This window comes from Thioalkalivibrio sp. (assembly GCF_041690275.1).
Lineage (GTDB): Bacteria > Pseudomonadota > Gammaproteobacteria > Ectothiorhodospirales > Ectothiorhodospiraceae > Thioalkalivibrio.
The window spans coordinates 1-52,608 of sequence record NZ_JAWLHP010000015.1 but is presented as its reverse complement, the minus strand read 5'-3'; the positions used below and the strand labels follow the sequence as shown (position 1 = coordinate 52,608).

Here is a 52,608-nt window from a genome sequence, read left to right as displayed (position 1 = left end):
CTAGTGGGCCATGCGGAAAGTTCGGTGACTATGGAGCACAGCCAGAAGGGCCGGAGCAAGGCGGGCAAGTGCAGGAATAGTGGGCCCATTTTCAAACTTGCCCAACGCAGCGCCGGCGCTTCTGGCGAAGCGATCTGGTACCGAACTTTCCGCATGGCCCACTAGCCAGCACCCCCCCAGGGCAGCATCGCGCGCGCGGCCCCGTGCAGTGTCGGGTTGGCGGCCGCCAGCACGTCCCGGGTGTCGAGTCCCGGTTCGCCGCCGGCCAGATCGGTGAAGACGCCGCCGGCCTCCCTCACGATGACCGCCAGCGCAGCGATGTCCAGGATGTTCACGTCCGACTCCACGACCAGGTCAATGCATCCGCTGGCCAGCAGGTGGTAGTGGTAGAAGTCCCCGTAGCCGCGCACGCGGTTCACGCGCGCGACCAGTGCGCCGAGGTCCGGCCATCGCGTGCTCTCCGCGATCGACTTCAGATTGCCGGTGGACAGCGTGGCCTCCTGCAGGTCCAGGGTCGGCGCCACGGCGATCCGCTGGTCGTTCATGAAGGCCCCCTGCCCGGCTTCGGCCCAGGCGCGCTCGCCGAACAGCGGCGCGTTTGACAGCCCGAGCACCAGTTCTCCCCGGTGCATCAGCGCGATCTGGGTGGAAAAGAAGGGGTAGCGGCGCACGAAGCTCTTGGTCCCGTCGATCGGGTCGATCAGCCAGACATATTCGGCATCGATGTCCTGCCTCCCGGTCTCCTCGCCGAAGAACCCGTGGTCCGGAAAGCGTTCGCGGATGATGCCCCGGATGGCCTGCTCGCTCTCCACGTCGGCACGGGTCACCGGGGTCGCGTCCGCCTTGAGCTCGATGTCCACGCCGGCCTCGTAGTAATGGAGGATCACCGCCTCCGCAGCATCGGCGGCGGCGTGGGCGGCAGCCAGGAAGGGGCTTTGGGTCATCTGTGCGGCTCCATTCGCGAAAGCCGCGAGTGTACTGCCTCGCCGTCCAACCCGCATCCGGCGCAGGGCCCGCCCGGAGGCGCGAGGTCAATCCCGGCGATTGGTGAATCCGACCCGCCAGCCCCGCTCCGGGTCGTGACGGATCTGGCTCACGCTCGCGTACTCGCAGTCCAGTCCGAAGAGGCGCTGATCCGGGACGCCCATCACCCAGCCCACCAGCGAGCGGATCACGCCGCCGTGGGTGACTACCAGAAACCGTCCGTTCGCGACCGTCTCGAGTTCGGCAAGCAGTGCCCGTTCCACCCGTCGGCGAAAATCCGCAAGAGGCTCCGCGTCGCGTGGACGGTTGGCCACCGGATCGGCATAGAAGGCCCGGTACTCCTCCGCCCGGCCGACACGGACCGCGTCGAGGGTCAGCCCCTCCCAGCCACCGAAACCCACCTCGCGCAGGTCGTCGATCACGCGCAGCGGCGTCGGTTTGCGCGAGCACAGGGCCTCGGCGAAATCCCGGCAGCGGACCAGTGGCGAGGTCAGGACCGCATCCCACGGCCAGTGCACGGACTCCCCGACCGCCTGCCACATCTGCCGCCAGCCCTGCTCGCTGAGCGGATCGTCGCAGCCGTTGCCCCGGAAGCGCACACCGCCCCGGGGCTCGCCGTGGCGAAGAAGGTCGATGGTGATCACGGCTGGTATTCCTCCGCCAGGCACGCCTGCAGGCGATGCCAGTCGAAATGGGGACCCGGATCGGTCTTGCGACCGGGCGCGATATCCGAGTGGCCGGCAATGGCCCCCGCGCGGCCGAGCGCGGGGTACCGTGCTGCCAGCCAGCGGATCAGCCGCGCCAGCGTCGCGTACTGCACCGCCGCGAACGGGCGGCTGTCGCAGCCCTCGAGTTCAACCCCGATGGAGAAGTCGTTGCAGCGCGCGCGCCCCTGCCAGCTGGAGACCCCGGCGTGCCACGCGCGCTCCTCGAAGGGCACGAACTGGATGGCGCGACCGTTGCGGTCGATCAGCGCGTGCGCCGAGACCCTGAGCTGCGCGATTTGCGCGAAATACGGGTGCGCCGCAGTATCGAGCGTGTTGCGGAAGAACTGCTCGATGAACGGCCCGCCGAACTCCCCCGGCGGCAGGCTGATGGCATGGATGACGAGCAGTTCCGGCTCGAGGCCGGGCGGCCTCGCATCCCGGTTGGGACTTGGGCAGACATTGGCGTCGGGCCACCAAAGTCCGCCGGTTGCGCCAGCATCACCCACGGATTCGCGACCCCGCGCATGCGGGCGTCCACTCCAGGAGTCGATGCATCGCTGCCGCGACGTCCGGTCAGTTGCCGTCGTTGCGATCTGCCGCTTCCTCGACGGCCTCGCCCCCTTTCTGCACGTCCCTGCCGAAGCCTTCAATGGTGCCGCAGCCACTCAGTCCGCTGATGGTCAGGGCAAGCAGCCCCAGCACGAGGACTCCGAAAAGCCTGATTCGCTGCATGTTCCTCTCCTCCAGTTACTGGATCGATACCCAACCGACCACCTGGCGGGACAGGAGTGCCCCAACCCGGGACCTGTCCCAGGCATCACCACGACTGACCCCGGGTCATCCACTCTTTCCCTTATCATAGTAGATTCTGCCACGACCCTGATGGGGGCGCGCGCCGTCCTCCCCGAACCGGTACTTCCACTTGCCTCAGCTGAACCCCCAGCAACGCGCCGCGGTCACCACCACCGACCGCCCCCTGCTCGTACTCGCCGGCGCCGGCTCCGGCAAGACCCGGGTGATCACGGAAAAGATCGCCCACCTGATCGAGGTGCGCCACATCCCGCCGCGATCGATCGTGGCCATCACCTTCACCAACAAGGCAGCGCGGGAGATGCGCGAGCGCATCCGCGAACGCCTGGACCGGGAGCGCGCACGCGGCCTGAGGGTATCCACCTTTCACACCCTCGGACTGGACTTCCTGCGTCGCGAACCGCAGGTCTCGGGGCTGCGCAGCGGCTTTTCCCTGCTCGACCCGTCCGACTGCCGCCAGCTGCTGCGCGAGATCACCCATCGCGATGAGGATCCGGCCGAGACGGAAACGCTGCTGGCACGGATCAGCCGGTGGAAGAACGAGCTGCTGGCCCCGGAACAGGCGCTGGCGCAGTCCGGCGAGCCGGCCGAACACCACGCGGCACGGGTCTACCAGCGCTACGAGCAGGCGCTCAGCGCCTACAACGCGGTGGACTTCGACGACCTGATCAAGCGGCCGGTGGACATCCTGTCCCGGGAACCGGAGCTGCGCGCGCGCTGGCAGAACCGGATCCGTCACCTGCTCGTGGACGAGTATCAGGACACCAACGGCGCGCAGTACCGCCTCGTGCAGCTGCTGGTCGGCCTGAATCCCGGCCTGACCGTGGTCGGAGACGATGACCAGTCGATCTACGCCTGGCGCGGCGCCCGGCCGGAAAACCTCGCGCGGCTCCGGGAGGACATCCCCCGCCTCGAGATCATCAAGCTGGAGCAGAACTACCGCTCCACCAACCGGATCCTCACGGTGGCCAACCGGCTGATCGCGAACAACCCGCACCTGTTCGAGAAGCGGCTCTGGAGCGCGCTCGGCGAGGGCGAACCCATCCGCGTGATCCGCTGCGCCGACGCCGAGGCCGAGACCGCGCGCCTGGTCTCCGAGCTGATGCGCATGCGCTTTCGGCTGCGGGCGGCGTGGTCGGATTTCGCGGTCCTGTACCGCAGCAACCACCAGTCCCGGCTGTTCGAGAAGCTCCTGCGCGAGCAGGGCATTCCCTATCGCATCAGTGGCGGCCAGTCCTTCTTCGAGCGGCCGGAAATCCGCGACCTCGCGGCCTACCTGCGGCTGCTGGTCAATCCCGACGACAATCCCGCCTTCCTGCGCGTGATCAATGTCCCCCGCCGCGAGATCGGGCCCGCCACGCTGGAGAAGCTCGGACGCCACGCCCATGCCCGCGGCTGCTCCCTGCTGCGCGCGGCCTCCGGTATCGGTCTCGCGGGAACCGTCGGCGCGCGCGGTCAGGCGCGGCTCTCGCGCTTCGCCGACTGGGCCGAAGAAATGCGGCGGCAGGCGGCGGATGAAGCGCCGGAGCGCGTGCTGGCCAGACTGGTCGAGGACATCGACTACGAATCCTGGCTGCTCGACAACAGCCCCAGTCCCCGGGCCGCCGGGCGGCGCATGGACGCGGTGCGCGAGTTCATCGACTGGATCGGACGCATCTCCCGGACCACGACCGGTGAGGAACAGGCATTGACGCTGGAGGAGGTCGTCAGCCGCATCAGCCTGATGGACGTGCTCGACCGCCAGCGCGCCAACAGCGAGGAAGACGCGGTCCAGCTGCTGACCCTTCACACCGCCAAGGGGCTGGAGTTTCCTCACGTCTTCCTCGTCGGCTTCGAGGAAGACCTGCTGCCGCACCGGGTCAGCCTGGAGGAGGAGAACGTCGAGGAAGAACGCCGGCTGGCCTACGTGGGCCTCACGCGCGCCCAGCTGACCCTGACCATCACCTACGCCGCGCAGCGCACCCGCTACGGCGAGACCGCCGAATGCCTGCCCTCCCGCTTCCTCGACGAGCTGCCGCCCGAGCACATCGAGTGGCCCGACGCGAAGCCGCCGGACCCCGAGACCCAGCAGCTCACCGCCCGCGCCCACCTCGCCGGCCTCAAGGCGATGCTCAAGAGCGGCACCTGACCAAGCCTCGCCTCCCGCAAAAGCCGGAGAAGCACCCGGGGAGGCCAGCCTCCTGCGCGACCCTCCCCGACGCCGAATCGCCGGGCGAACCTACAGCGATTCATTGCCGCCGCCCCGAAGACGGTTGAAGCCAGAGGGCCGTATGCCCGCCCGCGCGGTGTCGGCAGCAGGGATGCTGGCGTCAAAGCCTACAGGGAAGCATTCACGGCGTCCCGCGGGCGGGTATACGGCCCTCTGCCATGCCGCCCGGCCATTCCCCCCTGCCGGCCCCCCGGCTCAGAGCAGCTTCAAACCGACCCGCGTGATGCGGGCGCCCTCCATCTCCCGGACCACCAGCCGCACCCGGTCGAGATCCACCGCGTCGCCGACCACCGGCTCGACCGGCAGTTGTGCACGCAGGAACTCCTCCAGCGTCAGCCCCTGGTCCTCCGGCGGCACGGTGGCGCCGTAGGCCATCGCGACCGCACCCAGCTGCGCGGTGCCGTTCAGCGCGAACTCGCCGAAGACGCTGCGCTCGCTGAGCCGTTCCGGGACCTCGGCGGCAACGAACAGCCGGTCCAGGTCCGGCAGGTCCGCGGGCGAGACCATGATGTACAGGTGATCCCCGGAGCGCAGGTCGAGGATCTCCAGCGTCTCCAGCAGTCGTCCGCCGCGCAGGTGAGCCACCAGCCGCGCGGTCGCCGGCAGTCGGAAACTCGACCAGGCCTCGCGCACCACCGGCGTGTTCTCCGCCAGCCGATAGCCCACCAGCTCCATTTCCTGCTGTCCGGGAATGTCGAGCTCGGTTCGCTGTACCCGGGCCGTGGCCGGGGGCAGTTCCAGCTGCAGCCAGCGCGCGACCGGGGCCACCGTCCAGCCCTGCACCAGCAGCGAGATCAGCACCACGAAGAAGACCACGTGGAAGAAGTACCCGGCCAGCTCGAGCCCCGCAAGCAGCGGAAACAGCGCAAGGATGATCGGCACCGCGCCGCGCAGGCCGACCCACGCAATGAACAGCTGCTCGCGCCAGGGAAAGCGAAACGGGAGGAGGCAGACTCCCACCGCCAGCGGCCGTGCCACCAGGATCAGCACCGCCGCGAGCAGGCCGGCGTCCAGCGCCACCGGCGGCAGCTCGGACGGGGTAACGATCACGCCAAGCATCAGGAACATCCCGATCTGCGCCAGCGAGGCCACGCCATCGTGAAAGCGCTTGATGTTCTGCCCGGCCTCCAGCGGCCGGTTGCCCACCACCAGGCCGGCAAGGTAGACCGCGAGGAAGCCGCTGCCGCCGAGCAGCCCGGTGAGCCCGAAGACGCACAGGGCTCCGGCCAGCGCTGCCAGCGGATAGAAGCCGGCAGCCATCGGCAGGCGATTGATCAGCCACAGCAGCCCCAGCCCGCCAAGCACACCGAGCAACGCTCCGAGGCCCATCTGCTGCACGAACTGGCCCAGCACCATCAGACCGAGGGAACGGTCCGGAAGCAGCAGGAGCTCGATCAGTACGATGGTGAGGAAGATCGCCATCGGGTCGTTGCTGCCCGACTCGATCTCCAGGGTTGCGCCCACGCGGCTCTTCAGCTCGAGTCCCCGCGAGTGCAGCAGCGAAAAGACCGCCGCGGCGTCGGTGGAGCCGACGATCGCGCCAAGGAGCAGGGCCTCGAGCCAGGACAGGCCCAGCCACCACCAGGCGAAGAGCCCGGTGAGCCCGGAGGTCAGCATCACGCCGATGGTCGCCAGCCCCAGCGCGGGCCTCAGGCCAATCCGGAAGTTGCGCACCGGGGTGCGCAGCCCGCCGTCGAACAGGATCACTGCCAGCGCCGCGGACCCGATCAGGTGCGCGAGCGGGATGTTCTCGAAGACCAGCCCGCCCGGGCCCTCCGGACCCAGGAGCATCCCGATGCCGAGAAAGACCAGCAGCAGCGGCACGCCCAGGCGCGAGGTGACCACGCTGGCCAGGATGCTGGCCAGGATCACCAGTGCGCCGAAGAAGATGACCTGATGTGCCCAGTCCATGCCCGGCATGGTAGCCGAAGCCGACATCCCGGCAGCCGGGCGGTCACGTTTTTTCGCCGGCAGATGTCAATCCGTTAAAGTGTGCCGGCACACACCAACCCCGGCGGAGCGCAGACCGGACCAAGGAGCCACCCGTGAAGGGACTGACCCGCACCTTTCTGACCGGCCTCGCGGCCATCCTCCCGATCGTGATCACGCTCGCGCTGCTGTGGTGGCTGGGCACCACCGCCGAGGAGCTGCTCGGTGCACTGCTGCAGGCCGTCCTTCCCGAAATGCTCTACTTTCCCGGACTCGGCCTGATCGTGACCCTGGCGGTGATCTTCGGGATCGGGGTGCTGCTTCGCGCCTATGTGGTGCAGTGGCTGTTTGCCTGGGTGGAGGGGCTGATGGAGCGGATACCCGTCGTGAAGACCATTCATGGGACCGTTCGGGACATGATGAACCTGGTTTCCGGCGACCTCGAGAACAAGTTCGGGGACGCGGTGCTGGTGACGCTGCCGGGAACGGACTACCGCCTGGTCGGCTTCATCACCCGGCAGGACTTCGCCGGACTTCCCGACGAACTCGGCACCGAGAAGACCATTGCCGTCTACCTCCCCATGAGCTACCAGATCGGAGGCTACACGCTGATGCTGCCGCGCGAGCAGTTGCAACCGCTGCACATGTCGCTGGAGGACGCGATGCGGTACACGCTGACCGCAGGCGTGTCCGCGCGCAAGGAGAAGTGACGACCCCGCCTGCCGGCACCAGGGTTTCTTTTCGGCCCGGAATCGGGGTGCGAGAATCGGGAGCCATGGCATCGAAATCGGTCCCGGAGGCCCGCGAAACATGTTGCGTTATCCACTTCTACTGCTGCTGAGCCTGTTTATGAGTGCTGCCAACGCCGAGGAACTTCAGATCAACGTGCTGCAACCGGGCGAGGGACCGGAGGCGGTCTCCGGATCGGAGGTGACCGTGCACTACACGGGGTGGTTGATGGACGGCACCAAATTCGACTCCAGTCGTGACCGTGGCGAGCCGTTCAGTCTGACCCTCGGTGAAGGCCGGGTGATTCCCGGCTGGGAGCAGGGACTGGAAGGGATGCGCACCGGCGAGGTACGGGAGCTGATCATCCCCCCAGGCCTTGCCTACGGGGCCCGCGGCGCCGGGGGCGTGATCCCGCCCGACGCGACACTGCGCTTCGAGGTGGAGCTGCTCGACGTGAAGACGCCGCCGTTTTCCGAGCTGGACAACCGCGGGCTGGCCGAGATGATGGAGAAGGGCGTGAAGGTGGTCGACATCCGGCGCCCGGAGGAGTGGCACCAGACCGGCGTGGTCGCGGGCAGCCACCTGCTCACCGCCTTTGACCGCCATGGACGCATCGAGCCCGACTTCGTGGGCGAGTTCCAGGAGCTGGTAGCCCGGGACGAACCCGTGGTGCTCATCTGCCGCACCGGATCACGGACCGCGGCGCTCGCCCGGGCACTTGCCGAACAGCTCGAGTACCAGCAGGTCTACAACGTGACCGATGGCATCACCCGCTGGATCGCTGAAGGGCAGGTGGTGCAGACCGACATCCCGGTCGGATCGGGCGGACGCGGCTGATCCTCGGGCGTATCGGGACGGCGGCGGACGGAGGCGGGCACGCCGCGTAGCGGGTGTCGGCAGCAGGGATGCTGCCGTCAAGCCTACAGGGATGTATCCACGGCGTCCCGCTACGCGGCGCGCCCGCCTCCGTCCGCTTCTACATCGTGCCAGCTGCCGGATCGGCGAGAGGACTCGCCTCCCGCGGATTATCCCTTCCGCAACTGCGAGATGTCCCGCACCGCGCCGCGGGCGGCGGAGGTGGTCAGCAGCGCGTAGGCCTGCAGGGCCTGGCTGACCACCCGGTCGCGGTCTACCGGCTGCCAGGCCCGCTCGCCCCTCGATTCCATCCGCCGGCGACGCTCGGCGAGCTCCTCGTCGCCGACCTTAACCTCGATGCGGCGGTTCGGGATGTCGATCTCGATGGTGTCGCCCTCTTCCACCAGGCCGATCGCACCGCCCTCCGCGGCCTCCGGGGAGATGTGGCCGATGGACAGACCCGAGGTGCCGCCCGAGAAGCGCCCGTCGGTGATCAGTGCGCAGTCCTTGCCCAGCCCCTTGGACTTCAGGTAGCTGGTGGGATAGAGCATCTCCTGCATGCCCGGCCCGCCCTTCGGGCCCTCGTAGCGGATCAGCACCACGTCGCCGGCCTGGATCCGGTCGGCCAGGATCGCCTCGACCGCCGCGTCCTGGCTCTCGAAGATCCGGGCGGGGCCGGAGAACACGCGGATCGTGGAGGTGGGCACGCTGGTGGTGTAGCGCAGCTGCTCGGTGTCGAACATGCTCTCGTCGATGCCCGCGGTCTTCACGATGCAGCCCTCGGGCGCGATGTTGCCGTAGAGCACCGCCAGACCGCCGTCGCGCGAATAGGCGTGGTCGACATCCCGAATGCAGCCGTTCGCGCGATCGAGGTCGAGATCGTCCCACATCGCGTGCTGCGAGAAGGCCACCTGGGTCGGGATGCCGCCCGGGGCGGCGAGGTAGCGTGCGCGCGCCTCCGTGACCTCGGCCCGCGCCACGTCCCAGCGGTCGAGTGCCGCGGCCAGGGAGGGGCTGTGCACGGTGGCCGCGTCGCGGTGGATCAGCCCGGCGCGGTCCAGCTCGCCGAGGATGCCGATCACGCCGCCGGCGCGGTGCACGTCCTCCATGTGGTACTTCTGCGTCGCGGGTGCGACCTTGCAGATGTTCGGCACGCTGCGCGAAAGACGGTCGATGTCGGCCATCGTGAAGTTCACCCCGCCCTCCTGGGCCGCGGCAAGCAGGTGCAGCACGGTGTTGGTCGATCCGCCCATCGCGATGTCGAGGCTCATTGCGTTCTCGAAGGCATCGAGGCTCGCGATCGCGCGTGGCAGCACCGAGGGATCGTCCCTTTCATAATGACGGCGGGCCAGCTCGACGATCAGCCGACCGGCCTCCAGGAAGAGCTCCCGGCGGCCCGCGTGGGTCGCGAGCAGCGAGCCGTTGCCCGGCAGCGACAGGCCCAGCGCCTCGGTGAGGCAGTTCATCGAGTTCGCGGTGAACATGCCGGAGCAGGACCCGCAGGTCGGGCAGGCCGAGCGCTCGTACTCCCGCACCGCCTCGTCGCTCTCGTTCGGGTTGGCCGCGACCACCATTGCGTCCACCAGGTCGAGGTGGACCACGGTATCGTCGCGCTGGACCTTTCCGGCCTCCATCGGGCCACCCGACACGAATACCGCCGGGATATTCAGGCGCATCGCGGCCATCAGCATGCCGGGCGTGATCTTGTCGCAGTTCGATATGCAGACCAGCGCATCGGCGCAATGGGCATTGACCATGTACTCCACACTGTCGGCGATGATCTCCCGCGAAGGCAGCGAGTAGAGCATGCCGCCATGGCCCATCGCGATACCGTCATCCACCGCGATGGTATTGAACTCCTTGGCGACCCCGCCGGCCTTCTCGATCTCGCGCGCGACCAGTTGCCCGAGGTCCTTCAGGTGCACGTGACCCGGAACGAACTGCGTAAAGGAGTTGGCGACCGCGATGATCGGCTTGCCGAAGTCGCCGTCCTTCATCCCGGTTGCGCGCCAGAGCGCGCGGGCGCCGGCCATGTTGCGGCCATGGGTCGTGGTGCGTGAGCGATACTGGGGCATGCGGTGATCCCTTGAACATTCCGGGCAAAATGGAATCATACCTGCAGTCTCTGCATCGTGGAGAAACTCCTGGAGGATTCAATGCGCATCGAAGTGGAAAACATCAAGTGCGGCGGCTGTGCCGGCAGCATTCGCAAGGGTCTGGCGGCACTGGAGGGTGTCGACGCGGTGGAGGTGGACATCGAAGGCGGTGTGGTTGAGGTCGAGGCTGCTGACGAACGGCGCGACGAGATCATGCGCAAGCTCGCGTCGATGGGCTACCCGGCGACGGGCTCGGTGCAGGGCCTGAAATCCGCGGGCGCCAAGGCGCGTTCCTATGTCAGCTGCGCCGTCGGCCGCATGGACAAGGACTGATGCCGCGATCGCTGGCGGGTATACCGCGGTGCCGGCCGCGGCGTCGCGGCGGCCCCGGCACGGGCCTTACCCCTGCTCCGGCGCTCGCGCTGGCCGTGCTGCTCTGGCTGCTGGCCGCTGTCGCGGCCGCGGAGGGCCTGCCGGTCCGGGAACTGGCGATCGCCGACCGCATTCTGACGGTAGAGATTGCCGCGACCCCCGAGGCAATGTCGCGCGGCCTGATGTTCCGCGAGCACCTGCCCGACGGACACGGCATGCTCTTTGTCTGGCCGGGTGACCAGGTCGTCGGCATGTGGATGCAGAACACCCTGATTCCCCTGTCGGTGGCCTTCATCGACAGCGATTACCGGATCCGGAACATTGCCCACATGGAGCCTCACTCCCGCGATGTACATGCCTCCGATGGTCCGGTGCGCTATGCGCTGGAGGTGAACCGCGGCTGGTTTCAGCGTCACGGGGTCGCGCCCGGCATGCGCATCGCCGGCCTGGGGACGCTGCTGGATCAGCCGGACGCGCGCATCGACTGAATAGCCAACGCACGGCGAGAGCCCCGCCGTGATCCTGTCATAATGGGACATCGTCGGTCTCCCTTTGCCCCTGCGCATGCGTCCATCCCCGATCATCCTGACCCCGGTGCTGCTGGTCCTTTTGCTGACCTGGAGCGCACTGCTGCCCGCGCAGGAGCGCGCGGCCCCCGGCGCGAGGGCACCCGAACTCACCACACAGCACCTGCTTGAGCTCCGTGCCGCGCTGCGCGAGGGACGTCAGCGGCTGGTGCCCATGGCCGAGGCGATCGATACCGGGCCCGCCGAGGCCTGGCTGGAGGCGAGCCCCGCCGACCGTCTTGCCGAACGGGCAGCGGCCACGACGGAGAATGCGGCGGAGAACGGGCTGTGGCGCTCGGCGCTGGAACACGAGGAGGCCGGCGCCGAACGGCTGCGCGGCGCCCTGGACCGAGCACAGCTGGCGCTGGCCGCACAACGACGGCTGAGCGAGGCCGAGCGGCGCCTGGGCAGGATCCTGGACACGGCACCTCCCGCGGCGGGCGCGGGGGATCGGCCCCCTGACCGGATCGAGGAGGACATCGCGGCACTGGAGCGGCGGCGCACCCAGCTCGCGCTGGAACGGGAACAGAAACAGCAGCTGCTCGAACGTCTGGAGGCCCAGGCGCGCACCCAGCCCGAGACACTCGAAGGATTGCGCCGGCAGCGGGTGGAAGAGGCTGCCGCGGAGACCTGGGGTCCGCTGCAGGACCCGACGCTTGGCGATGCCCTTGCCGCCTGGGAACTCGCCCGGGACCGCCGCGCGGAGGCGCGCATCATCGCGGCTCAGCTCGACGCGGAGGTGCTGACCCCGCGGGTCGGGCTGCTCGACCTGGAACTCCGTGTCCTGGATGCCGAACAGCGCTGGATCGACCAGCGCATGCGGCAGCTTGCCGAGGAGCTGGCTGAGCGGGCCGGCGAGGAGCTGCGCGCACTGCGCGATGACGTACGCCATCTGACCGAGCGCCAGCCCGAGGCCGCAGTGCGCTTCGCACCCGAGATCCAGTCCCTCCTGCACCGCATCGACCGGGTTGTCGCGACGCAGGCGCGGATCCGCGAACTGCAGGCCGAGCGCGAACGCTATACCCGGATCGAGACCGACCTGAGCCAGACCCTGGCCAGCGTGCGCGAGCGCCTCGAGATCGGGGGCCTGACCGATGTCCTCGGAGGGCTGCTGATCGAGGAGGAGCGGCGTCTGCGTGGTCTGCTGGATCTGCGCTACGCACTGCGCGACCTCGAGCGGGAACTGGCGCAGTCCCGCCTGCGGGACATCACCCTTCGGGACGAGCTGCGTACCCTGCCTCCGGCGCCCGCGGGTCTGGCCGAGGACCGTGCGGCCGCGGAACTCCGGCGCCTTCAGGACACCGTGATCGGGATGCAGCTCCAGGCCGACGAGATGCTGACGGAACAGCTGCAGTTGACCGAGGCCCGGCTGCGCGCCGCCGTGCTGCAGATCGAGGAACTGTCGCAGCTGCTGCGCGAAGCCCTGCTCTGGTGGCCCAGTCATTCGTCGGTCGGGGTGGAGTGGTCCATGCGCCTCCCCGCTGCGCTGATCGCCCTGCTGGATCCTGCATCGTGGAGGGAGATCCGGGGTGCGCTGGTCCAGGTGACCCTCGGACACCCGGCGGGATCGCTGCTCACGCTGCTGATCGCGGGCCTGCTGCTGCTCTGGGCCCGCGGCACGCCGCGGCATCTCGCGCGGTTGGCCGAGATGACCACGCACCGCTTCACCGACCGCATCGGCCTGACCTTCCAGGCGATCGGCTGGAGCCTGCTGCGTACGCTTCCCGTGCCCGTGCTGCTGGCCTCCACCGCATTCCGGCTGGAACGGCTCCCGGACGTCGAGCCGGCGGTCGAGATTCTGGCCATCCTCTTCTTCAGCACCGCGCTGTGGTGGCTGGTCGGCCACCTCTCCCTGCTGTTCACCGGGAAGCACGGGGTCGGGACCGCGCACTTTGCCTGGAATCCGCAGATGGTGCGTCGGCTGCGACGTCACCTCGCGTGGTACCTGCCCACCCAGCTGCTGCTGATCGTGTTCCTCGCACTGAGCCTCGGACACCCCAGCGATCTCGTCGCCGATGTCTTCGGGCGCATCGCCCTGCTCGCGTCGGTGGTCGTGACCGGGGTATTTGCCTGGCGCATGCTCGCGCCGTGGCAGCATGGCGAAGACAATCCGCGGGGGGAGCGCAGGCGCCGGTTCATGCGGGTTGCGCTGATGGCGTACGCCGTGGTCCTGGGCATGCTGACCCTGACCGGCTATCTGCTGACCGTGGCCGCCCTGCTCGCACACACCATCAATACCGCGATCGTGGTGGCCGGTGTCTGGCTTGGCTATAGCCTCGCCGCTCGCGCGCTGGTCCTGAGCGAGACGCGACTGGTGATCCGGCGCATGCGCGAGCAGCGCGCGAAGGCGGCGGCACAGGCCGGCCGGACCGGAGGCGAAGGGGCGCGGGTGGAGATACCGGAGCCGCACCTGAGCGTCGAGAACATCAATCAGCAGACCCGCAGCCTGTTGCGGGTGAGCGCCGGCGCCGCGCTCGTGCTCGGCCTGTTCTGGGTCTGGTCGGAGTTGCTGCCCGCGCTCACGTGGCTGGACGGCGTAACCCTTTGGTCACGCACCATCGTGATCGGCGAGACCGAGATCCTGAGCCGGGTGAGCCTCCAGGACTTCCTGCTCGCGATCTTCCTTGGGGTGCTGTTCACCCTGGCCGCGCGCAACCTGCCGGGCCTGGTGGAGATCCTTCTCTCGCGCAGCACCCAGATGGATGCCGCCGGCCGCTACACCGTGACCACCCTGCTGCGCTACGCGCTGGCGGTGATCGCGGTGATCAGCGTCTTCTCGCTGCTGGGCCTGCGCTGGGCCGAACTGCAGTGGATGGTTGCGGCCCTGACGCTGGGGCTCGGCTTCGGCCTGCAGGAGGTGGTCGCGAACTTCGTGTCCGGCATCATCATGCTCTTCGAACGCCCGGCTCGCGTCGGCGACACCATCACCATCGGCGAGTACAGCGGCACGGTGACCCGGATTCGCACGCGCGCCACCACCATCGTGGACTGGGACAACCGCGAGATCGTGGTGCCGAACAAGAACTTCATCACCGAGCGGCTGATCAACTGGACGCTGTCCGACACCACCACGCGCATCGTGATCCCGATCGGTGTGAGTTACGACGCGGACGTGGACGAGGTGATCGCGACGCTGCGGTCGATCGCCGAAAATCATCCGGCGGCCCTGAAGGACCCGGCGCCCAGCGTCTTCTTCCTGAACTTCGGGGACAGCTCGCTGGGCTTCGAACTCCGGGTCTACGTGAGCCAGCTGAAGGACCGCCTCGCCACGACCAGCGAACTCCATCAGATTATCGTCAGGGAGTTCCGCCGGAAGGGAATCGAGATCGCCTACCCGCAGATGGACCTGCACATCCGGGACATGGCCCCGATGGCGCGGGCGGATAGCCGCGAGGAACCGGGCCGGGACGGTGGCGGGCCGCCGCCCGCTGGCGGCTGATCCGCGCGACGCGCGAGACACGACCGCGCACGGCCTTCCGGGGCGGCCGGGAACAGGCCGGGACAGGTGCGGCATCCAGCCGCGATGCCCCTGCGGAGCCATGCCCGATCGCGGCCGGAGGCCGTTCCCGCGGGCGCAGCCGTCACAACGGCTCCGGGTCGATGTCCCGGTAAATGTCGCGCGTAAAGCGCGGGGTACAGACGGCCAGAAACACCAGATCGACGTCCCCGGTGTTGGTGATTCGCTGCGAGGTGTCCGGGGGCACCACGACCACGTCGCCCGCGCCCACCTCCTGCGGCGCCTGCGTTCCGACCTCGGCCCGGCCCCTGCCCTCGAGGATCACGTAGCGCTCGGTCACGCCCTTCAGGCGGTGAAGCCGGGTGGTGACCCCCGGCTCGACGCGGGCGCGGGCCACCGACACCGCGGTGTCGGTCGGCGTATTCCACCACTCGGCGATGTGGCAGCGCTCCTCGAACCAGTATTCAGCGGGCGGCTGGGCAGTCCCTGTCATCGGTACCTCACCGAGCCCATCGGCATGGCGGCGATGCGCGGCAGGCCGCTGGCATCTTTGCAGAAGAGGATCGGCCAACCCGGGCCGGGCATGCTTCGCAGGATTCCGCTGCTCGATGGGATCAAGGGTAGCTACCCGCTGGATGGAGATCCCCCGGCCCAGCAGGCGGGGGTTGGGGGTTGTGTTCCGCCGTGCGCGACGTTCGCGCTGCGTGAATCCTCGCACAGACCCCACACCAGGCGTCAATCGCGGCATCCCCCCGGGTGAGATCCCCCGCGCCGGAGCGCCGACAATACTCGCCTCCCACAGGGACCGGGGCGCACGCCGCATAAGGCCCAGGGCAAGCGCTTCTACACCCGAAACGGCCGAAGGCGATACACTCGTGCGAACCGGGGCGACAGAAACGGGACACAAACTCGCCGGCACCGCCGCCCCCGGCAGGCGAGGACTCGACCGACATGGATCCAGACCCGCAACACACCGAACTCGACTGGTTCCGCGCGGCGGTGCCCTATGTCGCCGCGCATCGCGACCGGACCATGGTCATCGCGATGGCGGGCGAGGCCGCCCGGGCACCCGAATTCCCGGCCCTGCTGCGGGACATCGCGCAGCTGCGGGCACTCGGCACGCGGGTGGTGCTGGTACATGGGGCCCGTCCTCAGATCGAGGCCCGGCTGCGTGACCGCGGACTCACCCCGCGATACTCGCGAGGCCTGCGGGTGACCGATGCCGAGGCGCTGGAGGCGGTCTGCGACGCGGTCGGTCGCCTCCGGCTGCACATCGAGGGGCTGCTGTCACGCAATCTCGGCAGCCCGGGCATCGCCGGTGCCCGCCTGCGGGTTGCTAGCGGCAACTTCGTGACCGCGCGGCCGCTGGGGGTCCGCGACGGGGTGGATTTCCAGTACACCGGCGAGGTCAGGCGGGTGGACGCACCGGGAATCACGCGCCTGCTCGACGAGGGCCAGATCGTGCTGGTGTCACCGCTCGGCTACTCGCCGACCGGCGAGGTCTTCAACCTGTCCGGCGAAGACGTCGCGACCCAGGTCGCGGCCGGTCTGAAGGCGGACAAGCTGGTGTTTCTGACCGAGGCCGGCCCGCTGCGCGACCGGCACGCCGAGACGCTCACGCAGCTGACGGTGCCGGCGGTGGAGCGGCTGCTGGCCACGGAGGCCGGGCTGCCGGAGGAACTGGCCGGCCACCTGCGCAGCGCGGTGGAGGTCTGCGCCGTGCACGACCTGCGCGTACACCTCGTGGACCGGCACATCGACGGTGGCCTGCTGATCGAGCTGTTCTCGCGGAGCGGAATCGGGACCCTGGTCAGCCGCGAGCCGGTGGAGCGCCTGCGCGCCGCGACCATCGACGATGTGGGCGGGATCTTCGAACTCATCCAGCCGCTGGAGAGCGAGGGCATTCTGGTCCGACGCACCCGCGAGCACCTGGAACTGGAGATCGACTGCTTCCAGGTGCTGGACGCCGACGGGCTGATCATCGGCACCGCGGCACTCTACACCTTCCCCGAAACACAGGTGGCCGAGATCGCCTGCCTCGCCCTGCATCCGGACTATCGTGGCGGCGGGCGGGGCGACCAGATCCTGGAACACATGGAGGGCCTGGCCCAGAGGCGCGGCCATCGGCAGGTCTTCGTGCTCACCACGCGAACCGCGCAGTGGTTCCAGGAACGCGGCTATCACCCGGGCAACATCGACGATCTGCCGGCCGCGCGCCAGGCGCTGTACAGCCAGGCGCGCAACTCCCGGATATTCGTGAAACGGCTCGCCTGACGCTGCTGTCGCGACGGAGGTCCATCCCACAAATGCCCGGGGTCACGGGAACCGCCCCCGGTCGCGATCGCCTGGGGCGAAGATTCAGCCACGGAGAAACACGGAAACACGCGGAATGCACCACGGCTCCCGTAGCGTTATTTTCTTCCATGGCTGTCCGTGTTCTTCCGTGGCTCGTCTTCATCCTTCGGGGGCCTTTGCCCGCGGGCATGACCGTCAGCCGCGGCGTCCCGGGCGAAGGCGATCCAGGCGCAGCCGCGACCGCTGGTCGAACAGGCGCTTCGATGCCAGCCAGACCGCGCCCAGCGCGCCGAAACCGGTGCCGCCCGCGACCAGGAACATGATCAGGATCTGGTACTTCACTGCCTCCACCGGCGGCACACCCGCAAGGATCTGACCGGTCATCATCCCCGGCAGGCTGACCACGCCGGCCGCCGCCATCGCATTGATCGTCGGCATCAGGCCGCTGCGCGCGGCCTCGCGGCGCATGGTCGCGGTCGCGCTGATCCAGGTCTCCCCCAGCGCCAGCCGGCCCTCGATCACCCGGCGCTCCCGCCAGACCGTGTGGGTAAGACGGTCCAGGCCCAGTGCGATGCCGGTCATCGTGTTGCCGAGCAGCATCCCGAGCAGCGGAATCGCGTACTGCGGTTCCCACCATGGCGTGGGCCCGACCATCGTGGTGAGCGCCAGCACCGTCACCACGAATGCCGACAGGAACATCGTTGCCGCACCAATCCCGTAGCCCCAGATGCCGGCAAAGCGCCGCTCCTGCCGGGCCATCACCTCGTACCCGGCGACCGCCAGCATCACCAGCGCCATCAGTGCCACCCAGCTTAGCTGCGCGTGGTCGAACAGAGTCTGGAGCACCAGTCCGACCAGCAGCAGCTGCAGTACCGTGCGCACACCCGCGATCAGCAGGCTGCGGCCCACCCCCAGACGCGCCCAGAGGGTCAGCCCCGCCAGCGCGACCACCAGCAGCGCCGCAAGCGCGAGATCCCATGCGCTCAGGCTGATCACGGTCATCGAGCGAACCTCCCGCCCTGGATCTCGAGGATGCGTCCGCCCAGACGACTGCGCTGCAGGGTGTCGTGACTGACCCACAGGGCGCCCGCTCCCGCCTCGGCGAGGTAGCTGCGCACCGCGCGCTCGATGCGGCGGGTGTTCTCGAGATCGAGGTTCGCGGTTGGCTCGTCGAGCAGCAGCACGCGGGGGCGATTCAGCAAGGCACGCAGCAGCCCCAGCCGCTGCCGCTCGCCGCTGGAGAGGCGCTCGATCTCCCAGCCCAGCGCCTCGTCGGGCAGGGACATGCGTTCGAGCCAGGCCAGTGCCTGCCCCCTTTCCCAGCCGGCGGGAAGGTGTTCCGCAACCCTTGGCGCCCACCATGCTGTCTCCGCCGGGACATACGCGACTTGGCGGCGCCACTCGGGAGGCGCGATATCCCCCCGGTCCTGTCCCGCGAGCCTGACCGCGCCCGAGCCCGGATCAAGATCCGCGAGTGCGCGCAGCAGCAGGGACTTGCCGGAGCCGGAGGCACCGCTGATCTGCACCAGCTCTCCAGGCTGCAGACACAGGTCCAGCGGTCCCAGCTGTGCCGTCTGCAAACCCTCGACCTCCAGCAAGCACTCCATTCCGCCCGACCTTCCCCCTATCCCGCTTCGTATTGAGCGGCACTAGATGCCCCTGGCGCCCGGCAGAGCGCGCTTCCGGTTGCCCCTCCGCCGTGGGAGCGGCTTCCAGCCGCGATCACCCATGCCGCCATACCCATCGCGGCCGGGAGGCCGCTCCCACGACCATCGGGCTCTGCAGGCGAGCCCGCGCGCCGATCAGGCGCCGTATTCTACCCCGCTGAGCACACGAGAGCCGGCCCCGCGATGGTCTGCCGGCGTCGCCGAAGGCTCTGATTGGGGCAGTCCCCAGAGCTCAAGAACTGCTCCGGGAATACGTGCGGTGCGGGCCATCGGCGGCCACGGACGGCTTGAGCGTGCCCGCCCCGCACCTACGCCGGAGCAGCCGCCCCCGGATGCCCGGAACTCTCCCCGGCGCACCAAAAAAAGCGGGCGCTGTTGCGCCCGCAATCACCGATTTCAAGCCCTGGGAGACTGTATGGTCGGTGTCGGAGGAGACTCCGTCTGGGGTGCCCGGACTCGGGGTTCCGGGCACCCCAAGTCGCTTACGTCTTCTTGACGAACTCCGGGTACGCCTCGAGTCCGCACTCGACCACGTCGGCGCCCAGGTATTCATCCTCTTCAGAGAGCCGGATGCCCATCACCAGCTTCAGGATGAACCAGACGACCAGGCTGACAATGAAGACGAAGAGGAAGATCGCCACCAGGCCGCTGAGCTGGCCGAAGACCGTTGCATCCGGGTTGGACAGCAGCACCGCCAGCACCCCCCAGATCCCGGCGGTACCGTGGGCCGAGATCGCACCGACGGGGTCGTCGATCTTCATCTTGTCCAGTGCGACGATGGAGAAGACCACGATCACGCCACCGATCGCGCCGATCACGGCAGCCAGCAGCGGCGACGGGCTCAGCGGGTCGGCGGTGATGGCCACGAGACCGGCGATCGCGCCGTTGAGGGCCATGGTCAGGTCCGCCTTGCCGAACAGCAGGCGGGACGCGATCAGGGACGCGATCACGCCACCCGCGGCCGCGAGGTTGGTGTTCGCGAACACCGCAGCAACATTATTGGCCGAACTCAGATCGGACACCTTCAGTTCCGAACCGCCGTTGAAGCCGAACCAGCCCAGCCACAGGATCAGCACGCCCAGCGTCGCCAGCGGCAGAGCAGCACCTGGAATCGCGTTGATCTCGCCGTTCGGACCGTACTTGCCCTTGCGCGCGCCGAGCAGCAGCACACCCGCAAGCGCCGCGACGGCACCGGTGAAGTGGACGATGCCGGAACCGGCGTAGTCGACGTAGCCCAAGTCGGAAAGGAAACCACCACCCCAGCTCCAGAAGCCCTGGATCGGGTAGATGAAGCCGGTCATCACGACCGCGAAGGCGAGGAAGGCCCACAGCTTCATGCGCTCGGCAACCGCACCCGAGATGATCGACATCGCGGTGGCGACAAACACGACCTGGAAGAAGAAGTCGGCCCGGTTGGAGTAATAGATGTCACCATCGCTCGCCACCATCTCTGCCACGGTGTTGTCACCCGAGATGAAGAAGCCGATGCCCGGGATGATCGAGCTGATCCCGTCGCTGTACATGATGTTGTAACCCACGACCATGAACATCACGGTCGCAACCGAATACAGCGCGATGTTCTTGGTGAGGATCTCAGCGGTGCTTTTGTTTCGCACCAGGCCTGCCTCGAGCATTGTAAAGCCCGCGGCCATCCACATGACCAGCGCACCCGCTATCAGGAAATAGAAGGTATCGAGTGCGTAGGCAAGTTCTGCTACTTGCTGTTCCATGATCGGAAATCTCCAGTAAACGTGAGTTCAGTCCAGGCGGCTCAAAGCGCCTCGGCCCCGGTCTCGCCGGTGCGGATGCGCACGACCTGCTCGATGGGTGAAATGAAGATCTTGCCGTCGCCGATCTTGCCCGTGCTTGCAGACTTCGTGATCGCCTCGACCACGCGGTCAACCGTATCGTCATCCACCGCGACCTCCAGCTTGACCTTGGGCAGGAAGTCCACCACGTACTCGGCACCCCGGTAGAGCTCCGTATGGCCACGCTGGCGACCGAACCCCTTTACTTCAGTCATCGTCATGCCCTGCACGCCGATTTCCGATATTGCTTCGCGAACATCATCAAGCTTGAAGGGCTTGATGATCGCCATGATCATTTTCATCGTTCACTCCTTGTCGCTAGAGCTGGTTTGTCCACGCAGGACGAGAGGTGTCATGTAGACGCGGGGCTTCCTGCACAGGCCGTGCCAACCATGCCCAGACGGGCTCGGGCGCCATTTGTGATCGAATCACCGCCACGCAGGGGGTGACCGCACCAAAAGCGAACGGAACCACGGGGATCGCTGCACCAGAACGGTGCATAACCGGAAGGTGAAGTCACGGCAGACCTTCCGGAGAGGATCAAGCGCAGGAGGCCAGCCCCCTGGCCGATCTTCCCCGGCGCCGGATCGGCGAGAGGGCTCGCCTCCCGCAGGGGGGGCGGGGACAGGGGTGCAGGGCGCGCCTCTCACGCGAATGGCCGTTGGATCAGGGTCTATCCTGGAGCGGATCCGGAGAGAGGACCTCGATGGCTCCGGTGTGCCGCAGCTCTGCCCAGATGGCGCCGACCGTCCGCTGGCTGCCGGGCAGCGGCAGCTCCGGAGCCAGCATCGCCAGTGGTCCGAGCACGTAGGTGCGGGTGAGGATCTCCGGATGGGGAAGCGGCGGTTGCGCCGATACCAGCCGGTCCAGCAGCAGCAGGTCCGCGTCCAGGGTCTTCGGGGCATGGCGCGGCTCGCCGGACCGGCGGCCCAGGCGCGCCTCCAGCTGCTTCAGCCATCCCACCAGTTCCATTGGCGACAGTGACGTGTCGAAGGCGACGCAGAGGTTCCAGTAGTCCGGTCCGTGATAGCCGGCCGCCGGACTGGCGCAGACCGGGGAACGCCGCAGCGCACCGAAGGCGCCGGCAATCGCGCCCAGCGCAGTGCGCAGGTGGCTTGCCGGCTCGACGTTGCTGCCGAGTCCGACAAAGGCACGCCGGGACGGACCGGGCCCGGCATTCAAGGTCGGTTCCGTTCGATAACGATGCCGACCTCGCGCACGCCCGCTACCGCGCCCGGCTTGCCCACGGTCAGGCGAATCGAGTGGCAGCCGAACCGTTCCAGCAGCGTCTGCGCGATCTCCTCGGCCAGACCCTCGAGCAGAACGTGGGCGCCGCGGGTCACGATCGAGCGGACACAGTCGGCGACGGCCGCGTAGTCGATGGTGTCACCGATGTCTCCGGAGTCCGAGGCGGACCGCGTATCCGTGTCCAGTTCGATGTCGAAGCGCAGGCGGCGCCGGATCCGCTGCTCCCAGGCATGAATGCCGATCACGGCTTCAACTTCGAGGTCGTGCAGATAGATGTGATCCATGGTTCGTTCGCCTCCCCGCGAGGAACCCGTGCCAGACACCAGGGCGCAAGCATAACCGACCGCCCGCGGAGCCGCCGAGCACCGTCTTGGTCCGGTGTTCCCCGGAAGCCCGGCACAGGCTGCGCTATGATCCGGGGCCAAGCCGCCACAACACCGATCCCGCAACCCGCGGGACCAGGAGCCATAGCCGCGATGAGCAGCCGTTTTCGAGAATTGCCCTGGCCGGACGACCCCGACGGGCGCCCGCGCCGCATCGGGGTGGAGATCGAAATGGGGGACGTTGCACTGGACGTGATGGCCGCGGCCGTGCGCGCGGAGTTCGGCGGGCGGATCGAAAGCGGCGGAGCCTTCGTCACGTACGTGCGCGAAACGGAGTACGGGGACTTCAGTGTGGAACTGGACGCCAGCGTGCTCCGGGACCACCGCTACCGCGAGCATCTCCGGCGCCTCGGGGTCGAGCTCGATGCAAGGGATCAGGAGTCCCTGGACCGCTGGCTTGCTGATGCCGCGGCCCGCCTGGTCCCGTACGAGATCGTGGCTCCTCCGGTACCGATGACCGTGCTGCCGCGTCTCGACCGCGTCCGTGGCACACTCCAGCGGCAAGGAGCGCAGGGGACCCAGGCGTCGCTGCTGTACGCCTTCGGGCTGCAGCTGAACATCGAGGCGCACAGCCTGGATGCGGATTGGCTCACTCCGCTGCTGCAGGCCTTCGTGCTGCTCTACGAGGCACTGGTCAAGGCCGGCAACATCGACCTCGCCCGCCGGCTCACGCCATTCATCAAGCCCTTCCCGGGCAGCTACGTACGTCACCTGCTGCAACCCGCCTACCGCCCGGGGATCGGCGAGCTGATCGACGACTACCTCGAGCACAACCCGACCCGAAACCGCCCACTGGACATGCTGCCCCTGTTCGCAGTGATCGATGCACAGCGTGTACGGTCGGCGCCGGTGGAACACGAACTGATCAAGCCGCGTCCGGCACTGCACTACCGGCTGCCGAACTGCGAGATCGACGACCCCGAATGGACTCTGGCACGACCGTTCAATGCATGGGCCGAGGTGGAACACCTGGCGGCGGACACGGACCGCCTGCAGGATGCGCGCGCGGAATACCTGCGGCGTCCCGCGCAGGCGCTCGGGCAGTTCGCGGACCAATGGGCGCAGCGGATCCGTGACTGGTTCTGATCCGGAAACAGCCCGCGAAGAGACGGACGGTGCGAGCCGGCGTCCACTGGTCGCGATCACCGGACCGGACCGCGGCGGCTGGCCGGCATGGTTCTTCACCGCGCTGGCCGTGCGCCGGGCGGGCGGCCGACCGCTCAGGATCCGCCCGTCACGACCCTGCTACCGCTGCGATTTCGATGCCCTGATCGTCGGCGGCGGCGCGGACGTCGACCCGGCGCTCTATGACGAGCCCGGGGGGCCGAGCGCCAGCGACATCCAGGCGGCCGAGCGCCGCTGGACGCAACGGCTGATCGGCTACGCCTTCTACCCGATGCTCTGGCTGCTCCGCCGCATGTTCCAGTCGCATCGGGGCGGCCTCGACCCCGAGCGGGATCGCCTGGAGAAGGCCCTGATCAACCGCGCGCTCGACGGCCACCTGCCGGTGCTCGGCATCTGTCGCGGCATGCAGCTGATCAACGTGGTGCTCGGAGGGAGCCTGAACCGCAGCCTCGACGCGTTCTACGTGGAGACCCCGAGGTCGCGCAGCCTGCTGCCGGTGAAGAAGATCTCCGTCGAATCCGGCAGCCGGCTGGAGGAGGTCTTCGACACTGGAGAATTGTGGGTCAATGCGCTGCACGATCAGGCCGTGAAACGTCTGGGCCGGCGGATCCGGGTCGCGGCCTGCGAACCGGCGGGCGTGATCCAGGCGATCGAGTCCACGGCCGGCTGGTGCATCGGCGTGCAGTGGCACCCCGAATACCTGCCGCAGAAGGAGATCCAGCAGCGGCTGTTCCGGGCCCTGGTGGAGGCCGCCCGGCAGGCACCCGCGCGGCCCGGTCAGCTCGCGGCCGGATAGGGAATGCCGAGCCCCCCCAGGCCGCAGTAACCCTCCGGGTTCTTCGCCAGGTACTGCTGGTGATAGTCCTCCGCGAAGTAGAAATCCTCCAGCGGCCTGATCTCCGTGGTCACCGGACCGCGGCCCGCCGCGCGCAGGATTTCATTGAAGCGCTCGCGGCTGGCCTCGGCCACCGGCAGTCGCCCCGGATCCGCAGGATAGATTCCCGAGCGGTACTGCGTCCCGACGTCGTTTCCCTGGCGCATGCCCTGGGTGGGATCGTGACCCTCCCAGAAGATCTTCAGCACCTCCTCGAGCGCAAGCCTGGACGGATCGAAGACCACGCGGACGAGCTCGTTGTGCCCGGTCATGCCCGAGCACACCTCCCGATAGGTCGGATTCGGGGTATGGCCGGCACCATAGCCCACTGCGGTCACGTGAACGCCCGGCTGTCGCCAGAACAGACGTTCCGCGCCCCAGAAGCAGCCCATGCCGAGGTGGACCACCTCCATCCCGTCCGGATAGGGCGGCAGCAGCGGGACGTCGAGCACCGCGTGGCGCTCGGGTACCGGCATCGGGGTCGCGCGTCCCGGCAGCGCCTCCGAGGGATCGGGCATGCGGGTCTTGTGCATCGCGGCAAACAACATCCAGAACTCCTCAGGGCTGACCCGGCGGTTCGATGCGGAGCAGTTCGCCGGGGTCGTGATCGGTGAGCACGTAGACCAGACCGTCGCGCACGTGCACGTCACGGATGCGCCGGTTCTGCGCCTCGAGCAGGCGGACCTCCGAGACCACGGTGTTGTCGTCGTCAAGCGTGATCCGTGCGAGGTGCCGGTGCGCCAGCGCCCCGACCAGCAGATCACCGTCCCAGTCGGGGAAGGCATCGCCCTGGTAAAAGGCCATGCCGGATGGCGCAATCGACGGGGTCCAGTGGTGCAGGGGCTGTTCCATGCCTTCCTTCTCGCGGATTCCCTCCCCGACGACGGCACCCGAGTAGTCGATGCCGTGGGTGATCACCGGCCAGCCGTAGTTCAGACCGGGCTCGATGATGTTGATCTCGTCACCGCCCCGGGGCCCGTGCTCATGTTCCCACAGGGCTCCGGCCTCGGGGTGCAGGGCCATTCCCTGGGGGTTGCGCACGCCGTAGGCATAGATCTCCGGACGCGCTCCGTCGTCCCCGGCAAAGGGGTTGTCCGCGGGAACGCGGCCGTCATCGTGCAGCCGGATGATGCTGCCCGCGTGGTCATCGAGTAGCTGGGCGCGCGGCCGGTCTCCGCGATCGCCCACGGACAGGAAGACGTACCCGTCGCGGTCGAAGACAATGCGACCGCCGAAATGGCGCCCGCCACGGCTGGCAGGCTCGGCGGTGAACAGGATCTCGACGTCGCTCAGGCGGTCATCCTCAAGGCGCGCGCGCGCCAGACGCGTGGTCACGCCGCCGCCGACCGAGGCGGCATGGGTGAAATACAGCCAGCGGTTGTCCTCGAACCCGGGATGCAGGGCCAGGTCGAGCAGACCTCCCTGACCGGTGGCGGTGATCGGCGGTAACCCCGGCACCGGCTCCGGCAACAGCCTGCCGTCGCGGAAGATCCTGAGGCGCCCGGGCCGTTCGCTGATCAGGATGTCGCCGTCGGGCAGGAAGGCCAGCGCCCAGGGGTGCGACAGGCCGTCGGTCAGTGGCACGACGCGGTAGTCGGCGGACGCGCCCGCACGTCCCTGCTCCCCCGCGCAGGCCGCGAGCGAGACGAGCAGGAGCAGAAAGGGAAGGATCCGCCAGGGACCCGTTCGCATCGAGTGCATCAGCATATCCCCTGCTGCCGCCCGGCAGCGTTGACGTGCAAGAGCAGCCACGAAAGAACACGGCGTGCACGACCGATAGTTGGCCCTGCCGCCACCTCGGCTGGACGGTCGCCCGTCTCCTGCGCCCCGTTCGCGCCATGGAGTGCGGGAGCTTGCTCCCGCGGCAGGAGGCAGCCCCCTGCAGCGCAAGGCGGCGGCAAGCCGCCGCACTCCATACGGCGCTCTCATCCCTCGGGGCGTCGCGTATCGACATGATGTTTAGTCCGGCAGGCCACGGGCGGGTTCCGCAAGCAGCCCGGCCCGGGCGCAGTCCCTCGCGAGCCCCCGGACTGACGTCACCAGCTCCTCCGCATGTCCGGCCCGCAACCGGGCACGCAGATGCTCGACCAGGTCGATCTGGCGCGTCTGCAGTTCCCGGGCCAGTGACATCAGGCCGGCCCGCTCGTCCAGCTGGCGCGCCCGCTCGAGCTCCGCCGAATCCTGCGGCAGGGTCAGGGACAGCTCGATCAGCTGGCGCATGCGCATGGCGCCGGCCTCCTCGGAGGCCACGGCCAGCTCCTGTCCGAAGACCTGCAGATCGTGGATCTCGCCCAGCAGATCCTGCAGCACCTTCAGTTGCCGGGCCTGTTCGGCCGCGTCGGGAAGGACGACGACCAGCGGCTCCAGCAGGTAGCGCAGGCGCTTCCCGCTGATGCGGGCGATGTGCAACGGCTCCTCCGCGGTATCGGCAAGGATGTTGGCGCACTGCGTCGCAAAATCGCCGCTGGCCTCGAGCAGCAGTCCCGCTGTCACCTCGGCGAAGCTGTGCCGGGGGTCGTCGCGCTTCGCCTTGAGCCGGGCGCGCAGCGGCTTGTGCACCAGCCGGAAGCGCTCCGCCAGGGTCGCCCGGAGTTCCGCATATTCAGCCTCCAGCCGTTCCTCCAGGCGCTGCTGCAGCCAGTCGAAGCCGGGCCTCTGATGCGGTTTCGGATCGGACCGTCGCTGCGCCAGCCGGGCCAGCTGTACCTCGGTGTCCCGAGCCGCGCCCGTGGCGTCGACCACCGCCTTCAGGCGCCGGCGAAGCTTCCGGGTGACGACGTCGGTCAGGTACGGACGGTAGGCCTTCTCGATGCTGCGCGCACGCCGTATCGCGACCCGGAACTGGTGCACCGCATCCGGATCGTCCAGCTCCCCTGCCAGTGCGTCGGCCACCGCAAGACGCTTGCGCATCAGCAGCCGGGCGACCTGGCCAACCGGGCGCTGCATGTGAGAGGGCTTGACGGTCAGGACCCTGGCAACCATCGCGGCATCCTACTCTCCGGTATGTTACAGATTCTAGTGAGCCATGCGGAAAGTTCGGTGACTATGGAGCACAGCCAGAAGGGCCGGAGCAAGGAGGGCAAGGGCAGGAATAGTGGGCCTATTTCAAACTGGCCCAACGCAGCGCCGGCGCTTCTGGCGAAGCGATCTGGTACCGAACCTTCCGCATGGCCCACTAGCTCGGGCGGTTGCCGGCCGCGCCGGCATCAGGGGGATAACGATAGGGGTGTGGCTGCCCCCCGGGGCGGGTCCGGAACAGCCGCATCGTCCACAGATACTGGGCCGGCGCCTCGCGAATCGCGCGCTCGATGGCCGCGTTCATCGCCCGGGCATCGGCACTGTCGTCGCCGCTCGGAAAATCCTCCAGCGGCGGCCACAGCTTCAGCACGTACTGGTCCTCGGCTCGGTCGTAGCTCGTGAAACTCGGCAGCACAGCGGCGCCGGTCATCCGAGCGAGACGCCCCAGCGCGGTCAAGGTCGCCTTGCGCACGCCGAAGAACTCCGCGAAGACCGCCCCCTCGGCGCCAAGATCCTCGTCCGGCAGATAGTAGAAGAAGCGTCCCCGCCGGATCTGGCGGATCGCCGGCCGCAGACCCTGCTCCCGGGTGAAGATGTCGCCGGAATAGCGGGTCCTGGAGCGGTGATTGACCCACTCGACCAACGGATTCCGCATCGGTTTGGCGAAGGACACCCCATCGTAAGACTGGCTCATGCGCAGCCCGCCGTGGTCCAGCGCCAACGAGTGCGGTGCAAGCACGATCACCGGCACGTCCCGGGCGCGCAGCCGCTGGTAGTGCTCTTCGCCCACCAGGCGAATGCGGGCCGCATGCGTCTGCGGCGACCCGAACCAGAGCATCCCGTAGTCGAGCATGCTCTGCGCCGCATACCGGTAGTGCTCGCGCAGCAGGCGCTCGCGCTGGTCCCGGGTCAGATCCGGGAAGCACCAGGAGAGGTTTACCCGCGCGATATGCCGGCGCTTCGGGGAGCCTGCGCGCAGCGCCCGGGCCAGTCCCGGAACCAGCGCGCGCAGCACCGGCCGCGGCAGCCGGTGCAGCAGCCACAGCAGGCCAAGGCCGAACCACGTGCCCCAGTGCCGCGGCGATGCGTGGCGCCAGGTCAGTTCGGCCCGGTGGGCATCGGCCCCGGGAGCCGCGGCGCCTGCGCGGGTGCTCATTGCCCGCCGGCGGGAGGAACGATCTGTTTGCGCGCCCGCCGGGCGAAGACCTCCATCTCCTTCGCCGCCTGCAGGTCGCCCCTGTCCCGGGCCACGGACGCGCCGCGCTCGCAGACCTCGAGTGCCCGGGCCGGTTCGCCGGCATCGAGCAGGCTCCGCCCGAGGAGCTTCCAGGCCGCGGAGTAGCCGGCGTCCTGCTCCAGCGCGCGTTCCAGGTGCGGGATCGCCTCGCCGGTCCTTCCCGCCGCCACCAGGGCGTTGGCCAGCGACAGGCGCAGCATCGGCGAATCCTGACCGGCCTCGAGCATGGCCTCGAAACGGGGGATCATGTCGGCCATTTTTGTTCCTCCAGCTTCATTCGGGGGGGCGGGGGGTTGGCACAGCCCCACCGGTGGCTTATCACTAGAATAACCGCGAAGCCGGCCGGAACAGGCGCTGCACGGCCTTCACCCGGTCGCGTTCGGTCAGGAACAGGATCACGTGGTCGCCGGCTCGGATCACGGTGTCATGGTGGGGCACGATCACCTCCCGGTCGCGCACGATCGCGCCGATGCTGGCGCCCCTTGGCAGCCGCAACTCGTCGATGCGTCGGTCGACCACGCGCGACGTCCGCCGGTCTCCGCTGACAATGGTCTCGATCGCCTCCGCTGCGCCCCGGCGCAGGCTGTGCACGGTCGCGGTGCCTTCCTCGCGCACGCGCGCCAGCAGCACCCCGATGGTCGCCTGCTGCGGGGAGAGCGCCACATCGATCGGTCCGCCCTCCATCAGGTCGACGTAGCCGGGGCGGTTGATCAGCGCCATCACCTTGCGCACACCCCGGCGCTTGGCCAGCATTCCGGAAAAGATGTTGGCCTGGTCGTCGTTGGTCACCGCGCAGAACACATCCATGTCGCCGATTCCGCAGCTTTCCAGGAAGCGGTCATCGGCGCTGTCCCCGGTCAGCACCTGCGTGTCGGGGGGCAGTTCCGCGGCCAGGTATTCCGCGCGCTGCGGATCACGCTCGATCAGCCGGACCTCGTAACGATCGGCCAGCGCCTCCGCCAGCCGGCGGCCGATGTTGCCGCCACCGCCCACGAGGACCCGCCGGTAGGGCTTGTCCAGCTTGCGCAGTTCCGAGGTCACGGCCCGGATGTTCTTCTTCGCGGCCACGAAGAAGACCTCGTCCTCGGCCTCCACCACGGTGTCCCCATCCGGCTCGATGGGGCGATTGCGCCGGAAGATCGCTGCGACGCGGGTGTGGATGCCCGGCATGTCGGTGCTGATCCTGCGCAGCTCGTGGCCCACCAGCGGACCGCCGTAGTAGGCCCTGACCCCGACCAGCGATACCAGTCCGTCGGCGAAGTCCAGGACCTGCAGCGCACCGGGATGTTCGAGCAGGCGCTGGATCTGGCTGGTCACGATCGCCTCGGGGGAGATCAGCATGTCCACCGGCACCGCGTCCGGCGCGAAGAGCCCGGGGTTGTCGTGATAGCTGCGCTCGCGCACCCGCGCGATCTTGGTGCCGATTCCGAACAGCGTGGAGCCGACCTGGCAGGCGAGCATGTTCACCTCGTCGGAATCGGTCACCGCGATGAGCACCTCGGCCTCCCGCGCGCCCGCGGATTCGAGTACGCCCGGATGGCAGCCGAAGCCGCTGATCGTCCGGATGTCGAGGTGGCTGGCGATGGCCTCCAGACAGTCGGCGCGGGTATCGATCACCGTCACGTTGTGACCGTCTCCACTGAGGGCCTCCGCGAGCGACTGCCCCACCTGCCCCGCACCGACGATGACGATACGCTTCAATCGGAACCCCGCGCTCAGCCCTCGGCCTTGAGCCTCTTCGGATCAATGCCCAGAGTCTTGAACTTCCGGTAGAGGTGGGTCCGCTCCAGCCCGACGCGCTCCGCCAGGCGGGTCATGTTGCCCTCGCTGCGCTCGAGCTGGTGGATCAGGTACTGGCGTTCGAACTGCTCGCGGGCCTCGCGCAACGGGAGATCGGGGAACAGACCGGCCTCCTCCAGCTCGGCCTCCTGCAGCGTCTGTCCCGACAGTGTGCGTTCCACCTCCTCGCGGCTCACCTCGTCACCGGACCCGAGGATCATCAGCCGCTGCACGAAGTTGCGCAGTTCGCGGACGTTTCCCGGCCAGTGATAACGGCGCAGCTGCTCCAGCGCCCCCGGCTGGAAGCTGCGCACCGGCAGCCCTTCCTGCTGATGCAGCTGGACCATGTGGTAGTTGAGCAGCGCCGGGATGTCCTCGGGGTGCTCGCGCAGGGGCGGGATCTTCAGCGGCAACACGTTCAGGCGGTAGTACAGGTCCTCCCGGAACCCGCCCTGGGCGACGGCCTCACCGAGATCGACCTTGGTCGCGGCCACCACGCGGACATTCACGGTGATCGGCTGGGTGCCACCGATCCGGGTGATGCGCTGCGTGTCCAGCGCATGCAGAAGCCGGCCCTGCGTCTGCGGATCCATCTCCGCCACCTCGTCCAGAAAGAGCACCCCCCCGGCGGCCTGTTCCAGCAGCCCGAAGCGGACACGCTCCCCGTGCTCGGCGCCGAAGAGCTCGGCGACGGATTCCTCACCGGACAGCGACCCGACCGCGACCACGATGAAGGGGTTGTCGCGACGGGCACTGCGCCCGTGCAGGTAGCGCGCGAAGGTGTGCTTGCCCACACCGGCCTCGCCGGAGATCAGAACCCAGGTGTCGTGCTGCGCCATGCGCTGCACCTGGTCGCGCAGGCTGTTCATCACCGCGCTGTCGCCGACCGGTTCGGCGATCGCGGCGCCGAAGCGGCGGAGCCCCTGGTTCTCGCGCTGCAGCCGGTCCGACTCCAGCGCATTGCTCAGGGTGATCGTGAGCTTGTCGATGGACAGGGGCTTCTCGATGAAGTCGTAGGCACCGAGGCGGGTCGCATCGACTGCGGTCTCCACGTTGCCGTGACCGGAGATCATCACTACCGGGAACGGCAGCCCGTCCTCGTCGCTCCACTCCTTCAGCAGGCTGATCCCGTCCCCGTCCGGCATCCAGACGTCGAGCAGCACCAGGTCGGGACGCCGGGCGCGCCGGGCCGCCTTGGCCTCGGCCACCGAGCCGGCGAGCGCCACCTCGTAGCCCTCGTCCTCCAGCACATCGCGCAGCAGCATGCGGATGTCCGGCTCATCGTCCACCACCAGTACGTACGCTACGCTCATTCCCGTTCGTCTCCGACGTCGCCTTCGTCACCGCCATGATCGACCGGAATCCGGATCACGAACACGGCGCCGCCGACGGACCGATTATGGCATTCAATCATGCCCCCGTGCTCCTCGACGATCTTCTGCGCCACCGCCAGACCCAGCCCGGTGCCCCGCGGCTTGTCCGTGGTGTAGGGCTCGAAGATGCGTTCAAGGAACTCCGGTCGGATGCCGGGCCCGTTGTCCGCCACCCGCAGTTCAACCCGTCGGCCATTGTCGTCGTCGAGACTGCGGGTCGCGACCTGGACCTCGCCCGCGGGCTGCTGCGCCACGGCCTCCATCGCGTTCTTGATCAGGTTGTGCAGCAGCTGCCGCAGCCGGCCGGCGTCCGCCCGGATCGCGGGCAGCCCCGGCTCCAGGTCGAGCACGATGCGCGCGTGCTCCACCCCCCCGTAGAGCTCACAGACGTCGCGCAACAGATCGTTCAGATCCAGGGGCACCAGCGCGAGCCGCGGCGCCTGGGCATAGTCGCGGAAGGCGTTGACCAGGGTCTTCATCGCCTCCACCTGCTGGACGATGGTCTGCGTCGCCCGATCCAGCACCTCGCGGTCGGAGCCCTGCAGGGTCTTGCCCAAGCGCCGCGAGAGCCGTTCGGCGGAGAGCTGGATCGGCGTCAGCGGGTTCTTGATCTCGTGCGCGAGCCGCCTTGCCACCTCGCCCCAGGCGGCATCGCGCTGGGCGCGCAGGAATTCGGTCATGTCATCGAAGACGATGGCGTGCAGCCCGCGGTTGTTGCCGAGATTCGGCAACCACACGGCCCGGGTCATCAGCACCTTGCGCCCGGTGCGCGTGAACACCACGACCTCGCGCGACCACTCTTCCTCGCGGCGGGTCAGCGCGTCGCTGATCGCGTCGAAGAACTGGGCCACCAGCGGACACTCGCCGTCGTACTCGGACAAGAAGCGGTTGTGCCCGGCCCACAGGTCGCACTCGAGGATCTGGCAGGCGGCCCCGTTGGCGGTGCGCAGGCGCAGGCTGCCATCGAGTGCCAGCACCCCGGAGCGCAGGTGCTGCAGCACGCTCTCGAGGTAGGCGCGCTCTGCATCGAGGAGCCGGCGGTTGCGCTCCGCCTCCTGACGCGCCTCGCTCAGCGTGCGCGTCATCGCGTTGAACGAGCGCACCAGGAAACCGAGTTCGTCGTCCCGGCTGACCGCGAGCCGGGTGCTGTAGTCGCCCGACGCCACCAGCCGGGTGCCCTCGGCCAGGTCCGTCACCGGGCGCACCAGCCGGCGGGCGACGAGCAGTCCCGCCCAGAGCGCCGCCATCAGCGAGATGGCCAGCGCGAGGGACATCGTGAAGATGAAGCCCTGCTTGATCGGCCCGCGCAAGTACGCGAACTCCCGGTAATCGACAAAGGCGTCCTGCACCCGCACTGCCAGCGCGCTCATGCGCGGGTCCACGGGGTAGATGCCCTGAAGGATGCGACTGTCGGCGCCCGGCCGGCGCTCGCTGGCGGCCGCAACCACCCGGATCACGAGACTTCCGTCCGCCTGCGGTTCGAGCCGGGTGAAGGGCTGTCCGGGGCTCATGCGCAGCAGCACGTCGGACCCTGGAGGCGAGGGCAGCCGTCGGATCGGACTGTCGGTGCTGGAGGCGATGATCCGGTTGTTCGCGCCGACCAGGGTCAGTTCCTGGGCGTCCATCTGGGCGCGGAGATCGTTCAGGGCCAGCGGCACCAGGGTCTCGGACACATCCTGCAGCTGCCCCATGATCTCCTGCGTCTCCCGCGCCAGCTGCCGGACACGCAGATCCAGCGACGAGCGGGACAGTTCCAGTGCGTCCTCCAGCGCCCCCTCGACCCGCACGTCGAACCATGAATCCACGCCCTCGTTCAGGAACTTGAAGGAGAAGTAGTAGACCACCGTCACCGGCAGCACCGCGACCAGCATGAAACCGGCCACCAGCCGCAGCGTCAGGCGGCTCCCGGGCGCGCCGTCCCGGTACTGCACGATCAGGCGCGAGAACTGGTAGATGATCCGGATCCCGAGCGCCACCAGGACCAGGCCGTGAAAGGCCAGCAGCCACAGGAAGAGCTGCTCGAACCGCGCGGAATTCTGGGCCGCGTCGCCCATCAGGACCAGCGAGGCCAGCAGCAGCAGGAACAGCAGGACCATGCCCAGCAGGCCCCAGGGAAAACGTCTCAGTCCAAGGACCACCGATACCACCCCAGTCGCGTCACGTAGGCGCTGCGCAGTCGCGCATCCCATTGCAGAGGCAGCGGCAGGGCCGAGTGATCCACCTGGATCCGCGTTGCCAGCTGGTAGTCGCGCCCGGGGCGCAGCGAATCCCGGTCCACTTCCAGCACCATCCGCCCGAGGCGCCGGGCCAGGATCTCCAGCGCATCACCGAGAGTCGGCGCGAGATCGGTCTGCTGGCGTTCGTGATCCGTGACCACGTAGTGGCGACTCAGTTCGTAGTATTCGATACGCACCGAGCGGGTCTGCGCCGTCAGGATGCGCTCGCCGATGAGCCAGCGCGGGTACTCGAGGCGGGCCTCGGAGATGAAATCCACGCGCACCCCGTTCTCGAGCGCGTCGAGCACCACCCCGGGAAGCTCCATGTCCAGGTACATGCGCACCAGCAGCCGGTCGTGGTCCTGCCAGACGTGATCGGCCTGCCGGATCTCGGTCGCCATCGTCACCAAGGGTACCAGCAGCATCCAGACGAGCAGTCCCGCGAGCCAGCGCCGCACCCGGTCAGCCCCTGTGTTCCAGCAGTGCATAGTAGAAGCCGTCCATGTCCAGGGTGCCCAGCGCAATGGCCCGTCCCACCTCGCGGTCGATCCCGCCCGGGAAGCCCGGATCGCGGATCCGCGCCTCCGGATTGTCCCCGAGCCAGGCGGCCACCACCGCCTCGTTCTCCGCGCGAAGCAGCGAACAGGTGGCATACAGCAGGCGCCCGCCGGGCCGCAGCAGACTCCACGCGGCAGTCAGCAGTTCCCGCTGGCGCACAGCCAGGTCGGGGATGTCGCCCTGGCGCCGGAGCAGCTTGATGTCCGGGTGCCTGCGGATCACGCCGGTTGCCGAGCATGGGACGTCGAGCAGGATCGCATCAAAGGGCCTCCCGTCCCACCACGTCTCCGGATTGGACAGATCGCCAACCGCCAGGCGGGCATGGTAATGCAGCCGGTGCAGGTTTTCCCGGACCCGTCCGAGGCGGCCGCCATCCACGTCCAGTGCGAGCAGATCCAGCTCGCCGCCCGCGCACTCGAGCAGGTGGCCCGTCTTGCCTCCGGGCGCCGCGCAGGCGTCCAGCACCCGATCTCCGGGCTGCGGCGCCAGCAGCAGGGCCGCCCACTGGGCCGCCCCATCCTGCACCGAAACCAGCCCTTCGGCGAATCCCGGCAGATCCTGCACATCCGCCGCTGCGGCCAGCGTCAGCGCGGAGGGCACCAGCGGGTGTTGCTCAGCGGCGCCGCCCCACTCCTCCAGCCGCGCCGCCAGATCCTCCCGGGAGCCCCGGGCCAGGTTGACGCGGAGGGTCATCGGGGCCGGCTGGGTGGAGGCCTGCAGCACCGACTCCCACTGGTCGGGGAAGGCGTCCCGGATGCCCTGGATCAGCCACGACGGACACGCATAACGCGTCGCCGGATCACGGTCCATCACTGCCGCCAGCTGCTCGCGTTCGCGCAGCGCTCGCCGCAGCAGTGCGTTCACCAGGCCGACGGCACCCGGACGCTGCACGGTCCGGGCCAGCTCTGCCGTCTCCCGCACCGCCGCGTGATCCGGCGTGCCGAAGTGAAAGATCTCGGCCAGACCCTGGCAGAGCAGGACACGGATCACCGCGTCACGCGGCTTCAGCGGCCTGTCGAGCATCCCGTCCACCATGGCCTCGAGGCGGATGTACCAGCGCATCGCCGCATAGGCCAGCGCCCGGCTCCAGGCGGCCTCGCGCGGCGGCAGATCGCGGGTCTCCGCGGCCAGCGCCGCGGTCAGCGACTCCCCCTTCAGCCTCACCCGACTCAGAGCCGAGAGGCACTGCCGGCGCGGTATCCAGCCGGTCTGCCCGGCGGTCATCCATCGCCCCCGAGGCGCCGGCCGGGAAGGGCCTCGCCGCGGGCCCAGGCGCTCGCGGGGATCGGCCTGCGCCCCGGGAGCTGCACCGTCCGCAGGCGCAACAGGCCAGCGCCCGTCGCCACGTCGACGCCGTCGGGCCCGGTCGCGACCACCGTGCCCGGGGGCGCTGGAGTCCCTTCGGCCGGCTCCGGCACGTCTGCCCGATGGATGCGCAGTACGCGGTCACCCAGACGCGTCTGCGCGACCGGCCAGGGCTGGAAGGCACGCACGCGGCGGGCGATCCGGACCGCCGGCTCGCTCCAGTCCACCCAGGCCTCCGATTTTTCGACCTTGCGAGCGTAACGCACCCCGGATTCCGGCTGCGGCGACGGCTGCAGGCTGCCATCGAGAATCGCGTCCAGACGTTCCACCAGCAGTGCCGCGCCCATCCCCGCAAGACGCTCGGTCACCTCGGAGGCGATCATGCGGTCATCCAGGGGCAGGCGCTCACAGGCGTAGACCGGACCGGTGTCCAGGCCCGCCTCCATATGCATCAGGCAGACTCCGGTCTGCCGGTCCCCCGCCAGGATCGCGCGCTGCACCGGGGCGGCGCCGCGCCAGCGCGGCAGCAGCGAGGCGTGGATGTTCAGGCACCCGAAAGAGGGGATCGACAGCACCGCGGGCGGCAGGATCAGCCCGTACGCGGCAACGATCAGGATGTCCGGTTGCAGCTGCCGCAGTTCCCCGTGGGCCTCGTCGGACTGCAGCGATGCCGGCTGCAGCACCGGGACTCCCGCCGCCTGCGCGATCCGTTTCACCGGACTCGGGCTCAGCCTGCGGCCCCGCCCGGCGGGGCGATCCGGCTGCGTGTACACCCCGACGGGTGTCCGCCCCGACGCAATCAGGGCCGCCAGCGCGGGAACCGCGAATTCCGGAGTCCCGGCGTAGACGATGCGCCGGTCCGCGGCCATCAACGGCCGGCGACGGAGCCGGCCACGGCCGGGCTCGCGGACGGCGCCCTGGCCGCCTGCTTCTCCAGCTTCTTGCGGATGCGATTGCGCTTCAGGGTGGAGAGATAATCGACGAAGAGCTTGCCGTCGAGGTGGTCGATCTCGTGCTGGATGCAGACCGCGAGCAGGCCGTCGACGTCCATCTCGAAGGACTGGCCGTCCCGGTTCTGCGCCCGCACGCGGATGCGCTCGGCCCGGCGTACGGTCTCGTAGAAGCCGGGAACGGAGAGGCAGCCCTCGTCCATCTCCTCCTCCCCCTCGCGGCTGACGATCTCCGGGTTGATCAGGCAGTGGGGCTCGGCCTGGTCCTCCGACACGTCCGCGACCAGGATCCTCTTCTGCACGTTGATCTGCGTGGCGGCAAGGCCGATGCCCGGGGCCGTGTACATGGTCTCGAACATGTCGTCGACCAGTTGCCGCACGGAATCGTCCACCTGGTCCACCGGATGCGCGCGCAGGCGCAGCCGCGGGTCCGGAAAGTGAAGGATTTCTCTAAGTGCCATCGATAAGACCTCGATCTTTTTGTACTGTGCCGGCAACGTTTTTCTGCTAACTTCTAAAGATGTTGACGATAGACGCCGATCCAGGGAATGAAGATCGGCCGCGGATCGCGTGATCGTCCCTTCCCACCGGCCCTCGCCCGCCGGCGGGAGCGGGAATCGAGTGCGCTGGGCGCGATCTTCAGGTTGACGGGGCGCCGTACCGCCGCGGGACCTGTTTTGCAGTATATTGGGTCAGCGGTGCATTTTACGATAGAACCGCAAACTGGCGCGGACACTGCCGTGCAGAGGTCCGGTCGGGGAATCAGACAGCGGCGGCCGGCAGGAATTCGCCCGGCATCGCGAGCGGTGACGGCGAGAGAACGCGCCGGGCGGACGTCGCGGGGACATGAACAGGGGGAAAACGATGTTCGATGCAAGGGCTGCAGCACGCGTGCGCCAGACGGCCGTTGTTGTCCTGTTGGCGCTGGGGCTGGTCGCCTGTGCGACCGCTCCCGAACCCGCAGTGCCGGAACCGGAGCCGGCTCCCGAGCCGATGACGGCACCCGAGCCGGAACCCGCACCGGAACCGGTGCTGCGACCGACAGCGCCGGAGCGGTACGTGGTCCAGGAGGGCGATACGCTGTGGAGCATCGCCAACGTCTTCCTGCGCGATCCCTGGTACTGGTCGGAGATCTGGCTGGTCAATCCCGAGGTGCGCAACCCGCACCTTATCTATCCCGGTGACGTGCTGAGCATCCACTTCATCGATGACCGGCCGCGCGTGATGGTGGACGCCGGTCCGCGCACGCGCATCGAGGAACTCGCGGAGAAGCCCTTCCCGATCGCCGCGCTGCAGCCGTTCATGTTCCGCGCCCGCGTGGTCGACGAGGAGACGCTGGAGCAGGCTCCCCACATCGTGGCCGCCCGGGACGAGCGGGTGCTCTTCGGCCCCGGCGACGAGGTCTACGTGCGCAACGCCCCGGACGCCGAGAAGTACGACCTCTATCAGCTGGTCCGCAGGGACCGGATGCTGGTGGACCCCGAGACCGGCGAGGAACTGGGGGTGGCAATCATCCCCGTCGGCCAGGCCGAGATCGTCCGTGGCGGCGAGATCGCGACCGCGCTGATCAGCGCCGGCGAACGCGAGGCGCTGCGCGGCGACCGCCTGATCGGCTTCGACGAGGACCCGGATCTGCTGTTCGACATCAGCAACCCGCCGCCGGGGCTCGAGGGCGAGGTGATCCTGCTGTTCGACGCGATCACCCAGATCGGCAGGTACCAGGCCGCGGTGATCAACCGGGGTGAGCGCGAAGGCGTCCGGGACGGCCAGGTCTTCGCGGTGTGGGCAGCGGGACGTACCGCCGTCGATCCCGTCAGCGAGGGACGCAACGACGTCGTGCAGCTGCCCGAGGAGAAGGTCGGTACGCTGATGGTGTTCCGGACCTTCGAGAAGGTGGCCTATGGCCTGGTGATCGAGTCGATGCGGCCCATCCGTGAAGGGTTCAAGACCCGACACCCCTGATCCGGCAAACGAGGCGCCGAGGGAACGGCTGCGTGACTGGCTCCGCCTGCTGCACACCCCGGGACTCGGCCCACGGCGTGTCGCCCGCCTGCTGGAGGCCTTCGGAACCCCTGCCGCGGCACTGCAGGCCGACGCCCGGGCCTGGGCCGCGGCCGGCGCCGGCGGCAGCCCGTGCGAGGGCGGCGACGTCGCGGTCCGCGAGGCCGGGGTCGACGCCGACCTGGAGTGGCTGGAGAGCGACCCCCGGCACTTCATCCTGACCCGGGACGACCCGGATTACCCGCCCCTGCTGGCCCAGCTGCCCGATCCGCCGCCGGCCCTGTACCTGGTCGGGGATCCCGCGATGCTGCGGCGGCCGCAGATCGCGATCGTGGGCAGCCGCGAGGCGACACCCCAGGGGCTGCGCATCGCCGAACGCTTCGCCCGATCGCTCGCCTCCGCGGGTCTGACCGTGACCAGCGGCCTCGCCCGCGGTATCGACGCGGCTGCCCACCGGGGCGCACTGTCCGGACCGGGGGGAAGCACCGTGGCCGTGGTGGCCACCGGTCCCGATCGGGTCTATCCGTCGGCACACCGCCGCCTTGCGCACCGGGTCGCGGACCAGGGCCTGATGGTTGCCCTCTGGCCGACCGGCACCGCGGCACGCTCCGGCCACTTCCCCCAGCGCAACCGGGTGATCAGCGGACTGGCCCTCGGCACCCTGGTGGTTGAGGCCGCGCTGCGCAGCGGCTCCCTGATCACCGCGCGTCTCGCCGCCGAACAGGGGCGTTCGGTCTATGCGGTACCGGGATCGATCCTGAGCCCGCTGAGCCGGGGCTGCCACCGGCTGATCCAGGAGGGGGCGCAGCTGGTGGAATCGCCTGACGACATCCTGGAGGATCTCGCCGAGTGGCTCGGCGTGGGCGGACGCTCAAGCGATCCGGCACCGCCGCCCGACGATGCCGCCAGCCTCGATCCCGAGCACGAGCGGGTACTGACACTGATGGGATTCGATCCCGTGAGCCTCGAGGAATTGCTGCAGCGCACCGGATTGACCGTGGAGACGCTTTCCTCCATTCTGGTTTTGATGGAACTCAACGGCCGCGTGGCCTCACTCAGCCACGGGCGCTACCAGCGCCTCGATGCAGGAACGCACACGACATGAAAGAAGACGTGCTGGACGTGCTGATGTACCTGTTCGATCACTACATGGACGACGACTCGGACAGCGAACCGGATCGGCAGGACCTTCAGGCACGCCTGCACGAGGCGGGCTTCCCCTCTGCCGAGATCGACCAGGCGCTGGGATGGCTGGACCGTCTGGTCAGCGAGGAGCCGGTGCCCGAGCGCCTCGGGTCCGAGGCGGCGCAGCGAGTGTATACCTTCGAGGAGCAGCATCGGCTGAACCTCGAGGCCCGGGGCTTCCTGGTGTTCCTGGAGCAGAACGGGTTGCTCACCACCGGGACCCGGGAGCTGGTGATCGACCGCGTGATGGAACTCGATGCCGACGAGATCGATCTGCATCAGCTGAAATGGGTCGTGCTGATGGTGCTGTTCAACCAGCCCGACGACAACATCGCCTACTCGCGTCTCGAGGAGGTGGTGATGGCCGAGAGCGTACCCGCGCTGACCGAATACCTTCACTGAAAGACCCTTAACGCAGCCCTGCGTCCGCCGCCTTCCCGAGCCGACACGCCGCCTGCGGCCTGGCCGTGCGGATTTCCGCGGCTCCGCGCGGACGCATCCTCCTGGAACCCGGGCGCAGACGGAGTGGTCCCGAGCGACATGAGCAACAACCTCGTCATTGTGGAATCGCCTGCAAAGGCCAAGACCATCGGCAAGTACCTCGGGCCGGAGTTCACCGTGCTCGCGTCCTACGGACACGTGCGGGACCTGGTCCCGAAGGAGGGCGCGGTGGACCCGGATGCCGGGTTCCGGATGAATTACGAGGTGATCGAGCGCAACGAGCGGCAGGTCCAGTCGATCGCCCGCGCCCTGAAGGCGGCGGACACGCTGATCCTCGCAACCGACCCCGACCGCGAGGGGGAGGCCATCTCCTGGCACCTGCTGGAGATCCTCCGCGAGCGCGGCCTGCTCGGCGATCGGCCAGTGAAGCGCGTGGTCTTCCACGAGATCACCCAGCGCGCGATCCGGGACGCGGTCGCGCATCCGCGCAGCCTGTCCCGCGACCTGATCAACGCCCAGCAGGCACGGCGCGCGCTGGACTATCTGGTCGGGTTCAACCTGTCGCCCCTGCTCTGGCGCAAGATCAAGCGGGGACTGTCGGCGGGACGGGTGCAGAGCCCGGCACTGCGGATGATCTGCGAGCGCGAGGACGAGATCGAGCGCTTCGTCGCACGGGAATACTGGACCATCGACGCGCAGGTGCGGCGCAAGGACCAGGCCTTCACCGCGCGGCTCACCTATCTCGACGGACGCAGGCTCGACCAGTTCGATCTGAACTCCGACACGCTGGCGCATGACGCCCGGAACCGGCTGCTGCAGGCGGCGGACGGTCGCCTGCGCGTCGATTCCGTGGAGAAGAAACAGCGCAAGCGCAACCCGGCCGCCCCCTTCACCACGTCGACGCTCCAGCAGGAGGCCTCGCGCAAGCTCGGCTTCACCGCCAGCCGCACGATGCGCGTCGCCCAGCAGCTCTACGAGGGCATCGACCTCGGCAGCGGCGCGATCGGCCTGATCACCTACATGCGTACCGACTCGGTGACCCTCGCCGGCGAGGCGATCGCCGAGATCCGGGGCCTGATCGAGGAGCGCTACGGCGCGGACAACCTCCCGTCGAGCCCGCGCCAGTACAAGACCAAGTCGAAGAACGCGCAGGAAGCGCACGAGGCGATCCGCCCGACCTCGGTGCGGCGGCTCCCGGACGAGATCCGCGACCGCATGAGTTCGGACCAGGCCCGTCTCTACGAGCTGGTCTGGAAACGCACCGTCGCCTGCCAGATGGTCCACGCGACCTTCGACACCGTCGCGGCCGACCTCGTGCCGGGCGACAGCTCCCACCGCTTCCGCGCCACCGGTTCCACCCTGCGTCACGCCGGCTTCATCGCCGTCTACCAGGAGGGCCGCGACGAGGCCAGCCGGGATGACGAGGAACGGCGCCTGCCGGAGCTGGCCGAGGGCATGGTCGTGGACCTGCTCGACATCGACGCGGAACAGCACTTCACGGAACCGCCGCCGCGCTACACCGAGGCCAGCCTGGTCAAGACGCTGGAGGAATACGGCATCGGCCGGCCGTCGACCTATGCCAGCATCATCTCGACGCTGCAGTCGCGCGAATACGTGGAGATGGACGGCAAGCGCTTCCTGCCCACCGACATCGGACGGATCGTGAACGCCTTCCTGACCCAGCACTTCACCCGCTACGTCGACTACGACTTCACCGCGAAGCTGGAGGACGAGCTGGACGAGATCGCCCGCGGGGAGAAGGAGTGGATCCCGGTCCTCGAGCGCTTCTGGACCGACTTCCGCGAGCAGGTCGAGGACAAGGCGGCAAGCGTGAGCCGCGCCGAGGCGGTGCAGTCGCGCGATCTGGGCACCGACCCGAAGAGCGGGCGGCCGGTGAGCGTGCGCCTGGGCCGGTTCGGCCCGATCGTGCAGATCGGCACCAAGGACGACGAGGAAAAACCGCGGTTCGCGGGGCTTCTGCCCGGGCAGAAGATGGACCAGGTCACGCTGGAGGAGGCCCTCGCGCTGTTCAGGCTGCCGAGGGACCTGGGAGAGACCGGAGAGGGTGAGCCGGTGCAGGTGAACGTCGGCCGCTTCGGCCCGTATGTGAAGTACGGCCGGAAGTTCGCCTCGCTGGGGCCCGACGACGACGTCTGGACCATCGAGCTGCCGCGGGCACTGGAGATCATTGCCGAGAAGAAGGCCCTGGATGCCCAGAAGCACATCCGGTCCTTCCCGGAGGAAGGAATCGAGGTCCTCAACGGCCGCTACGGGCCCTACATCACCGATGGCAGCAAGAACGCGAAGATCCCGAAGGACCGGGAACCGGCCAGCCTGACGCTGGAGGAGTGCCGGGAGCTGCTGGCCGCGGCCCCGGAGCGACGCGGCCGGCGCGGCGGCAAGGCGGCAAAGGCATCGGCGAAGAGCACGCCCCGGAAGGAGGCGGCGGCCGGGAAGCCCAACGGCACGAAGAAGCCCACCGCATCCCGCTCCGCAACCGCGAAGGCGGCCACCGGCGGGAAGAAACGGGCGGCGGCGAAGAAGCCGGCCGCGTCCAAGCCGGCCAAGGGCTCGAAACGCGACACCGGCGGATCCGGCCGTACGGGTTCCCGGCCGGGCGCGCCAGGCGGAACCTGACGCGCCCGCGGCCGCACCGACCGTCACGGATCCGATGCCTGTTCCCGCCGGAGACGCACGCGAGACCCGGGTCTCTGCAGACATCGAGGCGATCGCGACCGTGGTGCGCAACGGGGGGGTGATCGCCTACCCCACCGAGGCGGTGTTCGGACTTGGTTGCCGGCCTGCGGATGCCGCCGCCTTCGAACGCCTGCTGGAGATCAAGAACCGCGACGTGGGCAAGGGCGTGATCGTGATCACCGACGACCTCTCGCGCGTGGCCCACTGGCTGGAGCCCGTGCCGGAGGCGATGCAGGCGATGGCCGAGGCCTCCTGGCCCGGCCCGCACACCTGGCTCTGGCCGGCCCGCCCGGCCTGTCCGGACTGGCTGCGCGGCCGCCACACCCGGCTTGCGGTCCGGGTGACCGCCCACGCCTCGGTGCGCGCCCTGTGCTCCGCGGCCGGCTCGGCCCTGGTCTCCACCAGCGCGAACCGGTCGGGCGCACCGCCCTGCCGCGACACCGAATGCGTCCGGCGGCACTTCGAGGGACGCGTGGACGGCATTCTCGACCGGCCGTGCGGCGAGGCGGAGAGGCCGAGCAGCATCCGCGATATGGTGACCGGCGCCTGGATCCGGGGCGGCCCGGTGGCGCGCTAGGGAAGCGCTGAATGGAGCCATCCCGGCCTTCCCAGCGCACGCGGCGCTGCACAGCCGGTTTGCAGCCTGGCTTAGAATCAATCACCCGCGGTGGTCGATTCTGCGGGCACTTGCCTGTGCCGCAGGGAGGAAACTGGCCATGAACGAAGACTTTCGCATCGAACCCGTGCTGGACTATCTCGAGGCCCTGCAGGACCGGATCTGCTCCGGCCTCGAGTCTCTCGATGGCGGCGCCCGCTTCCGCGAAGATGCCTGGACCCGCGAGGCGGGTGGCGGCGGGCGTTCGCGGGTGCTGCGCAACGGGACCGTCTTCGAGCAGGCCGGCGTCAACTTTTCGCACGTAATGGGCTCGGGCCTGCCGGCCTCGGCCACCGCCCATCGGCCCGAGCTGGCCGGTCGCTCGTTTCAGGCGGCCGGCGTGTCCCTGGTGATCCATCCGCTGAACCCCTACGTGCCGACCTCGCACGCGAACGTCCGGGTCTTCGTCGCGGAGCGGGAAGCCGAGCCGCCGATCTGGTGGTTCGGTGGCGGCTTCGACCTGACGCCCTACTATGGCTTCGACGAGGACTGCGTGCACTGGCACCGGACCGCCGAGACCGCCTGCCGGCCGTTCGGCCCGGACCTCTATGCGCGGCACAAGCGGTGGTGCGACGAATACTTCTTCCTGAAGCACCGGAACGAGACGCGCGGCATTGGCGGGCTGTTCTTCGATGACCTGAACGACGGCGGCTTCGATCGCTGCTTCGGTTACATGCGCAGTGTCGCCGAGCACTACCTGGAGGCCTATGGCCCGATCGTGCAGAGGCGCAGGGGTACGCCCTATGGCGAACGCGAGCGGGAGTTCCAGCTCTACCGCCGCGGGCGTTACGTGGAGTTCAATCTGGTCTACGACCGGGGTACCCTGTTCGGACTGCAATCCGGGGGCCGCACCGAGTCCATCCTGATGTCACTGCCGCCGCTGGTGCGCTGGGAATACAACTGGCACCCGGCGCCCGGCTCCCCCGAGGCGCGACTGTACGAGCGCTACCTGAAACCCCGCGACTGGATCAACGAAGAGCCCGGATCATGAGCGATACCACCGGCAGCTTTCCCGCGGCGCGTCCCCGGCGCCTGCGCCGCGATGCCTTCTCCCGGCGCCTGGTGCGCGAGCATCGACTGACCGCCGACGACCTGATCTACCCGGTCTTCGTCCGCGAGGGAGAGGGACGGCGCGAGCCGGTGGCCTCGATGCCCGGGGTGGAACGGATGAGCATCGACGAGCTGCTGCACGTGGCGCAGGCCTGCGTGGAGCTGGGCATCCCGGCCCTGGCGCTGTTTCCGGTCGTGCCCCCCGAGAAGAAGAGCCTGGACGCCGCCGAGGCCTGGAACCCGGAGGGACTTGCGCAGCGCGCGGTGCGCGCGCTGAAGGCGGCCCTCCCCGAACTCGGCGTGATCACCGACGTCGCGCTCGATCCGTTCACCACGCACGGCCAGGACGGGATCGTTGACGACGAGGGGTACGTGATGAACGACGTCACCGTCGAGGCCCTGGTGCGCCAGGCACGCTCCCACGCCGAGGCGGGTGCCGACGTGGTCGCGCCCTCCGACATGATGGACGGACGCATCGGCGCGATCCGGCAGGCACTGGAGACGGACGGCCACGTTCACGCGCGCATCCTTGCCTATTCCGCGAAGTACGCATCGAGCTTCTACGGCCCGTTCCGGGATGCGGTGGGCTCGGCGGGCAATCTCGGACGGGGCGGCAAGGAGACCTACCAGATGGACCCGGCCAATGGCGACGAGGCCCTGCACGAGGTGGCGCTCGACCTGGCCGAGGGCGCCGACATGGTGATGATCAAGCCGGGGATGCCCTACCTCGACGTGGTGCGCCGGGTGAAGGACCGGTTCCGGCGCCCGACCTTCGTCTACCAGGTATCGGGCGAATACGCGATGCTGAAGGCCGCGGCACAGAACGGCTGGATCGCCGAGCGGGCCTGCGTGCTCGAGGCCCTGACCGGGATGAAGCGGGCCGGAGCGGACGGCATTCTCACCTACTACGCGCTCACCGCCGCCACCTGGTTGCGGGAGGACGCGATCCCGTGAAACCGGACCGCTACGCGGTGGTCGGCAATCCGATCGGTCACTCCCTGTCGCCGAGGATCCACGCGCTGTTCGCCGCGCAGACGAACCAGTCCATGATCTACGAGGCCCGTCTGGGACGTCCGGGGCATTTCGCGGAGGACGTGCGCGACTGGTTCCGGACCGGCCTGCGCGGCCTGAACGTCACCGTGCCGTTCAAGGAAGAGGCCTTCCGCCTGGTCGAGCGCCGCACCGCGAGGGCGCAGAGCGCCGGGGCCGTGAACACCGTCTGGGCCGAAGCCGACGGCACCCTCACCGGGGACAATACCGACGGGACGGGGTTCCTGCGCGACCTCGGCATACGCCTGGGCCTGGAGCTCGCCGACCGGAAGATCCTGATCCTCGGGGCCGGCGGGGCCACCCGTGGGCTGCTGGAGCCGTTGCTGGGGGAGGCGCCCGCCCGGCTGGTCGTCGCGAACCGGACCCCGGAGCGCGCCGTTGCGCTGGTGGAGTCCTTCGCGCAACTGGCGGGTACCACGCGCCTCGAGTCCAGCGGCCTCGACACCATTCCGGACGGTCCCTACGACCTCCTGATCAATGCCACCGCCGCCGGGCTGGGAGAGCAGGGCCTGAAGCTGCCGCCCGGACTGCTGGCCGAAACCAGTCTTGCCTATGACCTGGTCTACGGGTCGGCGTCGCGCCCGTTTCTGGACTGGGCCCGGAGACAGGGCGCCGGACGCGTCACTGACGGTCTCGGGATGCTCGTGGAGCAGGCCGCCGAATCCTTCGCGGCCTGGCGCGGGGTCAGACCGGACACCACGCCGGTTCTGCGGGAGCTTCGGGAGACGCTCGCCACCGCGTGAACGGCTTCAGGTTTCGTTCAACTCGCCGATCTAGACTAGGCTTCTGATTGGAAACACCGCGGTTCCGAGGACAACACCATGCACAAACCCCTGCTCCTGGCCTTCGTCGGACTGCTCGCCTTCCTGACGGGCTGCACCGCAATGGATCCCTACACCCGGGAGGAGCGCACGTCGCGAACCGCCACCGGGGCGGGCATCGGCGCCCTCGCCGGCGCCATCGTCGGCAGCGTGACCTCCAGCCGCAACCGCACCGAGCGGGCAATGGTCGGGGCGGGCATCGGCGCCCTCGCGGGGGGCGCGATCGGCAACTACATGGACCGGCAGGAGGTCGAGATCCGGCAGCAGCTGGAGGGGTCGGGCGTCAGCGTGACCCGGGTGGGCAACAACCTGGTGCTGAACATGCCCGGTCACATCACCTTCGACGTGGACCGCACCGAGATCAAGCCGGAGTTCGATCCGGTTCTGGACTCCGTCGTGCTGGTGCTGAACAAGTACGATCAGACCGGCATCGAGATCGCCGGTCACACCGACAGCACCGGCAGTGTCGAATACAACATGAGCCTGTCGGAACGACGCGCCGAGAGTGTCGGACGGGCACTGCGCAACCGGGGCGTGAATCCCGTACGCATCGGCACCATCGGCTTTGGTCCCCACCAGCCGGTCGCGACCAACGCAAGCTCCGCGGGCCGGACCCTGAACCGCCGGGTGGAACTCACGCTGTTCCCGCTGACCGCCGGCTAATCCCCAAGCCCCCCATAGGAGCGAACCTCGCTCGCGAACGCGCCACGGGTGCGCCTGACGCCGTGGGCGCCGTCCCTGACGGCCACTCGCGTGCAGGCACGCTCCTACAGGGAGGCATCCCCACGCGGATCGGCACCTCCAGCCAGACCCCGCCCCCGTAGAACGGGCCACAGGCGCGCCACAGCAGCCGCGACGGCTTTTGCGTTAAGCTTGAAACCTGACCCGAACACCGGCCCGAGATGACCGCGCGCGCGCGACTTGCCGAGTATGCCCGGCTGATCCGCCTGGATCGCCCGGTGGGCATCTACCTGCTGCTCTGGCCCACGCTCTGGGCCCTGTGGATCGCGGCCGATGGCATGCCTCCGCTGCATATCGTGCTGATATTCGCGGTGGGCGTCACCCTGATGCGGTCGGCGGGCTGCGCGATCAACGACTTCGCCGACCGGCACATCGACCCCCACGTCGAACGTACCCGGTCGCGCCCGCTTGCGCAGGGCAGCATCGAGCCCTGGGAGGCGGTGGCCGTCTTCCTGACGCTGTCCGCCCTCGCCTTCGCGCTGGTGCTCCTCACCAACCCGCTGACCGTCGCCTATGCGCTGGTTGCGGTGGTGCTCGCGGCGACCTACCCCTTCACGAAGCGCTTTCACAGCCTGCCGCAGGTGCACCTCGGCGCCGCCTTCGCCTGGGCCGTGCCGATGGCCTTCACCGCGGTGACCAACGAGGCCCCGCCGCCCATCGCCTGGCTGCTGTTCGTCACCACGCTGACCTGGACGGTGGTCTACGACACCTTCTACGGCATGGTGGACCGCGAGTACGACCTGGCCATCGGCGTGCGTTCGACCGCGATCCTGTTCGGCGAACAGGACCGGCTGATCACCGGCATCCTCCAGGTGCTGGTCTGGTTCGGTCTCTTTCTGGTGGGGCAGCAGGCGGGCTTCGGCGGCATCTACCTGGGCGCGCTGGTCGTCGTGGCGATGCTGATGTTCTACCAGCAGTTCCTGATCTTCGACCGCGAACCCGAGGCCTGCTTCCGCGCCTTCCGCAACAACCACCACCTCGGCCTGGTGGTACTGGTGGGCATGGTCGCCGACACCCTGCTACTCGGCTGATGGCACTGCGCCCCGCCCTCCAGGCGGATTGAGCGGAAGCAGCGTGACCCGAGCGCCCGCTGGCGGGTGTCGGCAGCATGGATGCTGCCGTCAAGCCTACAGGGATGTATTTACGGCGTCCCGCCAGCGGGCGCTCGGGTCATGCTGCGTGAAGACTGGGGGCCTTCCGGACTGCGCTCGAAGCCCCGCGCCCCGACCGCGTGCGTTCCCTCAAGCCCGAGCGAGAGCCACGGCGGTGACGCGGGTCGCGCCGGCGCGGCGAACGGCATCCGCGAGTTCGTTCAGCGTCGTGCCGGTGGTCATCACGTCGTCGAGCAGCAGGATCCGCTCGCCCGAGAGGTCCGCCGACACTGCAAAGGCGCCGCGCAGGTTGGCCCGGCGGGCGCGGCGGCTGAGGCCCTGCTGGCTGGGGGTGGAGCGCACGCGGGTGACGCTCCGGGTGTCGACAAACAGGCCGCGCCGCCGACACAGCACCCGGGCCAGTTCCTCGGCCTGGTTGAAGCCGCGGCGGACCAGACGTCCTTCGTGCAGCGGGACCGGGATCACGCGATCGACCGCGCCGGTGGCGGTCTCCGGAAGGTGCCCGGCCAGCAGTGACCCGAGCGGCCGCGCCAGCTGCGGGCGGCCACCGCCCTTGTAGGCGAGCAGCAGGTGGCTCAGCGGCCACGCGTAGACGAAGGGCGTCGAGACCGCATCGAGTGCGGGCGGGCTGCGCTGGCACGACGGACAGCCACCCGTGAACGGCAGCGGCTCCGCGCAGGTCGGGCAGGACGGTCCGGGACGGGCGAGATCGGATACGCAGCCAGCGCAGAGCCCGGCGGGCGCAGGATCCAGGCACAGCGCGCAGCGCCCGGGATAGAGGCCTTCCAGCAGGCTCGCGCCCCACGACTGCAGGAACCGTCCCCAGTGTCCGGAAGCGGGACTGGGGGATTCTGGGTGGCGATCGGGCACGGTGCTAGACTTGGGGTTTTTGCAGTGGGGCCTTGATGGCAACCAAGACCGTCCCGGGAAATTCCTGCCGCCGCGCCGCCTCGACCTTCGACTGGGGGAACCTCATCGCCGTCTCCCTGGCGGGCATACCGCTGTTCCTGGTGAGCGGCGAGGTCGGCATCGCCACCATCATCGCCGCGATCATGGGAATCGTACCACTGATCTTCTGGTTCGGAGCGTCGATGATGGTCTATGCAATGTGTCGCCATCATCCCGATGACCGGGTCGGCCGGTTCACGCAGTGGGCCGCCTACCGCTATTACGCACTGATGGGGTCGCTGATCGTGGTGGCCACCTTCTTTCCACCGGACCTTGCCTACTATCGTGCCTACTGGGTGGTGGCCGCCCTGATCCTGATCCCCTGGACGATCCTGGCGCTGATCCGCATCCGCCGGGAGCGCTGGCACGACGTCCAGGTCGAGGTCGACTCCGAGGAACATCATCAATGACACCGATTCGTCACGACTGGACCCGGGAGGAGGTCGAGGCCCTGCTCGACCTCCCGTTCAGCGATCTGATCTTCAGCGCGCAGCAGGTCCACCGCGAACACTTCGACCCCAACCGGGTGCAGGTCAGCACGCTTCTGTCGATCAAGACCGGGGCCTGCCCGGAGGACTGCGGCTACTGCCCCCAGAGCGCCCATCACCAGGTCGACCTGGAACGCGAGCGCCTGCTCCAGCTGGAGGAGGTGGAGCAGGCCGCGCGGAGCGCCCGGGAGCACGGGGCGACGCGGTTCTGCATGGGGGCCGCGTGGCGCAACCCCACCGACCGCAACCTCGGCCGCGTGATCGAGATGGTGCGCGCCGTTCGCGACCAGGGACTGGAGACCTGCATGACGCTGGGGATGCTGACCCCGCAGCAGGCCCGGCGTCTGGCCGAGGCGGGCCTGGACTACTACAACCACAATCTCGACACCTCGCCCGAGTACTACGGGGAGGTGATCAGCACGCGCACCTACCAGGAGCGCCTCGACACCCTCGAGCACGTGCGCGAGGCGGGGCTGAGCGTCTGCACCGGCGGCATCCTGGGCATGGGCGAGTCGCGCCGGGACCGCGCCGGCCTGCTGCAGCAGCTGGCCTGCCTGCCCCGGCACCCGGAATCCGTGCCGATCAACCAGCTGGTGCAGGTGGAGGGCACGCCGTTGCACGGGACCGAGGCCCTGGATCCGTTCGAGTTCGTCCGCACCATCGCGGTGGCCCGTATCCTGATGCCGGAGTCGCACGTGCGCCTGTCCGCGGGCCGCACGGACATGAGCGACGAGATGCAGGCCCTGTGCTTCCTGGCGGGAGCCAACTCCATCTTTCACGGGGAACGGCTGCTCACCACGCCGAACCCGGAAACCAGCCGCGACCGCCGGCTGTTCGAACGGCTGGGAATTCAGCCCGAGACGGCGCATGAGTCCGCGGCCGGGACCCAGCCGCAGGGCGAACAGGCGGCCCCCGTGCAGCACGGCTGACCCGTCACATTCCGCGCATGCAGGTCTATTGAGGTGTCGATCGAACAGCGGCTCCGCGAGCGCCTCGGCGCGGCTCGTGCGGCGGGCCGGTGGCGCGCGCCGCGCACCCTGGAGGGACCGCAGTCGCCGGAACAGGTGATCGACGGACGCCGGGTGGTGGCGTTCTGCTCCAACGACTACCTGGGCCTGGCGGCCGACCCGAGGGTCGCCGCCGCGGCGCGCACGGCGCTTGAGCGCTACGGCATGGGGGCGGGCGCGGCCCATCTGGTCAACGGCCACACCCGGGCCCACGCGGGACTCGAAGAGGATCTGGCCGAATTCACCGGCCGCGAACGGGCGCTGCTGTTCTCGACCGGATACATGGCCAATCTCGGCGTGCTTCAGGCCCTGCTGGGGCGTCACGATACCGTGCTGGAAGACCGCCTGAACCATGCCTCGCTGCTCGATGCCAGCCGCCTGGCCGGCTGCCGGACACGACGCTACCGGCACGGTGACGCGGAGCACGCGGCGGCACTGCTGGAGGCGACCCCGGTGCAGCACTCCCGGCTGATCGTCACCGATGGCGTCTTCTCCATGGATGGCGATCCCGCGCCACTGCCCGCGCTGGCTGCGCTCGCACAACGGCACGGGGCGTGGCTGATGGCGGACGACGCGCACGGTCTCGGTGTGCTCGGCGACCACGGTGGCGGCAGCTGCGAGCACTTCCGCCTCAGCCCCGCGGAGGTCCCGGTGCTGATGGGCACGCTGGGCAAGGCCCTGGGCACCGCGGGCGCGTTCGTCGCCGGCAGCCGCACGCTGATCGAGGCCCTGACCCAGTTCTCGAGGACCTACGTCTATACCACGGCGATGCCCGCGGCAGTCGCGGCCGCGACCCGGGAATCGCTCGCGCTCGCGCGGCGGGAATCCTGGCGCCGGGATCATCTGCGCGGCCTGATGCGCCGCCTGCGGCAGGGGCTGGCGCAGCTCGGAGTCGCCGCTCCGGAGGGCATCAGCCCGATCCAGCCGGTGATCCTCGGTCCCTCGGGCCTGGCAACCGCGATGGCCGATGCACTGCTCGAGCGGGGGCTGCTGGTCCCGGCGATCCGGCCGCCGACGGTGCCGGAAGGCAGCGCGCGCCTGCGCATCACGCTGTCGGCCGCTCACACCGAAACGCAGGTGGACCGGCTGCTCGACGCAATCGACCGGTTGCTCCCGCAGGATCGCGCGGCACCTCCGGGGGCCTGCTGAGGTCCTATTTGCCAAGAGGCGGAGTTCGGTGCCCGTGAAGCACAGCCATCTGGTGCCGAACCTTCCGCATGGCCCACTATGGGGCAGGGACGCCCGTCGATCTTTCTACCCGGAGTCTTCGCAATGTCGGCAAAGATCATCACCATCATCGTCACCAAGGGTTCGCTGGACTGGGCCTACCCGCCCCTGATCCTCGCATCGACCGCGACCGCCCTCGGTTACGAGTGCCGGATGTTCTTCACCTTCTACGGGCTCCAGCTGCTGAAGCGCAATCTGCGCCTGCAGGCGAGTCCGCTCGGCAACCCCGCCCTCGGGTCGCGGGTCCCGGTGCTCATTCAGACCCTGCCGGGAATGCAGGCCATCTTCACCCGCAAGATGCGGGAGAAGCTGCACGCGAAGGGTGTCGCCGACATCGAGGAGCTGCGGCAGCTGTGCCTGGACGCCGATGTGAAGATGTATGCCTGCCAGATGACCGCGGAGCTGCACAGCTTCAGCAAGAAGGACTTCATCCCCGGCGTGGAGTACGCCGGCGCCGCCACCTTCTTCCAGTCCGCCGGCGAATCCGACATCTGCCTGTTCACCTGAAGGCCACCGCCCTGCAACCGCCCCGGCGCCTGTAGGGTGGGCCAAGCGCAGCAGGCCCACCGCTCTGGCCGCCGGGGCCTGTAGGGTGGGCCAAGCGCAGCGGGCCCCCCCCGCGGGCCCCCCGCGCC

Annotated in this window: 49 protein-coding genes and 1 pseudogene; 24 read left to right on the top strand and 26 right to left on the bottom strand. The window is 68.8% G+C overall.

The annotated features are described in order from the left end of the window. Positions 1 to 161: 161 nt before the first annotated feature. From ACESMN_RS04490 to ACESMN_RS04475, 4 genes are all read right to left on the bottom strand, one after another. Entirely contained in the window at positions 162 to 944 is a 783-nt protein-coding gene (locus ACESMN_RS04490; protein WP_373052387.1) for an inositol monophosphatase family protein, read from the bottom strand. 87 nt (positions 945 to 1,031) lie between these two features. Further along, on the bottom strand, positions 1,032 to 1,625 hold the full coding sequence (locus ACESMN_RS04485) for a histidine phosphatase family protein (RefSeq protein ID WP_373052393.1): 594 nt from the start codon (positions 1,623 to 1,625) through the stop codon (positions 1,032 to 1,034). Then, positions 1,625 to 2,197: a 1,6-anhydro-N-acetylmuramyl-L-alanine amidase AmpD gene (gene ampD, locus ACESMN_RS04480; protein WP_373052386.1), complete on the bottom strand. Its 573-nt coding sequence runs from the start codon at positions 2,195 to 2,197 to the stop codon at positions 1,625 to 1,627. The genes ACESMN_RS04485 and ampD overlap by 1 nt, the downstream gene beginning before the upstream one ends. Positions 2,198 to 2,264: 67 nt before the next feature. After that, on the bottom strand, positions 2,265 to 2,423 hold the full coding sequence (locus ACESMN_RS04475) for an entericidin A/B family lipoprotein (RefSeq protein ID WP_373052385.1): 159 nt from the start codon (positions 2,421 to 2,423) through the stop codon (positions 2,265 to 2,267). Positions 2,424 to 2,613: 190 nt separating this feature from the next. On the opposite strand from ACESMN_RS04475, the pseudogene ACESMN_RS04470 reads away from it, so the two are divergent. Beyond that, a pseudogene (locus tag ACESMN_RS04470) lies at positions 2,614 to 3,843 on the top strand (UvrD-helicase domain-containing protein); the annotation flags it as partial. Positions 3,844 to 3,996: 153 nt separating this feature from the next. After that, positions 3,997 to 4,629, top strand: coding sequence for a 3'-5' exonuclease (locus tag ACESMN_RS04465; RefSeq protein WP_373052392.1), 633 nt, complete (start codon positions 3,997 to 3,999; stop codon positions 4,627 to 4,629). Between the two features lie 276 nt (positions 4,630 to 4,905). On the opposite strand, the gene ACESMN_RS04460 is transcribed toward ACESMN_RS04465, so the two are convergent. Further along, positions 4,906 to 6,621, bottom strand: coding sequence for a potassium/proton antiporter (locus ACESMN_RS04460; protein ID WP_373052391.1), 1,716 nt, complete (start codon positions 6,619 to 6,621; stop codon positions 4,906 to 4,908). A gap of 134 nt (positions 6,622 to 6,755) precedes the next feature. Here ACESMN_RS04460 and ACESMN_RS04455 point away from each other — a divergent pair, with 134 nt between their 5' ends. Then, positions 6,756 to 7,349: a DUF502 domain-containing protein gene (locus ACESMN_RS04455; RefSeq protein WP_373052384.1), complete on the top strand. Its 594-nt coding sequence runs from the start codon at positions 6,756 to 6,758 to the stop codon at positions 7,347 to 7,349. A gap of 139 nt (positions 7,350 to 7,488) precedes the next feature. Beyond that, positions 7,489 to 8,205 carry an FKBP-type peptidyl-prolyl cis-trans isomerase gene (locus ACESMN_RS04450; protein WP_373052383.1) on the top strand — a complete coding sequence of 239 codons (717 nt, stop codon included), beginning with the start codon at positions 7,489 to 7,491 and terminating at the stop codon, positions 8,203 to 8,205. Between the two features lie 188 nt (positions 8,206 to 8,393). Here the strand turns inward: ACESMN_RS04450 and ilvD are convergent, their stop codons facing one another. Then, positions 8,394 to 10,298 carry a dihydroxy-acid dehydratase gene (gene ilvD / locus ACESMN_RS04445; protein WP_373052382.1) on the bottom strand — a complete coding sequence of 635 codons (1,905 nt, stop codon included), beginning with the start codon at positions 10,296 to 10,298 and terminating at the stop codon, positions 8,394 to 8,396. Positions 10,299 to 10,379: 81 nt separating this feature from the next. On the opposite strand from ilvD, the gene ACESMN_RS04440 reads away from it, so the two are divergent. The 3 genes from ACESMN_RS04440 (at position 10,380) to ACESMN_RS04430 (ending at position 14,696) form a co-directional block, all read left to right on the top strand. Then, the gene (locus ACESMN_RS04440; protein ID WP_373052381.1) at positions 10,380 to 10,652 is read left to right on the top strand and encodes a heavy-metal-associated domain-containing protein; all 273 of its coding nucleotides are present in this window, start codon (positions 10,380 to 10,382) and stop codon (positions 10,650 to 10,652) included. Next, entirely contained in the window at positions 10,652 to 11,179 is a 528-nt protein-coding gene (locus ACESMN_RS04435; RefSeq protein ID WP_373052380.1) for a DUF192 domain-containing protein, read from the top strand. The genes ACESMN_RS04440 and ACESMN_RS04435 overlap by 1 nt, the downstream gene beginning before the upstream one ends. A gap of 76 nt (positions 11,180 to 11,255) precedes the next feature. Then, the gene (locus tag ACESMN_RS04430; RefSeq protein WP_373052379.1) at positions 11,256 to 14,696 is read left to right on the top strand and encodes a mechanosensitive ion channel domain-containing protein; all 3,441 of its coding nucleotides are present in this window, start codon (positions 11,256 to 11,258) and stop codon (positions 14,694 to 14,696) included. Between the two features lie 142 nt (positions 14,697 to 14,838). Here ACESMN_RS04430 and ACESMN_RS04425 read toward each other — a convergent pair whose 3' ends face one another. Next, positions 14,839 to 15,207 (bottom strand): cupin domain-containing protein, encoded by a 369-nt coding sequence (locus ACESMN_RS04425; RefSeq protein ID WP_373052378.1) that lies wholly within the window; start codon positions 15,205 to 15,207, stop codon positions 14,839 to 14,841. Between the two features lie 458 nt (positions 15,208 to 15,665). On the opposite strand from ACESMN_RS04425, the gene argA reads away from it, so the two are divergent. After that, positions 15,666 to 16,988, top strand: a complete 1,323-nt coding sequence (gene argA, locus ACESMN_RS04420) for an amino-acid N-acetyltransferase (RefSeq protein WP_373052377.1) — start codon at positions 15,666 to 15,668, stop codon at positions 16,986 to 16,988. Positions 16,989 to 17,204: 216 nt separating this feature from the next. Here the strand turns inward: argA and ACESMN_RS04415 are convergent, their stop codons facing one another. The 6 genes from ACESMN_RS04415 to folB form a co-directional block, all read right to left on the bottom strand. Then, positions 17,205 to 18,011, bottom strand: a complete 807-nt coding sequence (locus ACESMN_RS04415; protein ID WP_373052376.1) for an ABC transporter permease — start codon at positions 18,009 to 18,011, stop codon at positions 17,205 to 17,207. Beyond that, positions 18,008 to 18,616 (bottom strand): ATP-binding cassette domain-containing protein, encoded by a 609-nt coding sequence (locus ACESMN_RS04410; protein WP_373052375.1) that lies wholly within the window; start codon positions 18,614 to 18,616, stop codon positions 18,008 to 18,010. Before ACESMN_RS04410 ends, ACESMN_RS04415 begins: the two co-directional genes overlap by 4 nt. Before the next feature lie 542 nt (positions 18,617 to 19,158). Continuing rightward, entirely contained in the window at positions 19,159 to 20,406 is a 1,248-nt protein-coding gene (locus ACESMN_RS04405; protein ID WP_373052374.1) for an ammonium transporter, read from the bottom strand. 41 nt (positions 20,407 to 20,447) lie between these two features. Next, positions 20,448 to 20,786, bottom strand: a complete 339-nt coding sequence (locus ACESMN_RS04400; RefSeq protein WP_373052373.1) for a P-II family nitrogen regulator — start codon at positions 20,784 to 20,786, stop codon at positions 20,448 to 20,450. Positions 20,787 to 21,150: 364 nt separating this feature from the next. Continuing rightward, positions 21,151 to 21,666 carry a 2-amino-4-hydroxy-6-hydroxymethyldihydropteridine diphosphokinase gene (gene folK, locus ACESMN_RS04395; protein ID WP_373052372.1) on the bottom strand — a complete coding sequence of 172 codons (516 nt, stop codon included), beginning with the start codon at positions 21,664 to 21,666 and terminating at the stop codon, positions 21,151 to 21,153. Then, the gene (gene folB, locus ACESMN_RS04390) at positions 21,663 to 22,016 is read right to left on the bottom strand and encodes a dihydroneopterin aldolase (RefSeq protein WP_373052371.1); all 354 of its coding nucleotides are present in this window, start codon (positions 22,014 to 22,016) and stop codon (positions 21,663 to 21,665) included. The genes folK and folB overlap by 4 nt, the downstream gene beginning before the upstream one ends. Positions 22,017 to 22,208: 192 nt before the next feature. On the opposite strand from folB, the gene ACESMN_RS04385 reads away from it, so the two are divergent. Both ACESMN_RS04385 and ACESMN_RS04380 read left to right on the top strand, forming a co-directional pair. Beyond that, positions 22,209 to 23,201, top strand: a complete 993-nt coding sequence (locus ACESMN_RS04385) for an amidoligase family protein (RefSeq protein WP_373052370.1) — start codon at positions 22,209 to 22,211, stop codon at positions 23,199 to 23,201. Beyond that, positions 23,188 to 24,036: a gamma-glutamyl-gamma-aminobutyrate hydrolase family protein gene (locus ACESMN_RS04380; protein WP_373052369.1), complete on the top strand. Its 849-nt coding sequence runs from the start codon at positions 23,188 to 23,190 to the stop codon at positions 24,034 to 24,036. Before ACESMN_RS04385 ends, ACESMN_RS04380 begins: the two co-directional genes overlap by 14 nt. On the opposite strand, the gene msrA is transcribed toward ACESMN_RS04380, so the two are convergent. From msrA to def, 12 genes are all read right to left on the bottom strand, one after another. Beyond that, a complete protein-coding gene (gene msrA / locus ACESMN_RS04375; protein ID WP_373052368.1) occupies positions 24,018 to 24,662 on the bottom strand; it encodes a peptide-methionine (S)-S-oxide reductase MsrA in 645 nt (214 codons plus the stop codon). The genes ACESMN_RS04380 and msrA overlap by 19 nt on opposite strands. A 10-nt stretch (positions 24,663 to 24,672) precedes the next feature. Then, a complete protein-coding gene (locus ACESMN_RS04370; protein WP_373052367.1) occupies positions 24,673 to 25,815 on the bottom strand; it encodes a PQQ-dependent sugar dehydrogenase in 1,143 nt (380 codons plus the stop codon). 258 nt (positions 25,816 to 26,073) lie between these two features. Continuing rightward, positions 26,074 to 27,096, bottom strand: coding sequence for a CHAD domain-containing protein (locus tag ACESMN_RS04365; RefSeq protein ID WP_373052366.1), 1,023 nt, complete (start codon positions 27,094 to 27,096; stop codon positions 26,074 to 26,076). A gap of 193 nt (positions 27,097 to 27,289) precedes the next feature. Next, entirely contained in the window at positions 27,290 to 28,288 is a 999-nt protein-coding gene (locus ACESMN_RS04360; RefSeq protein ID WP_373052365.1) for a lipid A biosynthesis acyltransferase, read from the bottom strand. After that, entirely contained in the window at positions 28,285 to 28,626 is a 342-nt protein-coding gene (locus tag ACESMN_RS04355) for a tetratricopeptide repeat protein (RefSeq protein ID WP_373052364.1), read from the bottom strand. Before ACESMN_RS04355 ends, ACESMN_RS04360 begins: the two co-directional genes overlap by 4 nt. A 64-nt stretch (positions 28,627 to 28,690) precedes the next feature. Continuing rightward, positions 28,691 to 30,070: a Trk system potassium transporter TrkA gene (trkA, locus tag ACESMN_RS04350; protein ID WP_373052363.1), complete on the bottom strand. Its 1,380-nt coding sequence runs from the start codon at positions 30,068 to 30,070 to the stop codon at positions 28,691 to 28,693. 14 nt (positions 30,071 to 30,084) lie between these two features. Continuing rightward, complete coding sequence (locus ACESMN_RS04345) at positions 30,085 to 31,461, bottom strand: sigma-54-dependent transcriptional regulator (protein WP_373052362.1); 1,377 nt, start codon at positions 31,459 to 31,461, stop codon at positions 30,085 to 30,087. Continuing rightward, positions 31,458 to 33,617, bottom strand: a complete 2,160-nt coding sequence (locus ACESMN_RS04340) for an ATP-binding protein (protein ID WP_373052390.1) — start codon at positions 33,615 to 33,617, stop codon at positions 31,458 to 31,460. Before ACESMN_RS04340 ends, ACESMN_RS04345 begins: the two co-directional genes overlap by 4 nt. A gap of 26 nt (positions 33,618 to 33,643) precedes the next feature. Continuing rightward, the gene (locus ACESMN_RS04335; RefSeq protein ID WP_373052361.1) at positions 33,644 to 34,195 is read right to left on the bottom strand and encodes a DUF4390 domain-containing protein; all 552 of its coding nucleotides are present in this window, start codon (positions 34,193 to 34,195) and stop codon (positions 33,644 to 33,646) included. Positions 34,196 to 34,199: 4 nt separating this feature from the next. Continuing rightward, positions 34,200 to 35,519, bottom strand: a complete 1,320-nt coding sequence (gene rsmB / locus ACESMN_RS04330; RefSeq protein ID WP_373052360.1) for a 16S rRNA (cytosine(967)-C(5))-methyltransferase RsmB — start codon at positions 35,517 to 35,519, stop codon at positions 34,200 to 34,202. After that, the gene (gene fmt, locus ACESMN_RS04325) at positions 35,516 to 36,469 is read right to left on the bottom strand and encodes a methionyl-tRNA formyltransferase (RefSeq protein ID WP_373052359.1); all 954 of its coding nucleotides are present in this window, start codon (positions 36,467 to 36,469) and stop codon (positions 35,516 to 35,518) included. The genes rsmB and fmt overlap by 4 nt, the downstream gene beginning before the upstream one ends. Continuing rightward, positions 36,469 to 37,011 carry a peptide deformylase gene (gene def / locus ACESMN_RS04320; RefSeq protein ID WP_373052358.1) on the bottom strand — a complete coding sequence of 181 codons (543 nt, stop codon included), beginning with the start codon at positions 37,009 to 37,011 and terminating at the stop codon, positions 36,469 to 36,471. The genes fmt and def overlap by 1 nt, the downstream gene beginning before the upstream one ends. Before the next feature lie 403 nt (positions 37,012 to 37,414). Here def and ACESMN_RS04315 point away from each other — a divergent pair, with 403 nt between their 5' ends. The 10 genes from ACESMN_RS04315 (at position 37,415) to ubiA (ending at position 48,222) form a co-directional block, all read left to right on the top strand. Then, on the top strand, positions 37,415 to 38,512 hold the full coding sequence (locus ACESMN_RS04315) for a LysM peptidoglycan-binding domain-containing protein (RefSeq protein ID WP_373052357.1): 1,098 nt from the start codon (positions 37,415 to 37,417) through the stop codon (positions 38,510 to 38,512). A 28-nt stretch (positions 38,513 to 38,540) separates the two neighbouring features. Further along, positions 38,541 to 39,656 carry a DNA-processing protein DprA gene (dprA, locus tag ACESMN_RS04310; RefSeq protein WP_373052389.1) on the top strand — a complete coding sequence of 372 codons (1,116 nt, stop codon included), beginning with the start codon at positions 38,541 to 38,543 and terminating at the stop codon, positions 39,654 to 39,656. After that, the gene (locus tag ACESMN_RS04305; RefSeq protein ID WP_373052356.1) at positions 39,653 to 40,138 is read left to right on the top strand and encodes a DUF494 family protein; all 486 of its coding nucleotides are present in this window, start codon (positions 39,653 to 39,655) and stop codon (positions 40,136 to 40,138) included. Before dprA ends, ACESMN_RS04305 begins: the two co-directional genes overlap by 4 nt. A 138-nt stretch (positions 40,139 to 40,276) precedes the next feature. Then, positions 40,277 to 42,814 (top strand): DNA topoisomerase I, encoded by a 2,538-nt coding sequence (locus ACESMN_RS04300; protein WP_373052355.1) that lies wholly within the window; start codon positions 40,277 to 40,279, stop codon positions 42,812 to 42,814. A 34-nt stretch (positions 42,815 to 42,848) separates the two neighbouring features. After that, complete coding sequence (locus ACESMN_RS04295; RefSeq protein ID WP_373052354.1) at positions 42,849 to 43,451, top strand: L-threonylcarbamoyladenylate synthase; 603 nt, start codon at positions 42,849 to 42,851, stop codon at positions 43,449 to 43,451. 139 nt (positions 43,452 to 43,590) lie between these two features. Next, positions 43,591 to 44,520, top strand: a complete 930-nt coding sequence (gene hemF, locus ACESMN_RS04290; protein WP_373052353.1) for an oxygen-dependent coproporphyrinogen oxidase — start codon at positions 43,591 to 43,593, stop codon at positions 44,518 to 44,520. Next, the gene (gene hemB / locus ACESMN_RS04285; RefSeq protein ID WP_373052352.1) at positions 44,517 to 45,533 is read left to right on the top strand and encodes a porphobilinogen synthase; all 1,017 of its coding nucleotides are present in this window, start codon (positions 44,517 to 44,519) and stop codon (positions 45,531 to 45,533) included. Before hemF ends, hemB begins: the two co-directional genes overlap by 4 nt. After that, entirely contained in the window at positions 45,530 to 46,372 is an 843-nt protein-coding gene (aroE, locus tag ACESMN_RS04280; RefSeq protein ID WP_373052351.1) for a shikimate dehydrogenase, read from the top strand. Before hemB ends, aroE begins: the two co-directional genes overlap by 4 nt. A gap of 78 nt (positions 46,373 to 46,450) precedes the next feature. Then, entirely contained in the window at positions 46,451 to 47,113 is a 663-nt protein-coding gene (locus ACESMN_RS04275) for an OmpA family protein (protein ID WP_373052350.1), read from the top strand. A 239-nt stretch (positions 47,114 to 47,352) separates the two neighbouring features. Beyond that, entirely contained in the window at positions 47,353 to 48,222 is an 870-nt protein-coding gene (gene ubiA / locus ACESMN_RS04270; protein ID WP_373052349.1) for a 4-hydroxybenzoate octaprenyltransferase, read from the top strand. A 210-nt stretch (positions 48,223 to 48,432) separates the two neighbouring features. Here ubiA and ACESMN_RS04265 read toward each other — a convergent pair whose 3' ends face one another. Continuing rightward, positions 48,433 to 49,173, bottom strand: a complete 741-nt coding sequence (locus ACESMN_RS04265; RefSeq protein WP_373052348.1) for a ComF family protein — start codon at positions 49,171 to 49,173, stop codon at positions 48,433 to 48,435. Between the two features lie 35 nt (positions 49,174 to 49,208). Here ACESMN_RS04265 and ACESMN_RS04260 point away from each other — a divergent pair, with 35 nt between their 5' ends. The 4 genes from ACESMN_RS04260 (at position 49,209) to dsrE2 (ending at position 52,480) form a co-directional block, all read left to right on the top strand. Then, a complete protein-coding gene (locus ACESMN_RS04260; RefSeq protein WP_373052347.1) occupies positions 49,209 to 49,661 on the top strand; it encodes a hypothetical protein in 453 nt (150 codons plus the stop codon). Beyond that, positions 49,658 to 50,668, top strand: a complete 1,011-nt coding sequence (gene bioB, locus ACESMN_RS04255; protein ID WP_373052346.1) for a biotin synthase BioB — start codon at positions 49,658 to 49,660, stop codon at positions 50,666 to 50,668. Before ACESMN_RS04260 ends, bioB begins: the two co-directional genes overlap by 4 nt. A 27-nt stretch (positions 50,669 to 50,695) precedes the next feature. Further along, positions 50,696 to 51,895, top strand: coding sequence for an 8-amino-7-oxononanoate synthase (gene bioF, locus ACESMN_RS04250; RefSeq protein WP_373052388.1), 1,200 nt, complete (start codon positions 50,696 to 50,698; stop codon positions 51,893 to 51,895). A 123-nt stretch (positions 51,896 to 52,018) separates the two neighbouring features. Continuing rightward, on the top strand, positions 52,019 to 52,480 hold the full coding sequence (dsrE2, locus tag ACESMN_RS04245; protein ID WP_373052345.1) for a sulfur carrier protein DsrE2: 462 nt from the start codon (positions 52,019 to 52,021) through the stop codon (positions 52,478 to 52,480). Positions 52,481 to 52,608: the final 128 nt, after the last annotated feature.

What these genes read in the sequence shown, in the direction of transcription:
- ACESMN_RS04490 (WP_373052387.1), bottom strand. Translation starts at nt 944, where the DNA reads ATGACCCAAAGCCCCTTCCTGGCTGCCGCCCACGCCGCCGCCGATGCT.
- ACESMN_RS04475 (WP_373052385.1), bottom strand. Translation starts at nt 2,423, where the DNA reads ATGCAGCGAATCAGGCTTTTCGGAGTCCTCGTGCTGGGGCTGCTTGCC.
- ACESMN_RS04465 (WP_373052392.1), top strand. Translation starts at nt 3,997, where the DNA reads ATGCGGCGGCAGGCGGCGGATGAAGCGCCGGAGCGCGTGCTGGCCAGA.
- ACESMN_RS04460 (WP_373052391.1), bottom strand. Translation starts at nt 6,621, where the DNA reads ATGGACTGGGCACATCAGGTCATCTTCTTCGGCGCACTGGTGATCCTG.
- ACESMN_RS04450 (WP_373052383.1), top strand. Translation starts at nt 7,489, where the DNA reads ATGAGTGCTGCCAACGCCGAGGAACTTCAGATCAACGTGCTGCAACCG.
- ilvD (WP_373052382.1), bottom strand. Translation starts at nt 10,298, where the DNA reads ATGCCCCAGTATCGCTCACGCACCACGACCCATGGCCGCAACATGGCC.
- ACESMN_RS04440 (WP_373052381.1), top strand. Translation starts at nt 10,380, where the DNA reads ATGCGCATCGAAGTGGAAAACATCAAGTGCGGCGGCTGTGCCGGCAGC.
- ACESMN_RS04435 (WP_373052380.1), top strand. Translation starts at nt 10,652, where the DNA reads ATGCCGCGATCGCTGGCGGGTATACCGCGGTGCCGGCCGCGGCGTCGC.
- ACESMN_RS04430 (WP_373052379.1), top strand. Translation starts at nt 11,256, where the DNA reads ATGCGTCCATCCCCGATCATCCTGACCCCGGTGCTGCTGGTCCTTTTG.
- ACESMN_RS04425 (WP_373052378.1), bottom strand. Translation starts at nt 15,207, where the DNA reads ATGACAGGGACTGCCCAGCCGCCCGCTGAATACTGGTTCGAGGAGCGC.
- argA (WP_373052377.1), top strand. Translation starts at nt 15,666, where the DNA reads ATGGATCCAGACCCGCAACACACCGAACTCGACTGGTTCCGCGCGGCG.
- ACESMN_RS04415 (WP_373052376.1), bottom strand. Translation starts at nt 18,011, where the DNA reads ATGACCGTGATCAGCCTGAGCGCATGGGATCTCGCGCTTGCGGCGCTG.
- ACESMN_RS04410 (WP_373052375.1), bottom strand. Translation starts at nt 18,616, where the DNA reads ATGGAGTGCTTGCTGGAGGTCGAGGGTTTGCAGACGGCACAGCTGGGA.
- ACESMN_RS04405 (WP_373052374.1), bottom strand. Translation starts at nt 20,406, where the DNA reads ATGGAACAGCAAGTAGCAGAACTTGCCTACGCACTCGATACCTTCTAT.
- ACESMN_RS04400 (WP_373052373.1), bottom strand. Translation starts at nt 20,786, where the DNA reads ATGAAAATGATCATGGCGATCATCAAGCCCTTCAAGCTTGATGATGTT.
- folB (WP_373052371.1), bottom strand. Translation starts at nt 22,016, where the DNA reads ATGGATCACATCTATCTGCACGACCTCGAAGTTGAAGCCGTGATCGGC.
- ACESMN_RS04385 (WP_373052370.1), top strand. Translation starts at nt 22,209, where the DNA reads ATGAGCAGCCGTTTTCGAGAATTGCCCTGGCCGGACGACCCCGACGGG.
- msrA (WP_373052368.1), bottom strand. Translation starts at nt 24,662, where the DNA reads ATGTTGTTTGCCGCGATGCACAAGACCCGCATGCCCGATCCCTCGGAG.
- ACESMN_RS04370 (WP_373052367.1), bottom strand. Translation starts at nt 25,815, where the DNA reads ATGCACTCGATGCGAACGGGTCCCTGGCGGATCCTTCCCTTTCTGCTC.
- ACESMN_RS04365 (WP_373052366.1), bottom strand. Translation starts at nt 27,096, where the DNA reads ATGGTTGCCAGGGTCCTGACCGTCAAGCCCTCTCACATGCAGCGCCCG.
- ACESMN_RS04360 (WP_373052365.1), bottom strand. Translation starts at nt 28,288, where the DNA reads ATGAGCACCCGCGCAGGCGCCGCGGCTCCCGGGGCCGATGCCCACCGG.
- ACESMN_RS04355 (WP_373052364.1), bottom strand. Translation starts at nt 28,626, where the DNA reads ATGGCCGACATGATCCCCCGTTTCGAGGCCATGCTCGAGGCCGGTCAG.
- ACESMN_RS04345 (WP_373052362.1), bottom strand. Translation starts at nt 31,461, where the DNA reads ATGAGCGTAGCGTACGTACTGGTGGTGGACGATGAGCCGGACATCCGC.
- ACESMN_RS04340 (WP_373052390.1), bottom strand. Translation starts at nt 33,617, where the DNA reads ATGGTCCTGCTGTTCCTGCTGCTGCTGGCCTCGCTGGTCCTGATGGGC.
- rsmB (WP_373052360.1), bottom strand. Translation starts at nt 35,519, where the DNA reads ATGACCGCCGGGCAGACCGGCTGGATACCGCGCCGGCAGTGCCTCTCG.
- fmt (WP_373052359.1), bottom strand. Translation starts at nt 36,469, where the DNA reads ATGGCCGCGGACCGGCGCATCGTCTACGCCGGGACTCCGGAATTCGCG.
- def (WP_373052358.1), bottom strand. Translation starts at nt 37,011, where the DNA reads ATGGCACTTAGAGAAATCCTTCACTTTCCGGACCCGCGGCTGCGCCTG.
- ACESMN_RS04315 (WP_373052357.1), top strand. Translation starts at nt 37,415, where the DNA reads ATGTTCGATGCAAGGGCTGCAGCACGCGTGCGCCAGACGGCCGTTGTT.
- ACESMN_RS04305 (WP_373052356.1), top strand. Translation starts at nt 39,653, where the DNA reads ATGAAAGAAGACGTGCTGGACGTGCTGATGTACCTGTTCGATCACTAC.
- ACESMN_RS04300 (WP_373052355.1), top strand. Translation starts at nt 40,277, where the DNA reads ATGAGCAACAACCTCGTCATTGTGGAATCGCCTGCAAAGGCCAAGACC.
- ACESMN_RS04295 (WP_373052354.1), top strand. Translation starts at nt 42,849, where the DNA reads ATGCCTGTTCCCGCCGGAGACGCACGCGAGACCCGGGTCTCTGCAGAC.
- hemF (WP_373052353.1), top strand. Translation starts at nt 43,591, where the DNA reads ATGAACGAAGACTTTCGCATCGAACCCGTGCTGGACTATCTCGAGGCC.
- hemB (WP_373052352.1), top strand. Translation starts at nt 44,517, where the DNA reads ATGAGCGATACCACCGGCAGCTTTCCCGCGGCGCGTCCCCGGCGCCTG.
- ACESMN_RS04275 (WP_373052350.1), top strand. Translation starts at nt 46,451, where the DNA reads ATGCACAAACCCCTGCTCCTGGCCTTCGTCGGACTGCTCGCCTTCCTG.
- ubiA (WP_373052349.1), top strand. Translation starts at nt 47,353, where the DNA reads ATGACCGCGCGCGCGCGACTTGCCGAGTATGCCCGGCTGATCCGCCTG.
- ACESMN_RS04260 (WP_373052347.1), top strand. Translation starts at nt 49,209, where the DNA reads ATGGCAACCAAGACCGTCCCGGGAAATTCCTGCCGCCGCGCCGCCTCG.
- bioB (WP_373052346.1), top strand. Translation starts at nt 49,658, where the DNA reads ATGACACCGATTCGTCACGACTGGACCCGGGAGGAGGTCGAGGCCCTG.
- dsrE2 (WP_373052345.1), top strand. Translation starts at nt 52,019, where the DNA reads ATGTCGGCAAAGATCATCACCATCATCGTCACCAAGGGTTCGCTGGAC.